Here is a 57,671-nt window from a genome sequence, read left to right as displayed (position 1 = left end):
TCTGGATCCAATGCTGATGTTGGTTCATCAAACAACATTACATGCGGCTGCATCGCAAGCGCTCTTGCGATGGCGATGCGTTGTTTTTGTCCACCAGAAAGCTGATTCGGATATATATCTTTCTTATCTGCTAAACCCACCGTCTTCAGCAGATCATCAGCGATCTTATTTGCTTCTTCAGCAGATACATTTTTCACGATGGTAGGCGCAAGTGTAATGTTTTGACCTACCGTTTTATGTGGAAAAAGATTAAAGTGTTGGAACACCATACCCATTTTTTCACGAGTTGAATTGATATCGTGTTTCGGGTTCGTTATGGACGCACCTTCGAATAAAATTTCGCCATCTGTCGGTACTTCCAGCAGATTGATACAGCGTAAAAAGGTACTTTTCCCTGAACCTGATGGGCCAATGACAACAACCACTTCGCCCTTCGCAATCTCAATGTCGATGCCTTTAAGAATATCTAGTTTTCCGAATGATTTATGCAAATTTTTAACGCTTATCACTAGCACTCAACTTCCTTTCGAATAGACTTAGCAGCTTGGAAAGCATGAAGGTTAGAACGAAATAAATAGCTGCTGCGATGATGTAAGGACTTAGACCTGCATAAGTGATATTTCTAATCGAGTTAGCTTGGTACATAATGTCAGCCATACCGATAATCGAAATGATGGATGATTCTTTAATAATGGTAATAAACTCGTTACCGATCGCAGGCAGAACAGATTTTAAAGCTTGAGGAAGAATGATGTGACGAAGTGCAGCACTTCGTTTCATTCCAAGTGAACGTGCAGCTTCCATCTGCCCCTTATCCACTCCTTGAATTCCTGCTCTAAATATCTCGGCCAAATAAGCGGAACTGTTGATCGAAAGAGTGATAACCCCCGATTGCAGCGGTGAAAGATTAAGACCAAATACGAGTGCAAGTCCATAATGCATAATCATTAACTGCACCAACATTGGTGTACCGCGTAACACTTCTACGTATGCCGTTCCGATCCATCTAAGTACTCTGAATGCAGACATACGCATTAAAGTAATAATTAAGCCAATCAGAAAACCAAAGATAACGCCAAGTGCAGACAATAACAGGGTATAACCAATACCCTTCGCATAATAATGACGGAATTCATAAGCAATCGTAAATATATTGCGATCTTTTTGGTTACCTGATGCGAGCAAGCTCGCTTCTTCTACCATCTTCTCAATGCCATTATCCACTTTTAGTTCTGCGATTGTAGCATTGATGACTTCTAATAGTTCTGTATTCCCTTTAGCAACCCCGATTGCTGCTGCAGAGTCCGTTTCTTCAGGACTTGCACTAGCGATCACAATTTTATTGTTTAGATAACCTTTTGCAACCGTATCTTCTACAATTACTGCATTAACACGTTCTGTTTCGAGCTGAAGAACAAGATCACCCATTTTTTCAAGCGCTACGAGATTAGCATTCTTAATTCCTTGGCCAATTCCTTCTTGGATGGAGCCTTTTTGAACTCCGATGGTCTCCCCTTCCAGATCAGTCATTGTTTGATACTTATCCAAATCCTCACTTCGAACTAAGACAACCTGACTTGCTTTGTAGTAATAATCAGAGAAATCAATACTTTGTCTACGGTCTTCCGTAGGAGTCATTCCTGATATGACAAGATCAACTCGTCCGCTCTGAAGGGCAGGCAGCAAACTGTCAAATCCCATGTCTTCGATTACAAGTTCTGCGCCCATTTTTTCAGCAATGGCTTTTGCTATTTCAATGTCAAAACCAACAATCTGGTCTTGTCCATCAATCGTTTTATGAAATTCATAAGGCGGAAAATCAGCACTCGTCCCTAGAACCAGCGTTTCTTTGCTGTTTACATTGTCGGCTGCATAAACGGTAGCCATACCGGCTGGAAGCAACAAGACAATACACATTAATAACATAAGTATACGAACTGTTTTTTTCAACTTCTGTCTCTCCTTAGCTGACTCTAGATCATTTTTATAAGATTGAACTATTATAAGTGAAAATGTATGAATATGCAACGGGTTTTCTTTCTATTTTCATAGTTTTCCATTGATTCACCTGAATTACAAGACGTTTCTAAAAGCCAGTGCTATAATGTATATACGATTTTAATTATACACCCATGAATCGACAAATCATTATCAAAGGGAGAGTCTTATGAACAAACAAATAATAAATGACACTATTGATCAATATAGTTCCCGATTTAAAGAAATATCATTATATATTGGCGCAAATCCTGAGCTCGGAAATGAAGAATTTCTTGCCAGCAAGCGCTTGAAAGAAGAACTGATTTATCATGGTTTCGAAGTGGAAGCACCTGTGCTAGGTCTAGATACTGCATTTATTGGTACCTATGCATCCTCTAAACCTGGCCCAAAAGTTGCTTTATTATGTGAATATGATGCACTTCCAGAAATCGGACATGCTTGTGGGCATCACTTGATCTGCATGATGGGTTTAGGTGCAGCGGTTGGTCTAAAATCTGTTATTGATACGATTGGCGGCTCGATTAAAGTATTTGGTACCCCGGCAGAAGAAACAAAAGGGGCGAAAGTTCCTATGGCTGCAGCTGGACTATTTGATGATTGCGATATCGCAATGTTGACTCACCCTTATTATGCTTTTGAAAAGTCAGGAAAATCACTCGCGATCGACGCGGTTCAATTCGAATTTTTCGGTAAATCATCCCATGCTGCGGCTACTCCTCATGAGGGAATTAATGCACTAGATGCCGTGATCCAAACCTTTAATGGAATCAATGCCTTCCGTCAACAAGTGAAAAGCACTGTTCGGATCCACGGTGTTATCAACCATGGCGGAGAGGCAGCAAATATCATTCCAGATTACGCTTCCGCTCAATTTTATGTACGTGCAGCTACACGTAAAGAACTTGATGTACTGACGAAACGTGTCATACAAATTGCAGAAGGCTCTGCTCTGCAAACAGGCTGCACACTCAAAACTTCGAATTATGAAACTTCATATGATGAGATGTATACAAATGAAACTTTGTCTGACGTATTCTCATCAAACCTTGTAGAACTCGGTATCGATGAGAAGGAGATTGTCACAGGAGACGATCATGGCTCAATGGATATGGGAAATGTCTCACTACGTGTTCCTGCCATTCATCCATACATCAAAATCATTAATGAACAACACGCGCTGCACTCCATTGAATTCAGGGACCTTGCCATGAAAGAACAGGCTCTTGACGCTATGATTCTAGGTGCAAAAGCATTAGCGGGTACCGCTTATGACGTCATATCACAACCGGATCTTCTGGCTTCTATTCAAGATGAATTTCGACGCAATGCATAATATATAGTAGGAAATTCTATTGGAATGAAAATAGAAACAAGCAAAAGAAGGGGCTTTTTGCCATTATGGCAAAAGGCCCCTTCTTTTTATTTTCCATACTTTATTCCGTTATCTGTTCGTAAATATCTAGATATTCTCTTGCTGAAACTTCCCAGCTATAATCACCGCTCATGGCGTTATTCATAATTTTCTTCCAATGTTCAGCTTGTCTATAGAATGACTCTGCACGCCGGATTGTATAAAGCATGTCATGCGCATTAAAGTTGGTAAACGTAAAGCCGGTTCCCTCACCAGAGAATTCATTGTAAGCTTGGACCGTATCATTCAGTCCGCCCGTTTCCCTCACAATGGGAATACTTCCGTATTGCAAAGCTAATAATTGACTAATTCCGCAAGGTTCAAATTTAGAAGGCATCAGGAACATATCACTTCCTGCGTAGAATCTTCTCGATAAACCTTCATTAAAACGAATCTGAGCTGACATTTTTAGAGGATGGCGTTTCTCCGCTTCACGGAACCAGTGCTCAAATTCACCCTCTCCTGTTCCCAGAAGAATAAACTGTACATCATCATAATATAATAATTCATCAAGTACTCTAGTTACGAGGTCAAGACCTTTTGATTCCACAAGGCGAGTCACCATGGCGATCACTGGAACTTCTGGTTTGACAGGTAATCCGAGTTCTTTTTGAAGCGCAATTTTGTTTTCTACTTTTTTCTCGATCTGCTGCATATCATAGGTTGTTGCCAGTTGATCATCAGTCGCAGGATTATAACTTTCTGTGTCAATACCGTTAACAATCCCTGTTAAACGCCCTTCAATGGAACGCAGGAGACCATCCAAACCATATCCGTAATGAGATGTTTTGATCTCTTCCGCATAGGTAGGGCTGACGGTAGTGACATGATCAGAGTAAACTAATCCAGCTTTCATGAAATTCAGGTTTCCATAATACTCTACACCTTCGGAGGTGAAATAACGGCTGTCCAGTGCAAGCAAATCACTGTGTACTTCATAAGGGAATACACCTTGATATAGCAGATTATGAATGGTGAATACCGTTTTCATGGACTGATAAGCTGCAATATGGTCAAAATGTGCCTTTTTCAGCAAAGGGATCATCGCAGAATGCCAGTCATGACAGTGAATTACATCCGGATTAAAATCTAAGAAAGGAATGACTTCGAGAACAGCTCGGTTAAAGAAAGCAAATCGTTCCCCGTCATCGATATAACCGTAGATTCCGTCTCTTCCAAAATAGTACTCGTTATCAATAAAATAAAATGTAACACCTTGATGAATCAGTTGTTCAACGCCGCAATACTGCTTGCGCCAGCCTACATTTACTTCTGTCACTTCAACTGGCTCCATCTGTTCTTTAAACCGCTCAGGAATATTTTTGTACTTGGGTAAAACGACCCGTACATCTACTCCCTCTTTAATGAGTGCCTGGGGCAGAGCACCAATCACATCGGCAAGTCCTCCTGTTTTTATGAATGGATGACCCTCTGCTGCGACATATAATACTTTCATTACTTACTTCCTCCTTATTATGCCTTACTTAAGTACGATGCAACTTCCTTCTATAAGGATGGTTCACCATCTTTTATTTTTTTTGTTTGTCTTCTAGGTTTCTTTGTCTCTATGGATTCTGTTGTTTTCCTGCTTTTCTGTTTTGATTTTGAAGTGGTATTAAGGACTGGCTCATCCTTTACGGAAGCACGTTTGCTTCTGGGTGTCTTCTTGAAGATAACAATACTTAGAGGTGGCAAGGTAACCTCCATACTATTCGGCTGTCCATGATAGCTGATCTTTTCAGTGCGCACTTCTTCATTAAGAAGACCTTGTCCGCCAAAATCAACCCGATCACTATTAAACACCTCTGTATAGGAACCAGAACGATGTACACCCACTCTATAATGAGAACGGGATACAGGTTGTAGGTTAATAAGTACGATTAGGGAGTCACCTGGTTTTTTCCCTTTTCTTATAAAAGAAAGTACGCTTTGAGAGCGATCATCTGCCGAAATCCATTCAAATCCTTCGGTACTATGATCCAATTCCCATAATCCTTTTTCTTGTAAATAAAATTCATTTAATGTTTTGGAGAAGTGGAGAAGCTTTCGGTGGCTCTCATAGTCAAGCAAAAACCAATCTAAAGGTTCTTCATCCTTCCATTCAATGAACTGACCAAACTCCCCACCCATAAAGAGCAGTTTTTTTCCTGGGGAAGTTATAAAATAACCAAGCAAAGCACGCAGACCCGCAAATTTTTGTTCATAATCTCCCGGCATTTTATTAAGGAGAGATTTCTTACCATGCACAACTTCATCGTGTGACAACGGCAGCAAATGGTTCTCATTATAGGCATATACCGAAGGGAAAGTTAATAAATTATGTCTTGCCGGACGCTCCGAAAAATCCGTTTCAAAATATTCAAGCGTATCATTCATCCATCCCATGTTCCACTTGTAATTGAATCCGAGTCCACCCGCATATACAGGACTTGTTACTTGAGACCATGAACTGGATTCTTCCGCCATCATTAACGCTGCGGGGAAATAATGAAAAACCGTTTCATTTAATTGTTTAATAAAGTCAATGGCTTCCACATTTTCATTCGTACCTTTGTCGTTAAGACGATACTGGCCTTCTGCTTTTTCAAAGTCCAGCTTCAGCATACTTGTTACTGCATCAATACGGAGACCATCGATATGGTACATATCCATCCAGTAAAGCGCATTAGATATAAGGAACGAGCGAACCTCCGGTTTGGAATAATCAAAACTTAGGGTTCCCCAACCAGGTTTTTCTGCCTTAAGCGGATCTGCATACTCAAACAATGGTGTTCCATCAAACATCCGAAGTCCATGGGCATCTTTAGCGAAATGCGCAGGTACCCAGTCCAAAATAACACCGATACCCGCCTGATGCAGCTGATCAATCAGATACATAAAATCATGAGGTGTTCCGTACCTACTTGTCGGGGCGTAATATCCGGTATTTTGATAACCCCATGACAAATCGTATGGATGTTCCGTTATTGGCATAAACTCTACATGAGTGTAAGACATTTCTTTCAAATAAGGGATTAATAACTCAGGCATTTCAGCATATGTATAGAACTCCCCTGTCTCTTTTTGTTTCCATGTCCCAAAATGCATCTCATAAATATGAAGTGGTTTTTGATATATCTCTTTACGTTTACGTCTCCAGGAAGCATCCTTCCACTTATAACCCTCGATCTTGGAGGTAATGGAAGCTGTACTCGGTCTGACTTCTGCATGGAAAGCGTAAGGATCAGCTCTCAGCAGAGATTCATTATTAGAGGTGAGAATATGATATTTGTAAAATGTTCCTTCATCGATGTCAGGGAAAAAACGACTCCAAAGCCCAGAATCGGGTATCTTATATAATACATCCGCTTCTCCCAGACCGTGATAACCGTTGCGATCAAGAGCAAGGCCTACTTTTGAAGCATTTGGTGCCCAGACTGTGAAACGATAGCCTGATACTCCGTCTTCCTGAACCGGATGAGCTCCGAGAAAATGATAACTAAAATGTGAAGTTCCTTCGTGAAACAAATAAATATCTTCCGAAGAGATAAATGATTTCGGTACCTTGTTTTCGATCAAAGAGATCACCTTCTTTTTAAAATAGAATAAACACTACAAAAACATTATTACCCCATTTTCTCCATTATGAAAATGAAAAATAGCTAAACGAAAATATAAAATTAATTTTTAGCTATTTTCAGAAAATAGTGATTCATCTATGTTGGGCTCCGTTTAATAACATATCACGGAAACATACTATGGGAGGGAAATACAAATGGCTAAAAAAGAATGCATCGCCATGTTATTGGCAGGAGGAGAAGGGAAACGTCTGGCTCCACTGACATCAAAAATCGCAAAACCAGCTGTTCACTTCGGCGGTAATTATCGAATCATTGATTTTCCTCTCAGTAACTGCGTAAATTCAGGTATTGACACTGTGGGAGTCTTGACACAGTATGAGGCAGAATCTTTACATGGACATATTGGTAAAGGCGAACCTTGGAAATTAAATACAACTAAGGATAAGGGAGTTACTCTTCTTCCTTCTTGGAATACAGGTTCAGATGAGTACTGCGGAACGGCAGATGCCATCTATAAAAATATGGAATACATTGATGCACAAGATCCAGAAAACGTCTTAATCTTGTCTGGTGACCATATTTATCAAATGGATTATCGGAAAATTCTGAAGTATCATGAGGAAAAACAAGCATTAGCTACCATTGCAGTAATGGAAGTACCTTGGAATGAAGCTCATCGCTTTGGAGTATTGAATACCAATGAAGACATGCGTGTGACTGAGTTTGTTGAAAAACCGGCACAACCAGAAAGCAACTTGGCTTCTATGGGTATTTATGTGTTTAACTGGAAGCACCTTAAAAAACATTTGATTAAGGATGCCGCTTCTACGGAGTCTAGTCATGACTTTGGCAAGGATATCATTCCTTCTATGCTGAAGGGTGAAGATCCGCTTTATGTATATAACTTTGAAGGATATTGGAAAGATGTTGGTACTGTGCAATCCTTATGGGATGCCCATATGGATGTATTAAACGGAGTGAACTTGACGAAAGAAGAACTACAGGCATGGCCTATGTATTCACGTCAAGGACGTACAAAACTAACTGGTTATAGACAAAAAGCAACACTATCCAGAAATTCTATGGTCCATGAAAATTGTTACATGGAAGGAAATTCTGATCATTCTGTTATCTTCTACGGCGTAGAGATTGGTAAGAGTTCCACAATTAAAGAAAGTGTAATCATGCCTAATGTTCGCATTGGTCGTAATGTTACCATAGACCGTGCCATTATCGGTGAAGGAGCGATCATTAGAGACGGGGCAGTAATCAAAGGCAGTCTAGATGAAATAGTTGTCATTGGTCCTGGAGAAACGGTCGCAGGCAAGCCTTCTGTTCGAACAAACCGTCTTCTCAAAGACGTGTACGAGAAAGCAGGACAGCTACGAGCAACCTCGAGCTAAAAAAGATTATTTTCATCATACCATCTTTGAACAAAAAGAGCACCCCATGATTAGGATGCTCTTTTTGTGATGTACTCTACGTTTTAACGTTATCTTTGATATAGGTTTACTTTTCGATCTCCCATATCTGTCACACCCAGGTGAATAAACCCCTGCCCTTGATAAAAATCATTCAATTTCGGACTATGTGTTATACAATCGAGACGTAAGCCTTTTTTTCTTGCAGCAAGAACAATCTCTTCTGCTGCATCAATCATCCAGCTGCTTAGTCCCCGCTTGCGGTAAGCTCTGCCCACGGTCAATCGATGCAGATAACCATATGCCTCATCATTGAGCGCCCCCCAATAAGCAGGATCATCTCCTTGCAAGGTGAATAATCCGGCTGGAGACTCATTTAAATAAGCAATATAAATATCTCGATCATCAAAATATTTGTGAATAGAATCTAGTGTAAACAGATCCGGTGTCCAGTGGTTAAGATCATTACCCACCATCCACTCTGCCGCTTCCACAAGCAGTGCTCTAATATCTTCCGATTGATTAGGCGTCGCTTGCACCAGTCTAATGATCCCATCTGGCTCTCTTCTCGTTTTTATTACTTTCAGATCTTGAACCATTAGCCTCTACCTCTCCCCTTTAGACTACTTCAGGATCTATATCCGATTTGAAGTGTTCTTCCTGGGTTAAAGCAGGAAGTTTAACCGTCACCGTTGTTCCATTTCCAAGTTCGCTTTCCATCTGAAGCGTACCGCCATGAAGCTCTATCAGCTGCTGACTAATGGCTAGACCCAGTCCTGTTCCGCCGTGTTGGTGATCGACTTGATAGAATCGATCTTTTACACGCTCAAGATGTTCTTCGCTGATCCCAATTCCTGTATCTTGAACAATGACAACTACCTGATCTTGCTCACGTTTTATCGTAATATCGATCCATGTATTCATATGTGAAAATTTAATTGCATTGTCAATGACATTAAGAAACACTTGTTTTAATCGGTTGCCATCACCAATAATTAAATAATCTTCCTCTTCTGCACTGAGTCTAAGTTTGATCTGTTTTTGTTCTGCTTTAGCCCATACATTCAGCATGATTTCTTGCAAAACTTCACGAACGCTAACCGTGCCTTTGACCATCTTCATCTCATTTTGTTGCAATTTAGAGAAATCGAGCAATTCTTCAACAAGCCCAATGAGGCGGTTGGTTTCTTTTGAAATTATTTTAAGACCCATTTTTGTTTCTTCGGGATCATACCCGCCTGATTCGAGTGTTTCATTCCATCCTTTTATACTTGTCAGCGGAGTACGAAGTTCGTGAGAAATGGATGAAATGAAATCATCTTTCACCTGATTGCTGCGCACAATTTCCTCAGCCATATAATTTAAGGTAGAAGATAGTTCACCAATCTCATATTTATAATCCCCTTCAATTCGGACATCGAAGCGGCCTTTTGCCATCTCTGCCGAAGCGGCTGTAATAATATTGATCGGTCTTACAATGGAATTCGCCAGCCCAATACTAATTGTAAAGACAAGCACAAGCACCCCTACAACGATCAATCCTGACCATACTAAAATATCTACTAGAGCATCATTCACTCGCTCCATGCTTGTTACATACCGAGCAATATATACATTATCGTTACCGTAATCTATTTTGGTGGATACCGCCATAACAGACTCGCCTGTGATCACGTCTTTACCTATCCAACGACCCGTACTGCCTTTAAGAGCCTGCGGGACATCACTTGTCTGGACTACCCGATCCGATTCAAAACCAGAGGAAAGAGCAAGAACTCGGCCCTCCGTATCCAGAATTTCAAGCGATGTATTTTCGAGTTTAAGGTAATACATCAGATTGGATATGAACGAACTCTCGTTACTGCTGTCTATAAATGATGAATTGTAATATCTGATTACATTTTTAGAGTTAGACTCGATGTAGTTATATATACTGTCGTAGTAATACTTCTGCATCGCAACCAGAAAGATGGATTCAATCAAAAGCAGCGCAAGCAGAACAAGAATAAAATACTGCAGCACAATTTGCCTGCGAATGCCTTTCATCATTAAGCTCTACCTTTCCACTTGTAGCCATGCCCCCAAACCGTTTGGAGAAATTCCGGCTCAGAAGGGTTGCCTTCAATTTTTTGACGTAGTCGTCTTATGTTTACATCTACAATTTTAGGATCACCCATGTACTCTTTACCCCAGACATGATCCAGAAGTACATCCCGGCTCAGAGGCGTGTTTTCTTTTTCAAGGAAGAATTGTACAAGAGAAAACTCAGTCGGTGTGAGTTCAATGGCTTGCCCATTTCTTTTAAACTGCTTGGAGATTAGGTCAAGAGAGAATGGACCTGATTTAAAGGTAACTTTGGCCGCTGTTTCCCGGTGCACATTCACTCGGCGCAATAAAGACTGTATACGTGCAATGAGCTCGGTCGGACTAAAAGGTTTACTTACATGATCGTCAGCCCCAACAGATAAGGCATATACCTTATCCTGCTCCTGAACTTTTGCTGTTAAAAAGATAATCCCGATTCGTTCATTGGTTTCACGAATACGGCGGCACACTTCGAACCCATCAATCCCAGGTACCATGACGTCAAGAAGCGCAATATCAATATCACTTACGGCATTTATGATCTTCATTGCCTCAAGACCATCCGCCGCTTCCAAGACGTCAAATCCATTTCTTTTTAAATTTAGTACGATAAAACTGCGGATAGACTCCTCATCTTCCATAATCAGTACTTTACTCATTCTATAATCATTCCTTCCTGTTGCGGATCTGTAAGTAAGTTATTACTTGGTGTGTTTTGACCTGCTTGTTTTGGCAATCTGTATCCTATTACCTGATTACTAGAACGAACGATTTGTTTCCATTCATCTTTTACTCGTTCCCAGCTGTCCAGTGAGAAAAACTGAATCTCAGCAACCGTTTCATCGGTATCTGCCAATTTAAAGCGTAAATATTTATCCTTGACTGACTTCGTGTCAAGTGTGACATTCCCATATTGTTCGGGTTTCAAGTTGAAATAAAAACGATCTTGATCATCCCGATATTGCTGCATTATAAAGGTTAGGCCATCTTCACCATTCCATTGATAAAAGGAATAGAAGTATAGTTTTTCACTATCAACAAAATGTTCCCAACCCGGCGGTTCTTCAAGCAAACCGAATTCCACAATACCGTCATTGTTGATATCTTCACTTAATATCTTTCTAGGTTTAAACGTAATATCTGTTCCTTTAAAAGCCTCAACCAATTGATTATCTTCCATATAGATTAAATCAGAATAGGAATTCGAAGCATCCAGCGCGATATCCAAAATAATCCCTGTCTTGTTTTTCGAGATCTTTCCTGCTGATACATTATAGAAATCCCGCATCTTCGTATCAATCGTCATTTTGTCGAGCACTTCAAAACTTCCATCGTTATATTGATATACCGTTATCGTCCCTTGTCCTGTCGTCGGGAGGATATTCATGATTGTGAGGTCATGAATACCATCACCATTTAAATCCATGGGATTACGAAATTCATCCATAATTACGTATTTTGAATAAGGCATCTCCAAAATTTTCTGCAGAGTCCCACCTTTATAAGTGTAGGAGACGAGCCAGTTTTGCGCATTCTGTTCTACCCCGCTTGAGAATCCAGCCAAAATTTCGAGTCCTTCATCCCCTGTGATCTCTTGTACACGAAAGGAATTAAGAACTGAACCTATCCCATCAAAAGTCAATTTCTTGACCCATGTATCTCCCTGCTTCTCAAGCAGCATTCCTCGAATCTTCACTTCAGGATCATCAGGCAGATCATAAAAAACAACTGCCTCCATTACGCCATCGTTATTTAAATCTTTTTGAATAATCTTATTTGACATCTCTCTGGGCTGGGTAATCGTAGAACCTTCAGGAAGTTCTCCTTGAATAACACTGAGTAGATTTTCTCTTTCTGTTGTCATTTGCGGAGTCTTCATAAGTGATTTTGGATCATTGAAGGAATCCAGTCCATTGCCGCAGCCACTAATCAAAAATATAGAAAGCAGCATCGCACCCAGAAAGAAAAGTTTATGTGAATTTCTTATGATTTGCACCAGATCACTCTTCTCATTCATTAAATCTTGTTTTTCTCATATAATGTAAGTCGTCTGCCACGAATATCAAACGCGAGCCTTCCTTCAGAAAGCCCCCAGATCCGAGTAGCATAACGTTCTGCAAGTTCGATGGGCAGCACTGCAATCACCGTCATATTCTCTTCCTCGCATAGCTTCTTGAAATTTTCAAGTACACTATCTGCTGATTTCGGATCAAGACCGATAACAGGTTCATCCGCTAGAATTACTTTCGCTCCATGGGTTAGAGCCCTGGCAACAGCAACACGTTGACGTTCACCGCCGCTAAGTTGTCCAGCTTTCATATGGGCTTTGTCCAGAAGCCCGACACTCTCTATCACATCCATAGCACCCATGTAATCATCAGACCGAACCATACCTGTCAGCATACGCCACCAAGGTGTTTGTCCCGATCTTCCGATGAGTACATTTTTGAGAACTGTTTTATTCGTAAATAATTCTGGATTCTGCTCTAAATAAGCCCACTCACGTTTAATCTGTTTTTTACCAGCATACCCAGCTTTGAAAATATCTGTACCATGCACGTTGAATTTTCCACGGTCCCAACTTTCTTTAAGAGCCAACAATCGTAACAAAGTGCTTTTACCGCTTCCGCTTCCACCGACAATGCCAATAAACTCGCCTTGCTGCAGATCAAAGCTAATTTCTTTCAAAACGGGAATCTTATCTGAACCAACGGCCTTTGCCAATTGCTCTACTCTGATCATTTACGTTTATATCTCCTCTTATCCGTAGAATGTATATCTTTAGTTTATTGGAAATAGAGCAGATTTTCCATGCGAACAAATGTTCTTTCTTTATGATTTGTTCTGCTTAAAGAAAAACCCGGCCATTCCAAACAAGAGATAACATGCGCCCAGCAGCCAGAACATGCCGCCCGGAGCACCCAGTCCAAGCATAATCCCTCCGAGATTAGGTCCAATAATACTCCCTATATTAAACTGAAAAGAAGCCACAACGTTTGCAGCCGGCAACACATTTTTAGGTAAAATATCAGCTGCATAAGCAAGGCCCAGAGAAAAGAACGAACCAACAAGTCCTCCAGCTATCGTTAGTAGTAATAAGGTTGGCCAAAATTGTGTCCCTGCTGAGGGGATAAGCATAAATAAAAGTCCGCCTACAATACCTGAGATCATAAGAATTCGTTTTCTTCCAAACCGGTCACTTAAAGCTCCAAGCGGTAATTGAAGAAGCAGTCCCCCGATCCCTACAAAAGGAAGTAATGTAGAGATATCACTCTCGCTAAATCCGATACGAAGTCCATAGATAGGGAAATTACTGTTCATGCCCGATTCCATATACCCATATAAGAATGCTGGAATGAGTGCATACCAGGCTAAAATAAAGCTGCGGCGGTATCTCCCGGTTCCGCTTCCTTCATTCATTATTTTCTCAGGCCGGGTATCCGGTAATTTCAAAGCAAATAACAAAACGATTAACATTAAGAAAAAAAGAATAGCAAACGGTACAACCTGTCCATATCCTAGGAGCTTAATTCCCAGGGGACCTATACTAAATCCAATTCCATAAGACATTCCGTATATCGATATGTTTCTACCCCGAGAAGCTGCCGGAGTGACCAGCAGTACCCATAACTGAGTTGAATAATGGAGGGCGCTGTCTCCGATCCCAACCAAAAACCGTAATAAGAACCAAAGTCTTAGATCAGGAATGAGTGGAAACAACATGAGCGGAATCATAACGATAATCAGACCAGAAACGATTAGTTTCTTAAAACCTACCGCCCCTAAAATCCGCTCAGCTACCAGTGTCATTGCAAAAGAGCCTATGTACATGACTGCGGCATTTAAACCGTTTATACTGGAGGAGACACCCATCTGCTCTATAAAAATAGAGAGAACAGGCAAAAGCAAACCTTGACTTAGACCAGCTACAATAATAACTACAATAAGAATACTAAAATGCGCCTTAGAACCTTCCTGTCGTATTGCCCCAGTTGCCTTACTCAAAACATTTTTTCCCTCCTATGCTCCCATGACAAAATAAAAAATCGTCATTTCTGACGACCTGTAACTATCTTCTATTATATGCTTATTCATTCAGAAACGGGTTACAAAGTATTCAACATTATAGTGGACAATACAGCTAAACACAAGCGATAATAGTATGAATACTTTGTTTTTGTATAGTAAGCTTATACCTGTGATAGGAGGTCTGTTCATACAGATGGGTTATCAGGTGAAAATAGACGTTACTCCCATATACGAGTTGCTGAATAGCTTTATGGTCTATGTAACTAGAAGATGGGTTCAGAGCCTAGATATCGGGCCTGAATGGATTCACACCGTAGATAGCACACTAAAGGAAGAAGTTCGTGAATTATTGAAAGAAGCTTCTAACTGGCCCTTTAGCGATTATGATGTTTTGTATGCCTGGACAGCACTACGAGAGACAACGAGTGAAGTTGAGCCATTTCTTAATGAACTCGGCACAAAACCTGCCGAAAAGCTGTGGAAACAGGTTCATCATATCCTTCCAGATATGACTCTTGCGGAAACATTACGCATTCGTGATGACTACATACCTTTACTTAAAATGTGGGATGAGCATTATTTTCAACATCTGAATCCAGAACTTCGGAAATTAATTGAGGAAGACAGTTCAGAGAAAGAGCTCCTCCTGACAAAAATGAGTCCCGACCAATTGATTGATTATGCTACTTCAGGGTTAATGGTCGAGGAGATGCCTGATCTTCAAAAAATCATACTTTTCCCTACCGTTCATAATCGGCCTATTAATATGTATTGTTTTTATAAAGGTATGTTATTAATTCAATATCCTGTAGATGTGCCTGAACATCGGGAGGACGAGCCGCCTATCAGTTTACTTCGTCTGACCGAAGCGATTTCAAGTCCCGAACGGCTCCAGCTCTTACGATATATCTCTAATAAGCCCAAATCCTTACAACAAATTTCAGAGGAACTTGGACAAACAGAAGACAAACTCAGACCTCATCTGATGTCACTACGAGTGTCCGGTCTTCTGCAAACACATCTGGGTCAAGAGCAAAGTGAGAAGTACTGTGTGCGTCCTGATGGATTATCGGAACTGAACATGTATTTGGAATCTTATATCAGGTTATGACATCGACATCACTAGAGAAATAAGGAGTGAGATTCTATGAAATCCAATATAAAACAGCAAATCATATTTGATCTTGATGACACGCTCATTCATTGCAATAAGTATTTTAACCTTACACTCGGAGCATTCCTCGAACTGATGCAAGAATGGTTCTGTGATTACCAAATTACCGTAGAGGAAATTCGAAATAAGCAAATGGAGATTGATGTATCCGGGGTTGCCATTTTTGGTTTTGCAAGTCAGCATTTCCCTCAGTCATTAATTGACACCTACGTCTATTTTTCTAAAAAGGTAAATCGTCCCATTGATACGAATGAACAAGCACAACTTCAGAAGCTTGGAATGAGTGTATATGATCAGGAGATTGAAGCCTATCCAGGTATGGTTGAAACTTTAGAGTATCTCGTTGATCAAGGCCATACGCTTCACCTATATACTGGCGGCGAGCAAATGATTCAACAACGTAAGATTGATCAAATGAAGCTCGGGGAATATTTTGAAGATCGAATTTATATTACTCGCCATAAAAACATTGAAGCTTTCGAAAAAATTGTAAGCGAAGGGCAAATGGATCGTAAAAATACGTGGATGATTGGCAACTCTCTTCGCACAGATATTGAACCTGCTCTCACGGCAGGAGTCCATGCTATATACATCGAGCAAGATATGGAGTGGAAGTACAATCTGATCGAATTAAATAAGCCAGAGAACTATTCCCTTTATACGATTAAAGACCTTACTCATGTACCGAAGATTATTTCGGAGTATATTAAGCAACAATCTCATTTAAAATAATAAAAGAAGGACTGACATGGAATACCACCAAGGTCAGTCCTTCTTTTATCATTCATGTTTGATTACATGTACTACTCTTGCCGTTCAAGTGATAACTTTCCAGTCACCGGATCATTTAGTATAATCTTCGCCTTTGTTACGGTCCCCCTGCTGTCTTTAAAAGATAACACCTGCGTTTTTCCCTTGCTCAGTAAAGATTCCAGCATTTTTTGAGAGATTTGTTTTCCAGCGTATTCTTTCCATATGACAAAACCGCATCCTTGTTTGAAATGGCTGCAACCATATCCTTTACGCCCTTCAATAATCTGCCCTCCGCATCCTGTACGAGGACAAGAACCTAGTGCAGTACGCACGGTTGCAGCAGTTCCTGTACGGTTTGTACTGGTTGTTGCTACGGATCTATCCGCAGAAGAAATACCCCGGCTTGTACTATTTTGGGAGCGAGGCTGCCCAGCTGGTGAACTTGTTCGATTCTTTGTCCGAGTTCCCGCTGCCTTCTTCCCTTTACTAGCTGTATCCTCATCACCAAAAGCATCTTTTGGAGCTGGTTTCTGAACCCGAACTTTTTCAATAATGGATATCGTAAATCGCTTCACGTTCTCCATAAATTTATCTTGCGCAGCTTCTCCTTTAGAGATCTGACTCAGTCTGCGTTCCCATTGTCCAGTCATTTCCGGGGAAGCTAGCAGATCGACGCCTGCACTTCGAATGAGTTCGATGGCCATTTTCCCTTTTTGAGTAACCAGCATCTTCTTGCCTTGCATCGTAATATAACCGACTTGTTTAAGCCGTTCAATCGTAGCCGCCCGCGTTGCTGGTGTCCCGAGTCCCGCATCTTTCATGGCATCTCGAAGCTCCTCATTCTCTATCTGCTTACCCGCACTTTCCATTGCTTTTAGCAAGGTACCTTCTGTATAACTTTTCGGCGGATTCGTTTGTTTCTCTTTCATCTCACTCTTTGTACACTGCACAGGCAGATCGGGATTTACCTGAAAAGGAACCGAAATAAGTTCTTCGGGTTCTTCCTCTTCCCCACCCTTTTTTGTCTTGCGTTTTTTCGCCTGGTTATCTTCCGAAGGCTGCACCACTTTCCAACCTAACGAAAGCAGTTCTTTAACGTTCGTCTTAAATGTATGACCTTCCACTTCGGTATATACGGTATGCAGTTTATATTCTGCTGGCGGATAAAAGTGTGATAAGAACCGGCGTACAATTAAATCATAGATCTGTCCTTCATCTTTGCTAAGTGTTCCTGGCTTCTTCAGCGTTGGCAAAATCGCATGGTGATCTTCCACTCTCTGCGGATTGCATACACTTTTATTTCCCTTGTGTACAAGGGACGGATTTGCTTTTTCCGCTAATTCAGCATATGGTGTATGTTTTAACAACTGCAGTGTTTTTTGCATACCGTCTATATTCTGTTCCGTAACATAGTTCGAATTGGTTCTTGGATAAGAAATCACTTTATGTTTTTCATATAAGGCTTGTGCTATATCAAGTGTTTTCTTCGCTGGATATCCAAATTTCGCATTCGCTTCTCTTTGTAATAGAGTCAGATCATACAGTTTATAAGGATACTCTTTCGAATTTTTCACCTCATATTTTGCGATCTTCCCTGTTTTACCCTTCACTTTATCCGCAATCTCTTGCGCTTTCTCAGCAGAAGTTAATCGTTCACCTTGCCATATGCCCTGATAATCCGTAGATTCCTGCTCAAATAAAGCAGAAACCTCGAAATAGGTGAGAGAATCGAAAGCTTCTATCTCTTTTTCCCGGTCATAGATTAGCGCAAGTACAGGGGTTTGTACTCTTCCTACGGAAAGCAGTGTATTATGTCTTGTTGTAAATGCTCTGGATGCATTCATGCCAATCAGCCAGTCCGCTTCACTGCGAGCTCTTGCAGCTTCCGTTAAATGTTCAAATTCCGAAGCATCATGTAGCTGTTCGAACCCTTTTTTTATACTCTCCGGAGTCAGATCCGAAATCCATAATCGTTTGACAGGTTGACTCAGCTTCAATTGTTGCTGGATCAGATCAAAAATATACTGTCCTTCTCTCCCCGCATCACAAGCATTAATAATCAAATTCGCTTTGCGCGAGAGCTCTCCAATCACTTTTAGTTGGTCTTTTGTTCTTGGGTTAGGTGTAATCTTGAATCGATCTGGAATAATCGGCAGATCATCAATACTCCACCGTTTATATTTATTATCATAAGCTTCTGGCTGTGCAAGCCCCAGTAGATGACCGATGGCCCAAGTTATGATATATTGTTCACCTTCAAGATACGTACGATTGTTTTTGGCACGCGGTTCAACGACCGCCGCTATAGTGCGTCCCATATCTGGTTTTTCCGCGATAATCAGCGTTTTCATGCGTCCGTTCCTCCCTGTAGCCCTAGCGAAGCGAAAAGGAGCTCCCCTCAAGTAATGACGGAAGCTCCTTGCTTCTAAGTAGACCTCATTATAACAGAAAAATTGAGGTTTCGTAATAAAAAAGAGTCTCTTAGAAATGTAAACTTCTCTAAGAGACTCTCTTCATTTATTTTTAACTATATAAATTAAACTCCACTTTTTTTCCTTATGCAAGTACAGTAGAACCCATCAAATATTTATCCACTTCACGGGCCGCTTCGCGTCCTTCATTAATTGCCCATACCACAAGGCTTTGACCACGTCTCATATCGCCGGCTGCAAATACTTTATCTACGTTCGTGTTGTATTTGCCATAACGTGCTTTCACATTCGAACGACGATCTGTTTCAAGTCCCAGCTGCTGAGGAATCATTTGCTCTGGCCCATCAAAACCAATCGCGATAAGGGCCATATCCGCTTCAAATACTTTTTCAGTTCCTTCGATCGGTCTATAGATTTTGCGACCGGTCTCATCGACAATACGCTGAATTTCAATCGTATGAAGTTCCTTTAGATTTCCATCCTCGTCACCCACGAATTTCGTGGTCATGATCGAGAATTCACGAGGGTCATTACCAAAAAGTGCTTTTGCTTCTTCCTGAGCATAATCGAGTGTATATACATTCGGGAATTGCGGCCATGGGTTCATAAGGGGATCGCGTTCCAATGGTGCCTTTTCGTGTGTACCAAATTGGGTTACACTTTTTGCCCCATGCCGCAGCGAAGTCGCAACACAGTCAGAACCGGTATCGCCTCCGCCAATGACGATCACTTTTTTGCCTTCTGCCGAAATGTAGTTTCCATCTTCAAGTCCTGTATCGAGCAAACTTTTGATCGTTCCATTCAGAAAATCCATAGCGTAGTGAACTCCGTTCAGCTGACTGCCTTCAATGTTAAATTCACGAGGTTTGGTTGCTCCGCCGCAAAGGACAACCGCATCATACTGATTCACCAGTTCTTCCGATGAAATATCTTTGCCGATCTCTGTATTCGTTATAAAAGTAATTCCTTCTGCCGCAAGCAGATCTACTCGGCGCTGCACTACCCCTTTGTCCAGTTTCATGCTGGGAATACCGTACGTTAACAGACCGCCGATACGGTCAGCACGCTCATAGACAGTAACGTTATGACCTGCTTTGTTAAGTTGTGCAGCAGCAGCGAGTCCAGCGGGCCCGGAGCCTACGATAGCAATTCGTTTATCCGTACGTTTCTCAGGAGGATTTGGAACTACCCATCCTTCTTCAAAACCTTTTTCAATAATTGCTTCCTCAATCGTCTTGATCGTAACCGGCTGACTGATAAGGCCAACTGTACATGAACCTTCACAAGGAGCTGGGCAAACGCGGCCTGTAAATTCAGGGAAATTGTTCGTTTTGTGTAACCTGTCAAGTGCTTCTCTCCATAGTCCACGATACACCAGATTGTTCCACTCGGGAATTAAGTTATGAACCGGACAACCGGATGTTCCTCCGATCATATCAACCCCGGCATGACAATAGGGAGTTCCACAATCCATACAGCGGGCACCTTGTGTTCTTAGTTCTTCCTCTGACATATGTTTATGGAACTCTTCCCAATCTTTAATACGATCCTCAGGCGGTCGATCCGCCGGAAGTTGTCTTTTGTACTCCATAAATCCAGTTGGTGTAGACATGTTACGTTCCCCCATCCATTTTCATCTGCCCAACATTATCGAGCTATTCATGCTAAATCCGAACAATTGCACTATAGTTGACAGTCCATGTATCATTTTTTTGATTATTGTATCACAAAAAGAAAATTTGTACTTTAGGTTATACAACAGTCGGGGCGCATTCACACTAGAGATCCATTATAAATGGCTTAAGTATTCCTGCAAGTGCTGACATTTCAACTATATTAGCATTCAGAATCACAAATATTAAATGGATTTTGAGAATAATAATTTGCATTATTCTGCATATTGATTACATAACATGATAGATAGTTTTTATGAAGGTAAACACAAAATAAAATGGGGAATTTACGTCTCTACAAGCTAGGAACTTTTAAAAGACCAAGATTAAGAACGTCTCTCATAAAATTGAAAGGTATAATCATATGGATTTTTCTCATCTCTTTCTCCGGCGATCTCTTTAGCCAACTCCCACTGCTCCAAGTCCACATCTTCCATAAACGTATCGCCGTCGAAAGTCTCATTAATTCTGGTAACGATCAATCGATCAGCATATGGCATAAAAGCCGTATATACGGTTGCTCCTCCGATGACAAATAGCGGCTGTTCTTTTGCCATCTCTACCCCTTCCTCAACGGAATGGATCACATCAGCCCCATCAAAGGTTTGTTCTTTACGAGAGAGGATTACATTCTTGCGGTTAGGAAGCGGTTTGCCATTAAAGGATTCCCATGTTTTTCGTCCCATGATGACGGTGTGTCCTGTTGTTTGTTCCTTAAAAAAAGCCATATCCTTAGGAAGTCGCCAAGGCATGCCGTTATCTTTTCCGATTACTCCGTTTTTGCCCATGGCCCAGATCATGCTTATGCTCATTAGCTCACCTCCATAAATAATAGAATTTATACAGAAACCGGTGCTTTAATCGTCGGATGATACTTATAATCTACAAATTCAAAATCTTCATATTTATAATCAAAAATAGACTCCGGCTTCCGGTGGATTACGAGTTTAGGAAGATCATATGGTTCGCGGGATAAAAGTGTCTCTACCTGCTCCAAGTGGTTCATGTAAATGTGCACATCTCCACCGGACCAAACAAAGTCACCCGGCTCTAAACCACACTGCTGAGCTACCATATGTGTTAATAACGCGTAGCTTGCAATATTAAAAGGCAACCCAAGGAATGTATCCACGGAACGCATCGTCAGCATACATGACAGCTTGCCTCCAGCTACATAAAACTGAAATACAAAATGACATGGAGGCAATTTCATGTTATCGATCTCTGCTACATTCCATGCGCTTACAATATGACGCCGTGAATCCGGATTATTTTTAATGGAATCAATAACATTCGAGATTTGATCAATAAATGTACCCTCAGGTGTTTTCCACTTTCTCCACTGCGAACCGTAGACGGGTCCCAAATCACCGTTCTCATCTGCCCATTCATCCCAAATGCGTACACCATTTTCTTTTAAGTATCTAATATTCGTCTCACCGCTTAAGAACCATAACAGTTCATGAACGACGGATTTTAAATGAATACGTTTCGTTGTAACGAGCGGAAATCCTTTTGATAGGTCAAATCTCATTTGACGGCCAAATACTGAGATCGTCCCTGTACCTGTACGATCTTCTTTTTTTACACCGTTTTCCATAATATCTTGAAGCAGCTCTTGATAGACTTTCACTTTAAGACTAACCCCTTTCCTTTATAACCTTGTTCCTTTAAAACATAATGATTACTTCTTCATATTATCACAATTTTCACACGTGAATACGTGAACCACTTTCGTTTCAGCAAAAAAAAAGAGGCAAAGAAGACGAATGACCGCCTCTTGCCTCCAAAGCAAACTATGCTGTTTAAATGAATTACTTAAACTCGTAAGAGATTAGCGAACCATTGTGTGGATTGGATGACCCAGAACCACTTCGGATGCTTCCATCACGATTTCACCAAGTGTTGGATGCGCATGAATAGTCAATGCGATATCTTCAAGGGTAGCACCCATTTCGATAGCAAGACCGATTTCAGCGATCAAGTTAGAAGCTTCCAGACCAACGATTTGTCCGCCTAGTACGATTCCTGTGTCTTCTTCAGCAACAAGCTTCACGAAACCTTCAGGATGTCCAAGGGAAACGGCACGACCGTTACCTGCGTAAGAGAATTTACCGGATTTAACTTTATATCCTTTTTCTTTCGCTTCTTTTTCAGTGTAACCAACGCTGGAGCATTCAGGATCTGTAAATACTACCGCTGGCATTACTTTGTAATCCACTACGGAAGGCATTCCAGCAATCGCTTCAGCTGCTACTTTACCTTCGTAAGAAGCTTTATGTGCAAGTGCAAGACCTGCTACGATATCACCAATTGCGAAGATATGTTTGTGGTTTGTGCGGCCTTGGTTATCAACTTTAACAAAACCACGCTCGTCAGTTTCAACACCGATCAGGTCAAGACCAAGCTCACCATCCGTGTTAGGACGACGACCAACCGTTACAAGCAGGTATTCTGCAGTAACTTCTTTGCTTTCGCCGTTAACGCTATATTTAACAGTTACATCTTTATCCGTTTGCTCAGCAGATTCTGCTTTTGCGTTTGTTACGATTTCGATGCCTGTTTTCTTCATGTTTTTCGCAACAAGGTTCGTCATGTCTTTATCAAATCCAGGAAGTACAGTATCCATACCTTCGATGATAGTTACTTTCGTTCCGAATTTGGAGTACATTTGACCAAGCTCAGCACCAATGTAGCCGCCGCCGATAACGATCATGCTAGCTGGTACTTCTTGCAGGTTCAAAGCTTCTGTAGAAGACAGAATGCGTCCGCCAAATGGGAATGGTTTCAGTTCGATTGGACGGGAACCTGTTGCAATAATTGCGTTTTTGAAACGGTAACGCGGAGATTCATGATCATTGAATACACGCGCTTCGTTTTCGTTAATGAACATGCACTCACCGTTGAAAACTTCAACTTTGTTGCCTTTAAGAAGAGCGCTAACGCCGCCAGTCATCTTTTTAACAACACCGTTTTTGAATTCTTGAGTTTTTGCAAAGTCCACTTTTACGTTTTCTGCAGTTACGCCGAATTGATCAGCGTGTTTTGCATTCTCAAAAGCATGAGCTGCTGAGATCAATGCTTTTGAAGGGATACAACCACGGTTCAAACATACGCCGCCGAGTTCTGATTTATCAACGATCAAAACTTGTTGACCAAGCTGAGCCGCACGAATTGCTGCTACATAACCACCAGGGCCTGCACCAATGACTAGAGTATCAATATCGAGAGAAGCGTCGCCTACTACCATATTATTATACCTCCATTACCAGCAACTCGGGATTAGCGAGCAGGGATTTAATGTAGTTCATAAAGTTTTGTGCTGTAGCACCATCGATAATACGGTGGTCAAAGCTTAAGGACAGAGCCATTACTGGAGCTGCAACTACTTGACCATCTTTAATGATTGCTTTTTCACTAATACGTCCAGTTCCGAGAATTGCAACTTCTGGGAAGTTGATGATCGGAGTGAAGAACATACCGCCAGCAGAACCGATGTTAGAGATAGAAATTGTGCTGCCTTTCATTTCGTTAGCAGACAATTTACCGTCACGACCACGTGCAGCTAGATCACGGATGCTGTCAGCAATCATCCAGATGCTCTTACGATCTGCATCATGAATTACAGGAACAATAAGTCCGTTGTCTGTATCTGTAGCGATACCGATGTTGTAGTATTTTTTGTATACAATTTCATTTGTTTGCTCATCGATCATCGCGTTCATTACAGGGAACTCACGAGTTGCTGCAACGAGTGCTTTCACGATAAATGGCAAGTAAGTTACTTTTGTACCTTTTTTCTCAGCGATTGGTTTCATGCGAGTACGGAATGCAACAAGTTCAGTTACATCTACTTCGTCCATGATTGTAACGTGAGGTGCTGTGTACGCAGATTTAACCATTGCATTAGAAATTGCTTTACGGATTCCTTTGAATGGTACACGCTCTTCTTCCGCACGAGTGCTAACGCCAGCGCTTGCTGCAGGAGCACTTGCTGGTGCTTCTTCTTTAGCAGGAGTAGCTGCTGCTGCTTTACCGCCGCCATTTTTGAATGCTTCTACATCTTCTTTTGTTACTTTACCGTTGTTGCCAGTTCCCGTAACTTCAGAGATGTCCACACCTTGTTCACGAGCAAATTTACGAACGCTAGGTGTTGCCAAAACTTCTTTGCTAGAAGCTGTGGAAACGCCTTGCTCTCCGCCTTCTTTTGCTTCGCTTGGGCTGTCACTTGCAGGGGAATCTGTAGTGTCTGCTCCGCCTTGTGCAGCATTTGCTTCTTGTGAAGCTTCTTCTTCGTCTTGCTCAGGAATTTCGCCTTCAGCATCAATTACTGCTACAATTGCGCCAACATTAAAGATGTCGCCATCTTTTGCGAATACTTCTTGAACTGTACCGTTAACAGGGCAAGGTACTTCTACGACTGCCTTGTCGTTTTGAACTTCCATGATGATATCGTCGTCAGTAACTTTATCACCTGGTTTGATGTGCATTTTGATGATTTCGCCTTCGTGAAGACCTTCCCCAAGTTCAGGGAATTTATAATTAAATTTTGCCACTTGTATTACCTCCCTAGTTTAAATCCCTAATTAAAATTCGAGTACTTTGTTCACTGCTGCAATGATGCGATTAGGTGTAGGAAGCCAAGCGTCTTCGATTTGCGCAAATGGATATACGGTATCTGGACCCGCAACACGAAGAACAGGAGCTTCCAAGTGTAGAATTGCTTTTTCATTGATTTGTGCAATGACTTCAGCAGCTACTCCAGAACTCTTTTGAGCTTCTTGAACCACGATTGCGCGGTTTGTTTTCTTAACAGATGCCAAGATTGTATCGATATCGATTGGGCTAATTGTACGCAAATCGATAACTTCTACTTTAATACCTTTTGTTTTTTCCAGTTCTTCTGCAGCTTTCACAGAAGTATGAACCATCATACCGTAGGTAATGATGGTTACATCAGAACCTTCGCGAACAACATTCGCTTTACCAAGTTCAACCACATAATCTTCTTCAGGTACTTCAGCACGGAACGCATGGTAGAGGTTCAAATGCTCCATAAAGAATACAGGATCGTTATCACGAATAGATGCGATCAAAAGACCTTTTGCATCATAAGGGTTAGATGGGACTACTACTTTAATACCCGGAGTTTGCGTAAGCAAACCTTCCAGAGAATCTGTATGAAGTTCAGCTGCTTTTACGCCGCCGCCAAAAGGTGTACGGAACACGATTGGGGAGTTGTAACGACCGCCTGAACGGAAACGCATACGTGCAGCTTGAACCGCAATTTGGTCAAGTGCCTCAAAGATAAATCCTACAAATTGAATTTCAGCAACAGGACGGAAACCTGTAACACCAAGACCTACTGCAAGACCGCCGATCGCAGACTCAGCAAGCGGTGTATCGAATACACGTTCTTCGCCAAATTCTTTTTGAAGACCTTCAGTCGCACGGAATACACCGCCGACATTACCCACGTCTTCACCGAAAACCAGGACATTCGGGTCGCGTTTGAGCTCTACGCGCATTGCATCGCGAATCGCTTCTTTCATGTTCATTTGTGCCATTGCTTCATTTCCTCCTTAAACATTTAACAGTTCCTATGACCACCCAGCGACCTTTGTCAGCTTGATATGTACAAGCAGTTACAAGGATCAGGGTCCAGCCACAAATTCTGTGGCAAACACTTCTATAAAAAGCCTTTACCGAATTTCGAAATTATTCGAAATCTGCTTTTTGTTCTTCCATATGTTTTGGTGTGTGTTCGAACATACTGTCGATCAGACCAGAGATTGTCATTTTTTCTGTTTTCTCAGCGCGTTTGATTTCTTCGTTCACTTTCGCTTTCGCTTCATCTTTCACGCGAGCTGTATCTTCTTCAGTCCAAAGACCTTTTTTCTCAAGGTATTTAGCAAGACGATTGATTGGATCTTTTTCATTCCATTCGCCTTCTTCGTCTTTCGTACGATATTTAGAAGCATCGTCAGACAAGGAGTGCGGACGGTAACGATATGTCAAAGCTTCGATCAAAGTTGCGCCTTCTCCGTTGCGAGCACGTTCTGCAGCTTCTCTAACAGCGGCGATTACTGCGAAAACGTCCATTCCATCAACTTGAATGCCTTTGATACCTGCTGCAACTGCTTTATGTGCGATAGACAGAGCAGCTGTTTGTTTCGCGAAAGGTGTTGTAATGGCATAACCATTGTTTTGTACAAAGAAAATAACTGGCAGTTTGAAACGACCTGCGTAGTTAAGACCTTCGTAGAAGTCACCTTCAGAAGAACCGCCATCACCTGTATAAGTGATTGCAACATTCTTTTGGTTTTTCAATTTGAAGCCCATTGCAATACCCATTGCATGCAGAATTTGTGCACCAATGATGATTTGCGGCATCATTACGTTTACGCCTTCTGGAATTTGACCACCGTGTTGGTGACCGCGGGAATACAAGAATGCTTGATAAAGTGGAAGTCCGTGCCATACGAGTTGCGGAATATCACGGTAACCCGGTACTACATAGTCTTCTTTCTCAAGTGCAAACTCACTACCGATCATGGAAGCTTCTTGACCAGATACTGGTGCGTAGAATCCAAGACGTCCTTGGCGGCCCAGGTTAACTGCGCGATCATCCCAAGTACGTGTAAATACCATACGGTACATAATTTCTTTCAATTGATCATCGGAAAGCTCTGGCATCATCTCTTTATTAACGATTTCACCGTCTGGAGACAATACAGAAAGAGCTTCTACTTCCTCTGTATATACTTCGTAAGGAACCTTGCTCATTTTTTTCTTCACCTCAACAAAAAATTTGAATATCAAGTTCCGCTGTTATAGAATTATTATACACCTGTTTTGGTACATACGTCAAAGATAAACGTTGATTTTTTTAACTTTTGTCTTTTTTTGTTTATATAACAGGTATGATAAATTGGTATAACAGCTTCATGCTAGAATCATTGCTTGTACAACGTAAGCACTTACGTTTAATCTTATCTTATTGTTAAGATGATTGCAAAAATAAACGAAAAAGGTGACAAATCATGACGGATTCTCGATATTTAAAACGAACCATCTTAAAAGAAGAAATGTTCAGTCAATTTTTGAATGAAACACGTAATCTTCGCATTTATCTCCCGCCTGGTTACAATGAATTATTAAGTTATCCTGTTGTTTACTGTCAGGATGGCGAAGAATTTTTTAACTTTGGCCGGATCGCTACAACGGCAAACCGCCTTATTCTTGATGAAGGCATTGAACCTTTTATTATCGTCGGTGTCGAAGTTAATGTGAAAGTTCGAACGCAGGAATATGCTCCTTTTGGCAGCCTGTTTGATAAGTACACTACTGCTTTTGCAGAAGAGATTATTCCTTTCATCGAAGCAAAATATCCGGTTCGCCGCTCTAAAGACGAACGTATTCTGGCTGGCGATTCGCTTGGCGGAAGTGTATCGCTGCACTTGGCCTTGATGTATCCAGACCTGTTTAGCAAAGTCATCAGTATGTCTGGTGCTTTTTATGAAGAGTCGCAGGAAATCTACGCGCAAGCAAACGATTTATCATGGCTTAAAATTTGGATGATTGTCGGACTGCAAGAAAGAGATTTCGAAGCCGATACGGGCGTTTATGATTTTGTAGATCTAAACCGAAAAACTCGCAAACTTTTAGAAGATCGAGGTGCTGCGGTAACTTATGCTGAAAAAGACGGTAAGCATCAATGGGGTTTCTGGCAAAATGAATTGCCGGATGCACTAGTTCACTTCCTAAATAAAGGATGATTTCTGGTAAACCAACTCATACAGACCTAATGATATCGCTTTCATTAAAATCATGATATTAGCCGGCTCACAGAGCCGGCTTTTTCATGTTAATTTTCTTCTATAATTTGCTTCAACAATACTTCCGTCCCAAGATCAATAAGCCGGTACACTTCATCAAAATTGCCTGTGTAATAAGGATCCGGTACTTCTCTAACCTGCTCATCAGGAAGCAGATCCATAAACTTTATAATCTTGGCATTTTCCGCGCCCCGTAGTTTGCGAAGATTGAGTTCATTTGAATCATCCATGCAAATAATATAATCAAATGTAACAAAGTCTTCTTCTTTCACTTGTCTCGCGGTCATACCTTCATATGTGATTCCTTTAGAAGTTAGTAATGAGCTTGTTCCTTCGTGAGGAGGTTTACCGATATGCCAATCCCCCGTGCCTGCAGAATCCACTGCTATTTTACCATCCAGATGACGAGCTGCAATTTTATGCCGCAGTACCGCCTCCGCCATCGGCGACCTGCATATGTTACCTAAACAGACAAACAAAACGTGTATCATATCTCTCTCCTATCTCCTACCCTTATAAACTTTTCGTTTGATGGTTGTTAGCACCAGCCTCTAATATCACTTCTTCACTTGGTCTTAGAGATCTTCTAGGCAACTTCCATTTATAGTGCACAGATAGCATTCTCAGCATAACAACTACTGTAAAAAGAATGAGCAGGCTCGTTGTACTGTTCGTCATACCCAGTCCAATAAGAAGTCCCGCCATGATTGCCCACACCGCATAAATTTCATCTCTTAAGACCATCGGTTTCCGTCCTGCGAGCAAATCTCTAATAATACCACCGCCAATACCGGTCAGAACCCCTGCTACTATAACCGCGCTGATCGGGTGATTCATTTTTGTAGCATAAAGCGCACCCTGAATAGCAAAAGCAGATAACCCAATCGCATCAAAAAACATCTCTGTTTTTTTCCAATGACCAATCCATGGAATAGGCAGTACAAAGGCAATCGCAATAGAAATAAGTGCAAGCATAATTAAGGTGCCCTGACTCCAGAGCGTTGTAACAGGAACTCCGATAAGAACGTTCCGGATTACGCCCCCGCCAAAGGCCGTCACCAATCCGAGTACCACAATGCCTAAGATATCGTAATCTTCCTCCATGGCAACAAAAGCTCCCGACATCGCAAAAGCAATCGTTCCTATAATACTGAACACTTCAAAAACACTCATATCCACTGCGGCTTCTAACCTCACCTTATAAGTCATTTTATTAACACACTTTTTACATTGTAGAAGACTTTTGGCAGATTGTGCAACAAGAAAATGTCCTATATACTCAAGGATAGTAATGAACTCACATTCAAGAAGGTGCCAGAATGACTATAGGAAGAGTAATTATTTTTACGGGAGGCTCACTCGAAGAAAGTGATATCAAAGAAATACAGCCGGGAGACACCGTCATTGGTGCTGATTATGGGGCATGGTTCCTGGTTCAGCATGGAATTACACCTGATCTCTCCGCAGGAGACTTTGATTCGGTAACAGAGGAGCAGCTTCGTAAAATACAGCAGAGCAGCAAACAATTTGTTAGTTGTGACCCGATTAACAAAAATTTATCTGATACTGAATTGGCTTTAGAATATGCAATAAAAATGGAGCCTGGGGAAATTATCATTTTGGGCGCAATCGGAACAAGACTGGACCATACACTCGCTAATATTCAGATTCTGTCTAAAGTGTTGAAGCGCGGCATTACGTGTTCAATCCGGAATCGACATAATCGTATATCAGTAACAGATTCGGTACATGTCGTTTCGCGAAATGATTTTCCTTATGTATCACTCATCCCTCTGTCAAATGAGGTTACAGGAATAACACTCGAAGGATTTATGTACACACTTCATGATGCCGTACTCTCTATTGGTGAATCTCTTGGGATCAGTAATCGGCTGCTGCATGAAACAGGAACCATAACCATAAAAGAAGGATTACTCTTGGTTATTCAGAGTAAAGATGAGTAATTACAGATAATTCACATGTAAAAATAGAAACCATTCACAGCACTGTGAATGGTTTTTTTGATGAATGCTATTTAATAAGAATTATCCGAAATAACGATGATACAACGTTTTTGCAGCCGCTTTATCTTTTGTACCGTGTACGAGAACCCGCCCGTCTTTAAAAATAACCATCCGCTGCGCATCCAGCTGAAAAGAAATCAGGAAAGGATTGCTCTCTACCTTGCCTTGATTCAGTCTGCGAAGGCGCTCTGCAACCTGCTCCAGATCCCACTCTAATTTACGAGCAGGCCGTATTTGTACCGTATCCCGTCCGCACAACACCTCAGACCTATCGTTATTAGCAGCATTTAAATAGGGATATGTGCGTTCCGCTCCGCAAGAAAGACATGCAGGATTTTTAGCTCGATCTACACCAATCGATGTATATTCATTGCGCCACATATCAAAAGATAATAACTTTTTACGCATCGCATCATCATTTCCACTCAGCCATTTAAAGGCTTCCATTGTCTGATTAGCCGTTACCATCTGTACCGTCTGAGGTAAGATCCCCGCAGTATCACATGTATCCCCGCCAAGCGGAACTTCCCCCAGCAGACAATTTAGACACGGGGTCTTGCCGGGAATAAAGGTATAGGTAATTCCGTAACTGCCAACACAGCCCCCATAAATCCATGGAGTACCATATTTCACAGCCAGGTCGTTAATAATAAGCCTTGTATCAAAATTATCAGTCGCATCCATAACTAAGTCTGCAGCCTCGATCAATTCATCTAGTTCATCAATCCCTGCATCCATAACATGAATATCAATGGTAATTTCAGAGTTAATAGCCTGCAGCCGTTTCTGGGCTGCCACCGCTTTTGGAAGCCGCTGTTTCACATCATCTTCATTATACAGCTGCTGTCTTTGCAGATTAGACCACTCCACATAATCGCGGTCCACGATCGTAAGGTGACCTACGCCTCCTCTTGCCAGCGTCTCAGCGATCCCTGTGCCTAGTGCACCCGCACCGATAATAAGCACATGGCTGTCCATTAATTTCTTCTGACCTTCGGCTCCAAACGGAGTAAAAAGCTCCTGCCTTGAGTATCGTTCATGATGCTGAGCTTCTATCTTTTCTTCGTTTTTATGAGTAGAAAAAACTTCTTTGTTCAATTTTCAAACATCCCTTCCAGCGGACTGCTTGCTGCAGCATACCGTTTCACGGGAATCATCCCGGACTCGTATGCTTTCCTTCCTGCCCAGACTGCATATTTCATCGCTTCTGCCATCACGACCGGATTGCCTGCGCCAGATACAGCTGAATTTAGAAGCACCGCATCCGCACCTAGTTCCATGGCATACGCCGCATCGCGAGGTGAACGTATTCCTGCGTCAATGATAACAGGGACAGCCGCTTGTTCTATAATAAATTCAAGTGCTCTTGGGTTATTAATGCCTTGTCCAGAACCAATAGGTGACGCTCCAGGCATAAGTGCATGGACACCCATCATTCCAAGTCTTTTGGCAAGAATGACATCATCCGATATATACGGAAGGACGATAAAGCCTTCCGTAAGCAGGATTTCACATGCTTTTACCGTTTCTAATGGGTCAGGAAGCAGTGTTCGTTCATCCTGGGTGACTTCAACCTTTATCATATCACATAGACCTGAAGCTTTCGCGAGCCTTGCAATTCGTACAGCTTCCTCGGCGGTTTTTGCACCTGCTGTATTAGGCAATAATGTATATTTCGTGAGATCGAGCTGGTCTAGAAAATGAGCTTCGTTTTTCTTATCCAAATTAAGCCTGCGTACTGCAAACGTAAGAATCTCTGTTTCTGAAACTTCAACTGCCTTTCCTTGTACATCCAGATTCTCAAATTTACCTGTTCCGAGCAATAGCCGAGAATGAAAATTATATTTACCTATCGTTAACATCATTATCCCCCTCCTACGAAATGTACAATTTCAATATGATCTCCATCTTTTAGCAATGTATTTGGATGCATATCTTTCGTCAAAATTTGTTCGTTACATTCAATAACAACGGTCTTTACGCCAAGGTCTAGTGACTCCAGCAAATCTTTGACACTTAATTGATCCTCTTCTATTTGCATGTGCTGTCCATTTACTCTTAGTAGCAATAAATTCCCCTCCTCTCCTTTATAATCCGGCTTGCTGAAAAGGACCTAATACCGATCTCATCTTCCGTTTCTCCAGATAACAAGCGGCTCATCGTCTCTCCTGTAACTGCACTAAGTAAAATCCCATTTCGGTAATGACCTACAGCAAGATACAAGCCTTGAACTTCAGAATACGCTCCTATGTACGGTAATCCATCTATTGTTTGTGGCCTTAGGCCTGCCCATGTGCGCAGAAAAGCAGCTTCTTCTATGCCAGGAACCAAGCCTGTTGCTTTATGTAAAAGGGTATTCAGCCCAAAGGCACTTACCTTATGATCATTTCCGTAAGGAATACTCGTGGCACCGATCCAAATTTCCTCATTTGGTTTTGGAACAATGTAAACATCAGGAGTATAGATCGTATAACGTAAAGTTTCACTGTTCATTGATAGGGCTACCATTTCACCTTTTACAGGAAAGGTGTTCAGTTCAATACCAATGGACCCCAAGATTGCATCACTGCCAAGTCCTGCCGCAACCACTACTTTATCTGCTCTATAAATGCCTTGATTCGTCTCTACTCCAGTAACGCGGTCATTTTCGAGCAGCAGCCTTGAAACGTAGCAGTGATCGATAAAAGCAACTCCATTCTTTTGTGCACCTTTGATATAGGCTTTGGTTAACTCAGCTGGTAACAGTTGATGTTCTTTTGGATAAAATAAAGCACCTTCTGCATTCCCAGTGATACCTGGGATTTCATCTTGAAGTTTACTCTTGTCCCACCAGTGTTTCTGCTTTGCGGGGTCTATAGTTTCTGAGAATTCTTCTCCAGGTTTCCTATCTTTTATAAAGGGGACAACAAAGCCTGATCCATTCATGGCTACATTGATTTCACTGTGTAGCTTTAGATCATCAATTAATGGTCCCATAAGCTGCTGGCTGCGCTGAGCCCATCTCCTAAGTTCTTCTGATGAAAAATGCTCAAGCCCTGCTGCAAGCATACCCGCCGCATGACCAGAAGCGCCATTTGCCTGATGGGCACCTTCCAGCTGGGTTACATCCATTCCATCACATGACAAGTAGTAGGCTATAGCAGAACCGATGACACCGCCTCCGATAACAAGCACTTCCGAATTCCGTTTATTTGTCTGATCTAATCTATTCACAGTCACCTATTTACCTCCATTCCCTACTCCTTGATATCCCCATACTTATCTAGTTCTTTTCTATAAGTATAGACTGCTTCCAGCGGATCTTCTGAATGTAATACTCCGGAGATTACGGCAATCCCACTTGCACCTGAGAGCATCAGTTCTTCAACCCGCGAGGGTGTAATTCCACCGATAGCGATAACAGGCAGGTTAATCACATTACAAATCTCTCGAAGGGAAGAAAGTGTTTTTGGAGGCATGCCAGGTTTGCTACGAGAAGCGTACATATGCCCGTAAAAAATATAATCTGCTCCCTCTTTTTTAGCTATCTTCGCTTCTTCCAGTGAATGGACAGAGACACCAAGTCTTATAGCTCGTTTAGTTCTTGAATCTGTAAGTCCTTCTTTGTATAGTGAATTTTTCAAAGCGAGACTTACTTCTTGCACTCCCACATGAAGAGCTCCTGTTTGGTATGTAAGCGCAAGTTTGGTTTGACGGTTAAGGGTCAACTTATTCGCAGGTATCTTTAGCTCTAGCAACCGATGTATGAGTTTCTCCATTTCTTCGTAAGTACTTTCCTTCTTCCGTAGATGTAATGAAGTTACATACGGCCAGATCTCTGTAAAATGGCTTCGTTCTAAGTCATGATTCATCTGCGGAGAGGAAATTACATGAAATTCAATCCATTTTTTAGGCAAGCGAACCCTCCTTCCAATTTCACTGTGAGACCATACCCCAACGCTTTCATCTAGCAGTTTACATTTGGTATGAAACTGTTCTTGCTGATAACTAGTTGCAATGAACGCAAAAAAACCACTCCTCGTAAGGAGTGGTTTGGTTAGGCGGAATTGAAAATGAGCATTCACTAAAGTGATATATAAAGCAAGAAGGAAGGAAATTCTCTTCGCCTTAACATCTACTTAGCCATATACTTTGTTCAATACGTCAAAACTCATACTAGCACAAGTCTGCTAGCCCACTTCCCTACGCTGGTTCTAACCAGATCAGGTTCAAAGGGTCCGGAATATATCCATCTCAGCCGACAAGCGGCCCCCCTAGTGATTCGTCGATATAAAGTTATATTCAGGTGCTCATTTTAACACAGATGAGAAAATTTGTAAAAGAAAGACTCATTAGCTTAAAACTAAGCTTTTTGAGACCATTCCTCCACATCCCAAGTCTTTGTTACCCAATCTTCATAGAAATCAGGTTCGTGAGATACAAGAATTACCGTACCTTTGAATTCTTTTAACGCACGTTTCAGCTCTTCTTTTGCCACAACGTCTAAGTGATTCGTAGGCTCATCAAATAGAATCCAGTTCGTTTCACGCATCATTAATTTACACAGCCGAACTTTAGCCTGTTCTCCACCACTGAGCATATTGAGAGGTCTTGTGATGTGTTCATTTTTAAGACCGCAGCGAGCAAGATGAGCACGCACTTCATGCTGATTCAGATGAGAAAATTCATTCCACACATCATCGATTGGTGTGATTTTCTCAGGACGAACTTCCTGTTCAAAATAAGAAGGGAACAAAAAGTCACCAAGGTAGGTTTTTCCGCTATATGCCGGAATCTTACCGAGAATGGTCTTTAGCAGTGTTGATTTACCTACACCATTACAGCCGACGATTGCTATTTTATCTCCACGCTCAATCGTCATCGTCATCTTAGGAAGAAGCGGACGGTCATATCCGATTTCAAAATCGATCCCTTCGAATACCGTTTTTCCGCTGGCTCTAGCTTCTTTAAATCCAAAAATAGGTTTCGCTGCTTCTTCAGGACGGTCAATGCGTTCAAGACGATCCAGCTGTTTCTCGCGGCTCTTTGCACGGCCTGATGTAGAATATCTGGCTTTATTACGCTGAATAAAGTCTTCTTGTTTCTTAATAAACTCTTGTTGCTTCTCATAAGCTTCAATATGCTGGTTTTTGTTCATATCCGCCATATCAAGGAATTTTTCGTAATTCGCTGTATACCGCGTAAGCTTCGCAAATTCCAAATGGTAGATCACATTAACAACCTTGTTCATAAATTCCGTATCATGAGAAATAAGCATGAATGCATATGGATAATCGTTCAAATAACGAGTAAGCCATTCAATATGCTCTACATCCAAATAGTTAGTAGGCTCATCCAGGAGTAGCACATTCGGTTTCTCAAGCAGCAATTTTGCGAGGAGTACCTTCGTACGTTGTCCCCCGCTTAGTGCGGCTACATCCCGATCAAGTCCAATAGCAGACAAACCAAGTCCGTTCGCCATTTCTTCTACTTTTACATCAATGAGGTAGAAGTCTCCGATTTCCAGCTGCTCCTGTATTTCGCCCATTTCCTCAAGCAATTGCTCAAGTTCCTCTGGCGTAGCATCACTCATTCGTTCCGTGATTTCCATCATTTCTTTTTCAAGTTCAAGCAAAGGTAAAAATGCATCCTTCAAGACATCCCGAATTGTTTTTCCAGGAGTCAGTTTCGTATGTTGGTCGAGGTAACCGTAACGAACTTTTGGTGTCCACTCCACTTTTCCGCTGTCTTTCAGCAGTTTGCCCGTTAAAATATTCATGAGTGTCGATTTGCCGACCCCATTCGCTCCTACAATCCCAACACGTTCTCCTGCAAGCAGGCGGAAGGAAACATTCTTAAATAAAGTGCGATCTCCAAAATTGTGACTTACATTTTCAACAGTCAATAAACTCATATCGTGCGATTGGCTCCTATCTGTAAGGCAGTATGCCTATATGATCTTGTTCATATTTCACTCTAATATGATATATTAGCACAAGACAGAGCTCTACCGAAACAAGGAGTTTGAATAAGCCATAAACTTCTTGCTATTATATTTGAGAATAAAACTAGAAACTGCCTTGTCCTTCATAACAAGTTCGCTCATAGTAACCAGAGGCGGCCGCTTCTCTCGCATTGTTGAACCTTTCTACCGGCCTATAAGGAAACTCACAACCACTCTTATAGTAATATTTAGAACCTGTCGATTCATCGATCGCACCGATGATCACGTCTTTTTTTACTAATCTTCCACTTCCAAAAGCGTAATTATTGTAATACTGATCACCAACAGGGATTCCCTGGATAAAAGCCATGACTCCCACATCATCAATCGTGTTGTACCACTCTTCTTGTCGAATGGTAGGAAATGTGAACTGATATACATTCCCATTACGAAGTACATGATCATTATGATATGTAATGGCGCTCGCAAGATGATCTTGAATGCTGCTGACTATGACCTGTCTTCTTACATTTTCAAAACCTTCTGCATCTTGTAGTAAAGGTACAGAGGTTAGCCATTGCAGCTCATTCCGGTAACCCTCTATCCATTGATTCGTACCTTGTGCATATACGTGTACATAATCATCCAGCGTGAATCGAAATAGGTTGCCATCGTCATCTTCATATACATACAATTTCTTCTCCGTCCAGAGATGCTTTTCTGCCTCATTTCCGGAAATATCCGTGTAAGCTGTTGAACGATAAAGATAGAACCCGTCATAATCGATAACGACAAGAGCGGGCAGGTAGGTAAGAAAAGCCTGCTGCGCAGGAAGGTCATTTTCAAGTCCAAAATTGATTGAAATGGTCTGCATGAATCGATCCAGTAGAAGATCTTTATCCACCTTAAGCAGCTTGACGGAATCATAACTTGCTTCAAGTGATGGGTCCTCGTTCTGATGCATCATTTGACTTGCATCTTGTACTGCAGTCTGAATCGACTGGTTATATTTCTGCTCTAACCTCATTACCATCAGGTCATCCGTCCCATGTAGAGAATAAACCCAAAAGAAAGGAAACATGATAATTACAAAAAGAACGGAATAATCAGTAATCCTCATTTAGCACCATACCCCCATAATTGGCGGTTACCCTGTTCACAGATTCAGCTCCAAAATGAAGCCACTCCTGAAAAATAGCGCCTGGTGTGCGGTTTGTATTCTGTACTTCGACTCGAAAAGAATCACCGCTTGTCAAAAAGTACTTCCGGCTAGGATCATCAATTGAAACTAGATTGTCAGGATATAAAACAGGCATAATCTGCTCATTATAGTAGCCATTCATTACCGCATCAAATTCACCTGTAAAACCCAGCTGATTGGCGGGATCATCATACGCCGGGACATACTTTTTATGAAGATGTTCGATTTGGGTGTTATATGTATTTCCTGTTAAAGATAATTCCTGTTGAAATTGATTATACATCGTCGGAGTGATATATCCTTTCGTTCTTACTGCATCAACAAAGCTAGTGACCGTATTATATACAGTCAGCTGAGAAAGCTCATCCTGTCTGTTTGCGGCCTCTGCCGCAGGATATATATAAAGCAGAAGTACAGCAAGCAATGCGGCAAGCATTTTTGAAAGACTGTCTATCAAGGAGTAATTCCCTCCTTCCAAAAAGAGATTTGCTTAAGAACCCCTGCTGAATCTCTTTCGTACTCTATAAGGTAACTTGAATTTATCTCGATTGTTGCTTCTTCTAGATCTAGACCATTCACTTTTATTTTATAGGATTCATAGGATCTTCTATTCTCCGTGCTCTTGGTTTCATTGATAAGTGCATGTACATATCCCCCTTTAATTAATTCCGTCACGGGAGATTCACTCACACTCTGGATTCTTCCATCTTCGATTGCATGGTAATTACGTCTCTCTTCTGCAGCTTCTTCCATACTGGATAGTAAAGAAAGTGTGAAAATGCAGGCGGCAAGACAAAGGCTAATGACTGCACTTATTAACAGGATGTCTCGTGTATGTTCTCCCAGCTTGCTCGCCCCTTTTCATCTAATTATGATTGTGTAAATAGAAGTCCGCGTACCACGTTGGAACTATCTTTCACCACGGTAGCTTTAAATCTTCCGCTCGGATTTACGTACTCGCTTTTACGTTCATTTAATGTATTTTCAACGGCACCTAATGTTGCCCCCTCAGGCGCTACGACTTCGCCATATGCGGAAGACTCTGTTGTTACATTAAGAGGATATCCGTACCATTGTCCTGCTGCATTTTTACCTGTTTTAATGTAAATACCGAACTGGTCTTTTCCTTTGAATTTACGAAGTGCATTCGTTACTTGAGATCCGCTAATAGTCGTTCCGTCATAAACGGTAAACGATGTTTGTGATAATTCAGTCTGAATATCAGCAAAGTTATTTTGGGCTGTCTTGGTTGCCTCCTGAGCTGAAATAAAGAGAATGACCACAATCGTTATCAAGGCGATGGTAAGAAAAATACCTGCTGCTACTTTTAATGCGGAAGATGCGTTATTCATTTTTAATGCCTCCGAGTTCTCAATTTATATTTTTTGAATTTGTTCGTAATAAACATTCATTTGCGTAAAACTGACCACGATCAGCGGGAGCACCAGATAAAGAAAAATCAGAGCATACATCGGAGTAAAACCAATGATGCGGCCCCATTCTGCTTTCGTCTCGATCGTCTTCGCGTATTCTTGTCTTCTCTGTTCAAAATAAAAGGACATCTGATGATCCAAATCATCGAATGCTTCCTTTATCGTGATCGTACCAAGCGCTAGGATAAGCTTGTCTACAATCCTTTGGAACTCAGGCAAAGTTATTTCTTCCTTTAACTGTTCCAAAGCTTCTTCAGGGCCATGTTCATAGTGAAGAAGACATTTTTGCAGCGGAGTTTTGAAAATCACTGCGAAACGATTCAGCCATTCGAGTATTTCTTCAACCGACATTCGGTCCATATCCCGAAGAATCGAAATTACAGTCTGATACTGGTATACTTCATGCCTCATATCCATTCTGCGGAAACGCCTTTCGGTGTAAAGCAGCAATAAGGGAAGATGGTAACCTATGTAAGCTATGAACAGACAAGACAACAGTTCCCACCAATGAAAAACTTCATGATTCCACGCCTGGAGCTTCTCTGTAATTCGATGTACTGAAGTATTTATATCTTCATGAAGCAACTTTTTATCTGAGTGACGATGCAAAGAATTCTCAATCTGTTCGTAGGTGCTGCTCGCACTCATGTTCAAATCTTTCATTACTTTCTGGTCGAGAGTTGTCCACCAAAGTGAGGTTTCCTTCTCGGCTTGCGGTAATTCTCCAAATACAGTAGCGTTCACAACAGGCTGATTTGAGATATGATTTCTTTGAATATGATGCAAGATACCGACACTGCTTACAGCAAAAATAAAACATCCGATAAAGCAGGTAATTCTTCTAACTTCAAACCATTCCAATCTGAGATGGGTATTCGTATCACGAAGAAGCTTAGCAAGAGATGCATAGGACCGGGTGCCCGTTTTCGGACCAAAAGCCGATGCTAAATGCCGCATCCATTTCCACTCATACAATCGCTTTTCCCATATCTGCTTCCGGTCTCCTGCAAGGTAACCCGTCTCTTGCGTCCGCTGAATCTGCTGCAATAAAGCATAGGATCCGATGATAATGATGTAAATAGACAACAGAATAATAAAACCATGTTTGCTTTCATAATATTCATTCATCGTAGGAAAACTGTTTCTTGCCCATTCCTCTATGGGTTTTGTGAAAAAGACCGGAGCGAGGCTAATCACATTAAGACCTTTTAATAAATAATCCAGCTTTGAAAGTCGTAATATTTCCAGATGAATTTCCTGTGTTAGACTTCCAATTCCTTTAAGATAGATGGAATCTTGTCTTGCCTCCTGATCTCCAAACTCCATTACCATATAGGATATTCCAGCAAATGCTTTTAGAAATCGATTAGGGGCTGTCTCATAATAACGTTCCAAAGCTTCATCTGGATGAACAGATGTTAGCGCAGCGTAGATGTGCATCGCATGTCTCGCAGCTTCTCCTTGAGACACTTCGGCTGCTTCGTATAACGCTTCTTCGACCATGCCATGTTGATGGTATCTATGCCTGACTTCTGCAAATAACTCTACCATCTCAGATAAAAGTTTACGTTCTTGTCTAGCGACCGCCATATCTAGAAATAGACTGTTAACCACAACACCTACCAGCAAGACCAACATGAAGAAATGCAAGCCAGGCTGAATTGTCATGAGAACGATACCTGAAACAAGGAAGGTAGCCCATATCAGAAAAGTCTGTTTCATCGTCTCTATACGCAGCAAGTATTCACTCATTCCATATTGATAACTTAATTTCTTTCGGACAAGTTGAATATAACCAGCAACACCAGGAACTTTAACTGCATAAGCATAAGACTGAACTAGAAAGGCTTTCATTACAGCCCTGAGACTTTTGGAACTCTTAATTTTCTGGTTATCCATTCTTTGCGGCGAATAATGGTGTTTACGATTCGTGAGCTGTATGAAAACGTAAATGATGAGCAGACCTAGGATGGATATCGTCAGGATCAGAAGTAATACTTGTTTAAGAGACATGGCTGCTCCCCCAATAGGATGCTGCAAATTGTTCGAACCGTGAGGCATCCTCCCTGCTCATCTGCGAGATCATTTCCTTATGATTACGTGACGAAATCGGAGAGACCATATGATACATGCCAGCACGATACTCCACTATATTCCGATAGGTAAAAGCTTCTCCACCTGAGCGAGATGAAGCTAGATCTGGGACACATTCGGTAATCCGCTCGATATATCTTCCTCCATCCGCATCTTTTTTCAGATGAATATCAAAATTAAGCACACTCGCCACCTGTTCCTCCGCAATATGTTCATGTCTAAACATTCCTACTTTAAGAAGTGAATTTCTCAGAGAAAAAATCAAATCAGGAAAGGTCTTGGCATGATGTGTAAATACGGTAAATAGACTGGCCACCTGAGACATTTGGATCATCCAAGCCGCCACTTCGTCACTTGCAACCTCGCCGAGAATATTAACCGTCCCATCGGTCTTTTTTTGCAGATCGAGCCCCTGTTGACCTGAAATATGATCTGTCTCCCGGAAGCTCAAAATATTACGTTTGCTGTACAGCTTTCGTAAATGAAGTTCAAAAGCCATTTCCTGTACACGAAGGGTATGATATGGATAAATATGCTCGATCATCGCCATTAACAAGGTCGTTTTGCCGGAGCCTTGCGCACCAGTGACCGATGTAATTCTGCAGCCTTTCATAAGATAACGAATGAGTTCAATAACCATATCTGAATTAGCGCCCGTAATTAATTTCGACAATGTCGCACTCGGTAAATCGAATTTACGAACAAAAAATGCCCAGGATTCCGAAAAAGGAGGTCTAACGACAACTACCCTTGATCCGTCCTTCATTTCATTCACCTTATATCCTTTGGATTCTGATAACTGACCCGGATGATTGTACTTGTATATATTCTGGCATACTCTTTTCAGCTCACGTTCTGAACCAAAAGATAAAAATGATAAATGAATCGTTTTTCCTCTATAAAAAATCCAAACACTTTCTGTACTGCGGCTAACTTCAGATTCTATTTCATAATCATGATCTTCCTTAAGAATATGAAATGGCATATCTGGAATCGGATTCATCTCATGTCCTAATACTCCGCTCACCCCAGCACTTACCCCGTCAATCTGCTGATCCCGAATATCATCAACAACCGAGAATCCTTTATAATGCTGATAAACACGTTGTACGAGAATATTAACTTTGTCTAAAAAATGCAGTTCGCGATATTCACACTCAAAAATATACATAATGTCTTTCGAAGTAATTTCGTAGTATCCGCCTGAGTCTGATTCAGACTGCCTTCTTAGTTCTGCCAAATCATATGTATCAATGAGCTTCGATAATGCTTCTACTCCAAATTGCTGCTGGTAAATATAAAATATAATCTCGAATTGGTCCTGTATACTTAACTCGCCAGGAAGGTCAAATGGGATGGCTTCATTAATATTACGTTCTGTCAGTCCATAACTATGAATAAGTACATCGGTAATTAATTTCTTTACATAATGTTTATCACTCAAGCTACCCGATATACAGTCTTTCAGTGCTCTTCTCATCTCAGCTCTTTGATTTATTTTCCGCTTATATTCCTCTTCGTGCAGTCCTGCATCTGCCAATTGGCTATGACTTAACTCATGTAACGCCTGTTTCACATACTCTGTCACATGCTCTAATGTTGCTTCTTCTTCCTTCCCTTTTTTAGGGATGGACTCTGTGATTTTTCGGTTATTCCTTAACTTCATGAATAAGAGTAGAATACAACTGGCAGACAATATGAGCAGAAGGAAAATATTCATTACGTCTTCCCTCCCCTCTGTTATGCTCCTCTTTCGAGCTGTTTTAAGATACTACGCAAACCAGCACTCTCCATAATAAATTTGGATAATTCACGAATACTCACAGCTAGTTCTCCCATCTCTCCGCTCTTCTTATCCATATTTATCGTCTGATGAATGTAAGTACCGATATCTCTTCGATTCCATGCATCTCTATACGGTGAGCAATATGGAATCGGTAAGATTGGATCTTTATAACCAAAACGACGTTTAATATTGGCTGGAGTACAATTAGAATCACGATCATATAAACCGAGCGAAATAATCATCTTCTTCTGTTCCCATTCCTGCTTCCACTTCGTGTTTGTGAAGAATCGTTCTACTTCTCGCATATTCTGATTCAGATTAACAACCACAACATCACTATCTTTCATGATCTCTCTCTCCTTACTTTCTCCGTTTCCTGCATCCAGTAATATCAGGTCATACGCCGCATTCGCAATTTTAAAAACAGGAGATATCTGCTTAGAGCTTAGGTCCATCTCTCCCGTAAAAGGAAGTCTATATTTCCCTGGAAGTAAATCCAGTTGGTCCCTCAGAAGAGGTACCGTACAATCTCTAAACTTTTCTTTTGTTAAACTTCCACTGGAATACAAACGAAACATAGCATCCCATCCGGTTGTAGATAACTGATCCATTACAAAGTCGGTATTCGTCTCACGAACCGGCATCCCTAACTCACAGCTTTCTCCTGCATAATCCATATGCATGACAAGGGAACGTACACGTTCAGATAGTCCAATCATATAAGCAACTGACATCATGTTTGATGTGGTACCACTACGCTGGTATGGACTCCAAAAAGTAACAATACTCATGCTCTCTTCCTTTCTATAAGGGATAAGGCTTTTTTCGACTCGGCAAATGTCCATCCGGTAAGGAGTTCAAGCAATAAAGCAAGTGATTTCTTATATTGTCTAGATAGTGGCTTTATACGAATTTTTTTGATATGTTCATTTTCAATTTGCAGCGCCAAATCCATCTCATTCCAATAGATCGAGACAGGTGTTCCATGAAAATGTATGGGAACGTCATTATAAAATCCCCATGCATACTGATCTATTGTCGTATCCATCATCTGCGTCCAAAGTCTATAAAAGCTCGGCAACTCTTCGGCTTGAAGTCTCTCTTGAAGTTTGTAAATCCATTCCTTGCCTCTCTCGAGATCCTCTCGACGATACGTACTAACCCACAGTCTTGCCGCCGCTGATATCCACTCTTCTTTGGTTAAAAAATCGATCTTTTCAACATCCACAAGAATAAAATCATACTGGGTTATATCCTCATCCACACTAGATAAGTAATCCACCATTCGCTTATAATTTGTAAACCCGCAAGCTACATCAAATCCTTCAAACTCAGTAATCCACTCCGGTAAAAAGATAGGATCAATGCTATACCTATAGCGTTCATATTCGGTTCCATCAACAAGCAGTACTTTAAAACCCATGTTCGCTAGGATCTTACTAAGATATAATGTTACGTCTGTTTTGCTTGCCAAACCTGCAAATATCCATGTTTTCATTGGTTAGCCCTTCACCCTTCACTTAAGGATTTGTCGTCCCTGGCTGTGATAAAATTTGATTTTGCTCAGCTAACGGTCCATAAATTTCTTTGGAATTCCCGGGCTCTTCAGACGCAGATTCTTTCCATACTTCTGCTTCGCTCGAACTTTCAGAGCTTGTCTGGTTCATATCTTGATCTGAGTGCCATAATTCACCCGAAGAGCTTATACCTCCACCTCGTGAAGTCAAAAGATCCTGTTCAATTGATTCTGAGACTACGTTTGTCTGGGAGGAAGCAAGTGCACTTTCTAGTGTCCCTCTCAAGTGTTTTGCTAGTGCCTGTTCCGCGTGTTCTACTATATTGGGATTTACCTCGATTAGCTGGAGTACTTTTTCGTTAGCTGGATATGTAGGAATAGCTCTTTCTTGAAACTCTGGTTCTACATAACTTAGTGAATAGAGAGATGCTTTATGTAAGTAGGCATCAACCATTGCGCTCGACAAGGTCAGTATTTCTTCCTCTGTCAATGTGATCCACATGGTAGGACCGTTTAGTTTTTCTACCTTTTTCTTTGATAAAACAATATAATCTTGACCTGTGGGAAACTGAATACGAACATCGACCATTTCCCCCGCTGATAATACAGATGGCAGTTTAATGACTGAAATCTCACGGTTTCTTAGGTCAGCTGGTGTCGGCTCGTCTTGGTACAACATGGCTTCGGTAATGACTGTTCCGGTTTGCAGTTCTATTTTTGCAACTGTGCCTCTTATATCCTCCAGATTATCCATTAGATTCGCTGGTGACTGGTCAGCAGATATTTGGATCGCTTTTACATCCGAATTCTGAATTAGCGTACCCGGCTTCACATCCCGAGCAGCAACATAACCTTTCCTGCTACCTTTTTGTTCACCCTTTAACTGCTGTGTAAGCTCACCTAGCTTTATTTCGTATTGTGCTTCTTGCTTATTCTGTTTCACATTGTCAGCATAAAAATCGTAGAACATATAACTTCCGAGTAAAAGACTAGCAGCTCCTGCACCTGCAAGGCCGGCATAGATCATTTTTTTGCTCTGTCGTCTAAGTTTTGACACAAGTGAACTCCTATCTACACCCTTACTTTGAGTGCTGTTTCCTAATTTCTTTTTTTGAAAAAGAAGCTTTTTTTCTTCATCGCGGGAACGATGTCCTTAAGTATGTCTGATATAGCTTCATCGACCTCATCTTCTTGATCAAATGGGTCTATTTGTAGTGGTAAACTGTATACATGTCTTGAATTCAAGTTTTTTCGCAATCTTACTACCGTGTTTTTTCCGGCGAGAGGTACAACGTAATTCCACTTTGCTTTAACAGTTGATTCATAACTTCGTGAGAACAAATAGAGATCTGACTGCTTCCACTCTGCTGCTCCTCCAACCACAATCGGCACATCGCTTCGCTGCAGCTCTTCCATGGAATAGGGATGACGTTCACATCCTAGATCCAAAACAATATATTGATAATTGCTATTTAAAAGCTGAAGAATCTCTTTCTTGCTTGTTCTGCGAAAATAGTGAACCCCTGTTATTTCAAACATACGCCGTTCTTCTGTTACGCCATCTTCTCCATGAGCTATCGAATCTATTCTCGAAAAAGCAGTTGCTCGCTGAGAAAATTCGATAATGGCTACCTTGCATTTCAATCTAGCCAGATAATGAGCAATGGCTATGGAAGTATGAGTAACGCCCACGCCAGGTCCTGTGCCTATAACAGAGACAACACAAGTTCCGTGTGGAAACACCGCTCCTTGTTCTTGTATACCAGGTAATGAGCGATGTGATAACTTGAACATCTCTTCTCTAAGTTCTTCTACTGACTGATATCTGCTTCCTGGATCAGATCGAAGCAGTTTCCTGATGATCGGAATATAAGGACGAAATGCCTCATGTCGAAGTAGTTGCTCTACGCCCGGTATCCATTCGCTGTGTGCTCCCCGGGTTATCAAATATAAGAATAATGCTCCAAGACTATACAAATCGGACCTTACATCCGTCTGACCGCTGCCATACTGTTCGGGTGAAGCAAATCCGATGGTTCCGAGTTTCACTGTATCCTGCTGATGATTCTCTTTATAATTTCGAGCAATTCCAAAATCGATAAGTCGAAGTTCTTCTGCTCCTGTGATCATAATGTTTCCCGGCTTCAAGTCACGATATATGATGGCCGGTGAACGGTGGTGCAAATAATCAAGAACCTCCATTACCTCTTGGATCATCCGGATGATCTTGTCAAAGGGAAGTGTAAAATCATGTTTGCTAAGATATTCAGTAAGTGTTATCCCCTGAATATAATCCATCACTAGATAGGTATATCCGTCTGCATCGGGTTCAAAAAAATCTACAATCTGCGGTAAACGAGGGTGCTGAAGTTCAATCAGCATCTCGGCTTCTGTAACTACATTCCCTTGATATCCTGGATGCGCCAGGCTTTCTTTGATTGCCCATTTCTTTCCTGGAAGCCTTAAATCTTCTGCCATATATACATGACTCATTCCACCAGAGCCGATACTCCTGACAACCTGGTATCTCCCTCCGAGGATAGAACCTCTTTCTAAACGCGAAGGAAACCGCATAATGACCTCCTTATGTACATAAAAAAAGAGAAAGCCCCCTATTGCTGAATTTGCAATCATACTTGCAAATTCATACAACAGGGATGCTTTCCCTCATTTATCGCACTGGTTAATTTTGGATTCATTATATGACAGGAATGAACCAAATGTAAAGCACTTTTTTAAATGTTCTTTTATATGGCGAAAGGCATATGTTTATATAGACATGCCCTTTTCCACCATTAATACTTAATCATATATAACGTAATCTCGTCCCGATTGTGAAAAAGCTGCTTAGCGCGCTGAATCTGCATTCGAGAATCTTCAAACATATGGGTTACTTCCTTAATCAACGCCATTGGTTTTTTATGCATTAGCTTTACAGTTACGACAGCTGTACCGCCAGGTCTTAAGCTGTAAAGTAAATCGGTAACTAATCTCGCCATGAGTTTTGGACTCCAGCTCATATCACATACGAGAAGATCAAATTCATTTTCCTTGAATTTTACATCTCCCGCATTTTTAGATACATATTTAAGTCTAGGATTCTTAAGAAGAACTGGATTCATTTTGGCAGGATCAACTGCTGTAACCTCAAGTCCTCTTTCTAGCAAGAAGGAAGTCCATCCCCCTGGTGCTGCACCGATATCCACTGCACGATGAAACGATGAAAAAGGAATCCCTAATGTCTTTTCGGCCTCAAGCAGTTTGAATTTAGCTCTTGAGATCTGTCCCTCTTCCTTCTGAAAGCGAACAGCTCCTCCATTCCAGTCCGACAGATTATCTGCCGCACGGGATACACCTGCATACAAACGTTCCTCTGTAAGATATACAGATACGATAAGGTCCGCATCCTGCACCACGTGCTGCGCAGGAAGAAGTTCAATGCCATTTAAGATATGCTGTTTAAATGCACCGGAAGTTCCTTCGTAATGGCTCCGTTCTGTTTTTCTTACCTGCAGACTAAATGTGCCTTCTTGCAGTGCACTATGATTCAGTAAAAACCGAAATAACTGATCATACGCATGGTCTTGATCGTCCATCCCCACTTCAAAGTGGATAGGGAATAAATGCCTTAGAAAAATGGGAGGCGTTTGATACAGAAGCTCTGTAACTTCTCCCTGAGGTGCTGACAAAGTAGCTAAAAACACTTCACCAGAGACAAGCATTGTACTTTTTACGGTTCCAAACATTCTCCGAAGTTCTTCTTGTGCATAAGGAGCAAATCCATGGTTTGCTGTACATATAAAACGGGTTGTGATTCCTTCTGCCGTCTGTTCTTGATTACTCAATTCTTATTAACCTCCACTGCATACTCGTATCCAAGGGCGTTCATGAAACCAATCCAGCTCCACAGAAATTCCGTACGTTTCCATTATTGTTTCTTTAGTTAATACTTCTTTTTTAGGACCCGCCGCAGCGACCTTCCCATCTTTGATAAGCGCAATATGAGTAAATAAGGGCATAATCTCTTCAATATGATGCGTTACATACACAATAGCAATATCTTGCTTTCTTAGATTATCTACAGCCAGTAACATATTCTCCCGTTCGTACAGATCTAGACCAGCGCATGGCTCGTCCATAATCAATAATTTGGGATGGGCCATAAGCGACCTCGCCAGGAGCACCTTTTTACGTTCCCCTTGTGATAGCGTCCCAAAAGGCTGCTGTGCTAAATGGGAAAATCCGATATCCGCAAGTTTGGCATGCGCTTCTTCTTTAATTTCATCCGGGATGTGCTGATAAAAACGCAAAAAAGCGTAAGCTCCGGTAGCGACTACTTCCCATACTGGATCTTTTAACGCCAGCTTTTCTATTAATGTTTGACTAATGTAGCCGATTTCTTTACGGACTTCACGGACGTCACATTCTCCATAGGTATAATCAAGTACATTCACTTTCCCTTTCGTTGGGAACAAGTACCCCATCATCATTTCAAGAATCGTCGTTTTTCCGCTTCCGTTTCTTCCTAAAATGACCCAATTTTCATCTTTACCCATTTGAATGTTTACATCATCCAGAATAAGCTTGTCACCGCGCTGAAGTGATACATTTTGCATCCCAATCATGAAGAAACCACCCTCCTGATTTGATTCAACAAATGCTGAGCCGATTCCATTTTATAAATGTGAGTCGGAAGTTGCTTCTCTCCGCTAAACAATAGTAAAGCGGGTACACTCGTAATCTGATATTGCTGAACCACGTTCTGGATATCTGCTATATTTGCTTCATACAGGATCCCTTCTGGCAAGAGATACTCTGCCACTTCAAGCATCCGTAAACCCGCCTGACAAGTGCCGCATAAAGGAGTATACACATACAGAGCAAAGGCTTTGCCTTCCCATGCCATTCGCAAAATTTCATTCTGTTCAATAGGTTTCATTGTTTGGCTCTCGATGTTTGCGCAATTTGTTCAAGTAGCTCCTGCGGCATAGGGCCATTATGAACTTCGGTACGGTCCGGCTTATTCATGTATAGTAATTCATACATTGCTCTTCGTCCAGCATCACTTGAAGTATGCAAATAAATTACATTCGGATACATCTGCTTATTCACGATAAATGAAGCAATATCAAGACCCGTTGGATTGCCATAACCTAGATCATAATCCAAGGATAAAATATTTACATCATATTCAATAAGAAGCAGCTTACACTCTTCTACATCCCTTGCAAGGGTAAATCCAGGTGGACATGTTCGATAATCATCCAGAAATAAGTTCATTCTCCCCTCACCTTCCTAAAACAGCTTTCAAGTTAACCAAGTTCGAATTAACTCTATGTCTTCTTGATGAGTTCCATCTTCACCTGTTTCCGTTTCCAGTACCCATATCGAGCCCTTCACGTCTTTTTGCTGTAACAGCCAGGCAAGTCCTTTCTCCCCTATATATCCTTTACCCACTCGTTCATGGCGGTCTTTATTAGAACGATATCCATACTTTGAATCATTCACATGAATGGCAACAAGCGCATCAAAATAGCCCAGACTTTGTCCTTTTTCAAGCAGTTCTGGATCTTCTGATCCGTTCCAAAGACCACTCGCATAGGCATGACAAGTATCTAAACAAAAACCAATCGAGTCAGCGTTTCGGGACAAGTTTCGTATTTGCACCATTTCTTCGATAGTCGTACCCATAGGACCATGATCCCCTGCTTGATTTTCGATTAAAATCTTAGATTTGCCTTCCCAGCCCGTTAGAACATCGTCTAAAAACTGAATAATGTGACGATACCCCACAAGCGGATCACTCATCTTCACATGACCAAAATGAACGACAACACCCGCTGAACCACAAGCTTCCGCTATGTGCAGATCATTTTGTAAAGAAGCTACCATTCCTTGATATTGACTATTCCCTTTGATAGGACCCAAAGCGGGATTCGTAGGATAAGGAGAGTGTGCGATAGACTGAAGCCCATATTTTATACAGAAAGCTTTGCAACGCATTGCTTCTGTCATATCAAAATTTTTCACACGAAGTCCTCGAGGATTTTTCGGAAAGTACTGAAAAGCACTCGCTCCCATATCAAATGCTCTTTGAGCTGCTTTCGAATAACCCCCGCGAGTACTTACGTGACTACCTATATATAAGTTAGGGGTCAATGCTGACATACGGGGCAGAAAAAAGCTTTCTTCCCGGTAATCTCCACTTTATTAATGATCCCCTCGTTACATCTCGTGCAGGTCTCACCCTCTCGGTCGTAGACACGGCACTGCTCATCATACTTTCCTGTCAATTCGTCACCTGCATACAGCGGCATTTCCATGTAACCCCCGCCTGCAGTCGCTTCGCGCAGAACAGATTGGATCGCATGATAGAGTCTTGATAAAGCATCCTCGTTAAGAAGAACATCTTGTATTTTCGTATCAGGTCTTAGACTGGCAGCATAGGCGATTTCATCGGAATAACAGTTCCCAATTCCCGCAATAACACGCTGATTCACAAGTGTTGTTTTTATCGTACCTCTTCTACCCTTTAATCGGTCTTTGAACTTTTCTAACGTAAAACGATAGTCAAGAGGTTCGGGTCCAAGATCAGACATGAGCTCATCCGTTTCTTTGGCACTCAATAAGTGAAGATAACCGAGTCTCAGGCCGATAAAATAAAGAACGACTTCACCAAATTCAATTTCCACTTGAGTTGACCGTTTCGGACGCTCTTGTTCTGTTCCGATATAAAGTATGCCTCCAAGCATGAGATGCAGTACAAGTCTTTTACCCGTACTCATATGAAAAATCAAATGTTTACCCCTGCGCTCGATATAAACAATCCGCTCATTTACAAGTTCTTTTTCAAAAACTTCTGGAGTTACATTTATTGAGTTTTCACGGCTAACGGTAACGTTCGTAATGGATTGATCCAGTATTCGTTCCGATAATAACTTTCGGTAGTTCTCCATCTCCGGTAATTCCGGCATATGAACCTCTTCCTTCCCTTGATGCTATATAAATAGTTTATTCTATGTTCTTGTTAGATGGTGGTTATCAAATCATGAAGATTTTTATGAATTTCATTTGGTTTAATCCCAGTCGCACGCATGTGAGTCTCTAGATTTGCTTCCGTCGTAACTCCGGTTAGTACAAGAATAGAACGGCATCCAGCCGCTTCTCCAGCAGCAATATCAGTTCGCATATTGTCTCCAATAACCGCAACCTCGCTAGCAGGAAGACCAAGACGATCAATGGCATGCTTCATAAGAATGCTGGAAGGTTTTCCGATCACCACGGGTTTCACACCCGATGCGGCTTCAATTGCCGCTCCCAGAGTTCCTGCGCCCGGTGTCAGACCATCGTCAGCAGGCAGCTGTAGATCAGGGTTAGTTAAAATGAATTTTGCCCCTCCCATAATCCAGCGAAGCGCTTTTGTCAGCTTTTCATATGTAAATTCACGGTCAATACCCTGAATTACGTACTCTGGTGATTCTTCTGTAATATGAAGTCCTGCGGAAATTAGTGCTTTCTCCAGTCCATCTTCACCGATAAATGCAACTTTGGCACCAGGTGATTCAGAAGCCACATATTCAGCCGCTGCCACCGCAGATGTACACACTTCTTCTCCGGCCGCTTCTATTCCAAGAGATCTCAGGTGTTCTGCTACTCCTTCTGGTGTTCTCGATGAATTATTCGTTACATATAGGTAAGGTATGTTGGAACTTTTTAAATGCTGAATTAGCAAATCTGCTCCATCAATACGATGTTTTCCATGATAGATTGTTCCGTCTAAGTCTAACAAGTAAGCTTTAGGTGAATTCATAGCTGTAGTACTCCTTTCAAAAGACAAGTTCATATTCTTATATAAATAAGCATTATGCCCATCGTACAATCTTTTTAAGAGGATTGCAAAGCAGAAATAACACACAATTTGCACGTCTTATTTTTCAAGTGTTACTCGTTTCCAAGTCTTATAAAATCAGATTTGGATTAACTCATGTTCCATAGCAAGACTTGTGTTTGGAAAAACAGACTGTGCCTCCAAAAGCAAAGGTTCGAGATGTTCTGCATCTTTGTATCTTGAGCTAAAATGAGTCAAAATCAGTCTGCCTGCACCCGCTTCTTTTGCCGCCTCAGCAGCTTGAAGGGCTGTACTATGATAATATTCGTGAGCAGTAGACGCAAGTTCATGCAAGAAAGTAGCTTCATGGACAATGACATCAGCACCTGCCGATAAAGGCACCACATTTTGGGTAGGTCTCGTATCGCCTAGAATTGTAATGACTTTACCCGGTTTCGGTGAGCCAAGTACGTCTGCTGGATGAACGATAACCCCATCTTCAAGTTCGATGCTTTCGCCGCGTTTGAGTCTTCCAAAAAGAGGACCTGGTTTGAGCCCATGCACGGCAAGTTTCGAAGGATCAATGCTTCCAGGACGATCCTTTTCCATGATTCGGTAGCCATAACTATCAATCCGATGCTCAAGTAGCGCCGACTCTACTACAAACATATCATCTTCAAAAATAATGCCGCCCTGATGTTCCACAATATTCAGTTCATAATTCACACGGGACTGACTTAACTCAAGTGAAGTCTCCACGTATTTACGAATTCCTGGGGGGCCATAGATCGTAAGCGGTGTTACACCGCCTTGGTAGGCTCTACTTGACAACAAGCCAGGCAAACCAAAGATATGATCACCGTGTAAATGAGTAATAAAGATTTTTTCAAGCTTACTCAGTTTAAGGGGTGATTTCAAAAATTGATGCTGTGTGCCTTCCCCGCAGTCAAACAGCCACATCGACCGGCGCTCTTCCATCAGACGCAGTGCGATCGAAGTTACGTTACGCTGCAGCGACGGTACTCCTGCATTTGTTCCTAAAAAATATAATTCCATAATGTTACACCTCATCTGACTCTATGAATGATAAAAATCCCCCGATTTAGGATCGGAGGATTCCTTACTTTGTTCTACATTTTCACGCTTTTTCCACGTTAAAATATTGCGCCTCCGGATGGCTGAACACCATCGCTGAAACCGAAGCTTCCGGTTCCATCATAAATCCTTCGGTCAGTTCTACCCCGATATCTTCCGGATGCATTAGTTCAAACAGAGGACCTTGATCTTCAAGATCAGGACAAGCTGGGTAGCCAAACGATACCCTGATTCCTTGATACCTGGCCCCTAGACGCTGTTTCATCGTCATTTCAGGAGGATCTGAGAATCCCCAAGTATCCCGCATCATATGATGAATGCGTTCTGCAAGTCCTTCTGCCACTTCTAAAGCAATCGACTGCAGAGCATGAAATCTCAAGTAATCGCCTTTTTCTTTCCAAACCTGAGCGAGCTCCGAGATTCCATGTCCTGCGGTTACCACGAGAAAACCGACATAATCCATTGTACCGGATTCTACGGGTTTCAGAAAGTCCGCGAGACACAAATGTGGTTCGACCTTTTGACGAGGAAACTCAAAGGTGTGTAATACTTGGCTATGATCTTCTGGATCGTATATGAAAATTTCGTTTCCTTTAGACTGAGCTGGGAAAAATCGATACATTGCATTCGCTTTAATAATTCCATCTCGTACAGCAAGGTCCATAATTTCATCAACCGTTTGCTTCAGCTGAACTGCCTTAGGGTCGCCAGCTGCAAGCAATTGTTCTACATTCCCTTTCAGCCCTAAATGATGACCCAGCAGCATCTGCATGTTCACATAAGGGAGAATATGCCCAATTGGGTAATTACGAAGCGTGTGTCTTATAAGATCGGGCGGCTGATATACGGGAGCATCTACTGAAATTTTGGAACGTTCAACCCGAGTAAGTTTAGGAAGAGAGATCACTTTATCAGCTGCATTTGCTTCCGCTTCTTGTTCCCGTTCCATCTCCATAACCATCACTTCTCTGCTCGCCGGATCCATTAATTTATTCGCAATATCAAGACCATCCATCGCATCTTTAGCATAGAGAACCATCCCATTATACTCGGGCCTGATCCGGGTTCTAGTAAATTTACGTGTAAGCGCAGCGCCCCCAACCATAATAGGTACGTCAATACCTGCATTTCGTAAATCCTGTGCAGTCATCACCATTTGTTGTGCAGATTTTACGAGTAATCCGGATAGACCAATGGCATCTACTTTCTCTTCACGGAAAGACTCGATAATTCGTTCCGGTGGTACTTTTATACCCAAATTCACAATCTGGTAACCGTTATTGGCTAGAATGATCTCCACTAGATTTTTGCCAATGTCATGTACATCACCTTTTACAGTGGCGAGCATAATTTTTCCTTTTACAGAAGTTTCGTTCTTCTGCATAAATTGTTCTAGGTACGATACAGAGGCTTTCATCACTTCTGCGCTCTGGAGCACTTCAGCAACAATCAGTTCGTTGTTATTAAACAGTCTTCCGACTTCTTCCATCCCTTTCATTAAAGGGCCATTAATAATCTGAAGCGGGCTGTATTTCGCTCTCGCGAGTTCCAAATCGGGAATAAGGCCTTCTTTACTGCCTTCAACTACATAGGTCGCAAGACGTTCTTCAAGGGAAAGATTCGAGATTTTTTCTTTTTTCTCTACTTTTTTATTACGAAAAGCTGCTACAAAAGCAGCTAATGTCTCGTCACTGGTCCGGTAGATCAAATCTTCTGCCAGTTTTCTATCTTCTGGCGTAATCGAAGCATAACGTTCTACCTTCTCCGTGTTTACAATCGCATAATCGAGACCCGCCTTTGTACACTCGTATAAGAATACAGAGTTCAGGACTTCTCTCCCTGCTTCCGGCAGACCGAAAGAAACGTTACTAACACCCAAAATCGTATGCGTTTCAGGCAGTGCTTCTTTGATCAAACGGATTCCTTCAATCGTCTCTCCAGCAGAACCGATATACTGTTCATCTCCTGTACCAACAGGAAAAACAAGGGTATCAAAAATAATATCTTCAGGACGCAGATGATATTTATTGACTAAAAGATCGTACGAACGCTTTGCTACTTCAAGCTTATCTTCACGGGTAATAGCCTGCCCCCGCTCATCTATTGTACCTACCACGACAGCTCCGCCATATTTACGAAGAATAGGTGTCACTTTCTCAAACTTTTCTTCACCATCTTCTAAATTAATGGAGTTGATAATAGCTTTACCCTGAGAGTACTGTAAAGAAAGATCAATCACATCGGCATCGGTTGTATCAATCATTAATGGAACTTTCACTTTTTTCACAACCAACTCTAAAAACTTTCGCATATCCTCTGTCTCATCACGGTCAGGGTCTTGTACACAGATATCAACGACTTGAGCTCCATTCTTAACTTGGGCGCGAGCGACTTCAGAAGCTTCTTCATACTTACCTTCGGCGATGAGTCGTTTAAATTTTCGTGACCCCAGCACATTCGTCCGTTCTCCTACCATATAAGGACGATTGTCTTGTTCGATATAAACAGGATCAATCCCGGAGATTGCCGGAGGGTGTGTACCCGTTAGCGGACGAGGTTCAATCAGATCCAGCTTGTCCTTTAATGCACGGATATGTTCCGGAGTTGTTCCGCAGCATCCTCCGGCAATATTAAGCCATCCCTGCTCCGCAAAGGCAGCGATTTTCACAGCTAAAGATTCAGGGGACTCATGGTAGTGACCATTCTCATCTGGCAGACCTGCATTCGGATAGCAACTTACTGCAGCGCTTGACATAGCAGAAAGTGTACGAATGTGATCTCTCATGAATTCTGGACCTGTCGCACAGTTGAGTCCAATCGATATCGGACTCAGATGTTCCAACGAGACATAAAAAGATTCTATATTTTGACCTGCCAGCGTCGTGCCCATAGGTTCAATGGTACCGGATATCATAATAGGCAGTGTTATATTACGAGCTTCAAAAGCATTACGAATTCCAATACTCCCTGCTTTAACATTCAATGTATCTTGACATGTTTCAAGGAGAAGAGCATCCACGCCTCCATCAATCAAAGCTAGAGTCTGTTCTTCATAACTCTCAATTAGTTCATCAAATGTAACTCCACCTGTTACAGACAATGTCTTAGTTGTAGGACCCATAGCTCCGATAACATAACGTGGAGACTCGGGAGTACTATATTTATCTACAGCCGCTCTTGCCAGCTTTGCAGCAACCAGATTAATTTCTCTCGCCTTATCTTGTATATCATATTCTGCCAAAACCACAGAAGTTGCACCAAAGGTGTTTGTTTCAATAAGATCCGCACCCGCTTCAAGGTAACGTTCGTGTATCGTCTGGATGATGTCAGGCCTTGTGAGCACTAACATTTCATTGCATCCATCCAGTTCCTCACCGCCAAAGTCTTCCGCAGTCAGGTCTTCCTGTTGAATCATGGTACCCATAGCACCATCTAAGATCAATATTCGCTTCTGTAATGCTTCTTGCAAACTGATTTTATTCACCCTTATACCTCCCGCCAAACGTTAGGTCTAATTTTAGCAGAAAAGGTATTTTTATGAAAGAACATTTACATCGCGAAGAACTGCGTCACAACAATGTTTTCAGGATAATAATTAGGATAACTGACAAAAAGTAAATCGACAAAAGAGATAAGATTCGCTATAATAGCAATTAAACCAAGTGGAAAAGAGGGAAAGTAAATGGCAGAAATCTTAATTCGAAATACGAACGAAAGAATCACAGGCGAAGATAATGTTCGTTCCTTCCTCAATCAATATGAAGTGCTTTTTGAAAAATGGGATACTTCTAAACTTCCAGCTGAACTTCAAAATAAATTTGTATTAGATGAAGAAGAAAAACAACAAATCTTGGATGTTTACGATAGCGAAATTAAAGATTTGGCTGCCCGCCGAGGTTATCAGATTTGGGATATCATCACTCTGTCAGAAGCCACTCCTGATCTCGAAGAGAAGCTTGCCAAGTTTGAAGAAATTCATACGCATTCAGAAGATGAGATCCGTGCAATCGTTTCTGGTAAAGGGATCTTTATCATTAAAGGTGACGAACAAACAGGCTACTTCAACGTAGAGCTTGAGCCAGGTGATGTCATTTCTGTCCCTGAAAATACACCTCACTTCTTTACACTTATGGATAACAAAAAAATCATCGCTGTTCGATTGTTTATTGAACAGAATGGCTGGGTTGCGGATCCGTATCCAGATCCTAGCTTTATCAAGACCTAACTCATATGATAAGTAAATATACCACCCTAAGAGATCATTCCTTGAAGTGACCCCTAAATGTTAGACACGGTTATTTCATTAGGCAGCTTGGGTAAAACGAGTTCGGTACTGTACCGGACTCGTTTTTAATTTTGCCTTCAATCGTTTTGTGTTGTAGTAGTTCATATAT

General features: G+C 41.5%; 53 protein-coding genes and 1 riboswitch (1 of these 54 running past the window's edge). Of the genes, 7 read left to right on the top strand and 46 right to left on the bottom strand.

Annotated elements, in window-relative coordinates; translation table 11 throughout:
• Window positions 1-509 carry the 5' portion of an amino acid ABC transporter ATP-binding protein gene (locus tag KJS58_RS05330; RefSeq protein ID WP_213531166.1) on the bottom strand. Its footprint begins 214 nt before the window's first position, so only the first 509 of its 723 coding nucleotides appear in the window; the start codon lies at window positions 507-509; the stop codon falls past the left edge of the window.
• Window positions 496-1,950, bottom strand: a complete 1,455-nt coding sequence (locus tag KJS58_RS05325; protein ID WP_374705784.1) for an ABC transporter substrate-binding protein/permease — start codon at window positions 1,948-1,950, stop codon at window positions 496-498. The genes KJS58_RS05330 and KJS58_RS05325 overlap by 14 nt, the downstream gene beginning before the upstream one ends.
• A 217-nt stretch (window positions 1,951-2,167) precedes the next feature.
• Between KJS58_RS05325 and KJS58_RS05320 the strand changes: the two genes are divergently transcribed.
• Entirely contained in the window at window positions 2,168-3,334 is a 1,167-nt protein-coding gene (locus KJS58_RS05320) for a M20 family metallopeptidase (protein WP_213531164.1), read from the top strand.
• 100 nt (window positions 3,335-3,434) lie between these two features.
• On the opposite strand, the gene glgA is transcribed toward KJS58_RS05320, so the two are convergent.
• Together glgA and glgB are read right to left on the bottom strand one after the other, a co-directional pair.
• Entirely contained in the window at window positions 3,435-4,868 is a 1,434-nt protein-coding gene (gene glgA, locus KJS58_RS05315) for a glycogen synthase GlgA (RefSeq protein WP_213531162.1), read from the bottom strand.
• Between the two features lie 50 nt (window positions 4,869-4,918).
• Window positions 4,919-6,970, bottom strand: a complete 2,052-nt coding sequence (gene glgB, locus KJS58_RS05310) for a 1,4-alpha-glucan branching protein GlgB (RefSeq protein ID WP_213531160.1) — start codon at window positions 6,968-6,970, stop codon at window positions 4,919-4,921.
• Between the two features lie 196 nt (window positions 6,971-7,166).
• Here glgB and KJS58_RS05305 point away from each other — a divergent pair, with 196 nt between their 5' ends.
• Entirely contained in the window at window positions 7,167-8,375 is a 1,209-nt protein-coding gene (locus tag KJS58_RS05305; protein WP_213531158.1) for a glucose-1-phosphate adenylyltransferase, read from the top strand.
• An 89-nt stretch (window positions 8,376-8,464) separates the two neighbouring features.
• Here the strand turns inward: KJS58_RS05305 and KJS58_RS05300 are convergent, their stop codons facing one another.
• From KJS58_RS05300 to KJS58_RS05275, 6 genes are all read right to left on the bottom strand, one after another.
• A complete protein-coding gene (locus KJS58_RS05300; RefSeq protein ID WP_213531156.1) occupies window positions 8,465-8,992 on the bottom strand; it encodes a GNAT family N-acetyltransferase in 528 nt (175 codons plus the stop codon).
• A gap of 19 nt (window positions 8,993-9,011) precedes the next feature.
• Window positions 9,012-10,442 (bottom strand): sensor histidine kinase, encoded by a 1,431-nt coding sequence (locus KJS58_RS05295; RefSeq protein ID WP_213531154.1) that lies wholly within the window; start codon window positions 10,440-10,442, stop codon window positions 9,012-9,014.
• The gene (locus tag KJS58_RS05290; RefSeq protein WP_213531152.1) at window positions 10,442-11,137 is read right to left on the bottom strand and encodes a response regulator transcription factor; all 696 of its coding nucleotides are present in this window, start codon (window positions 11,135-11,137) and stop codon (window positions 10,442-10,444) included. The genes KJS58_RS05295 and KJS58_RS05290 overlap by 1 nt, the downstream gene beginning before the upstream one ends.
• Window positions 11,134-12,495: a hypothetical protein gene (locus tag KJS58_RS05285; RefSeq protein WP_213531150.1), complete on the bottom strand. Its 1,362-nt coding sequence runs from the start codon at window positions 12,493-12,495 to the stop codon at window positions 11,134-11,136. Before KJS58_RS05285 ends, KJS58_RS05290 begins: the two co-directional genes overlap by 4 nt.
• Window positions 12,495-13,220, bottom strand: a complete 726-nt coding sequence (locus tag KJS58_RS05280) for a phosphonate ABC transporter ATP-binding protein (RefSeq protein ID WP_213531148.1) — start codon at window positions 13,218-13,220, stop codon at window positions 12,495-12,497. Before KJS58_RS05280 ends, KJS58_RS05285 begins: the two co-directional genes overlap by 1 nt.
• A gap of 90 nt (window positions 13,221-13,310) precedes the next feature.
• Window positions 13,311-14,483, bottom strand: a complete 1,173-nt coding sequence (locus KJS58_RS05275; RefSeq protein WP_249716932.1) for an MFS transporter — start codon at window positions 14,481-14,483, stop codon at window positions 13,311-13,313.
• 217 nt (window positions 14,484-14,700) lie between these two features.
• Here KJS58_RS05275 and KJS58_RS05270 point away from each other — a divergent pair, with 217 nt between their 5' ends.
• Both KJS58_RS05270 and KJS58_RS05265 read left to right on the top strand, forming a co-directional pair.
• Window positions 14,701-15,618, top strand: a complete 918-nt coding sequence (locus KJS58_RS05270) for a winged helix-turn-helix domain-containing protein (protein ID WP_213531146.1) — start codon at window positions 14,701-14,703, stop codon at window positions 15,616-15,618.
• A gap of 36 nt (window positions 15,619-15,654) precedes the next feature.
• Window positions 15,655-16,413: an HAD family hydrolase gene (locus KJS58_RS05265; RefSeq protein ID WP_213531144.1), complete on the top strand. Its 759-nt coding sequence runs from the start codon at window positions 15,655-15,657 to the stop codon at window positions 16,411-16,413.
• Between the two features lie 71 nt (window positions 16,414-16,484).
• Here KJS58_RS05265 and KJS58_RS05260 read toward each other — a convergent pair whose 3' ends face one another.
• The 8 genes from KJS58_RS05260 to pdhA form a co-directional block, all read right to left on the bottom strand.
• On the bottom strand, window positions 16,485-18,785 hold the full coding sequence (locus KJS58_RS05260) for a type IA DNA topoisomerase (protein ID WP_213531142.1): 2,301 nt from the start codon (window positions 18,783-18,785) through the stop codon (window positions 16,485-16,487).
• Window positions 18,786-18,990: 205 nt separating this feature from the next.
• Complete coding sequence (locus KJS58_RS05255) at window positions 18,991-20,478, bottom strand: glutamate synthase subunit beta (protein WP_213531140.1); 1,488 nt, start codon at window positions 20,476-20,478, stop codon at window positions 18,991-18,993.
• A gap of 387 nt (window positions 20,479-20,865) precedes the next feature.
• Window positions 20,866-21,351 (bottom strand): dihydrofolate reductase, encoded by a 486-nt coding sequence (locus tag KJS58_RS05250; protein ID WP_213531139.1) that lies wholly within the window; start codon window positions 21,349-21,351, stop codon window positions 20,866-20,868.
• Window positions 21,352-21,377: 26 nt separating this feature from the next.
• Entirely contained in the window at window positions 21,378-22,172 is a 795-nt protein-coding gene (locus KJS58_RS05245; protein WP_213531137.1) for a thymidylate synthase, read from the bottom strand.
• A gap of 201 nt (window positions 22,173-22,373) precedes the next feature.
• Complete coding sequence (gene lpdA, locus KJS58_RS05240; protein ID WP_160031905.1) at window positions 22,374-23,789, bottom strand: dihydrolipoyl dehydrogenase; 1,416 nt, start codon at window positions 23,787-23,789, stop codon at window positions 22,374-22,376.
• A 4-nt stretch (window positions 23,790-23,793) separates the two neighbouring features.
• Complete coding sequence (locus tag KJS58_RS05235; RefSeq protein WP_213531135.1) at window positions 23,794-25,095, bottom strand: dihydrolipoamide acetyltransferase family protein; 1,302 nt, start codon at window positions 25,093-25,095, stop codon at window positions 23,794-23,796.
• 30 nt (window positions 25,096-25,125) lie between these two features.
• The gene (locus KJS58_RS05230; RefSeq protein ID WP_160031907.1) at window positions 25,126-26,106 is read right to left on the bottom strand and encodes an alpha-ketoacid dehydrogenase subunit beta; all 981 of its coding nucleotides are present in this window, start codon (window positions 26,104-26,106) and stop codon (window positions 25,126-25,128) included.
• Window positions 26,107-26,257: 151 nt separating this feature from the next.
• Window positions 26,258-27,325 (bottom strand): pyruvate dehydrogenase (acetyl-transferring) E1 component subunit alpha, encoded by a 1,068-nt coding sequence (gene pdhA / locus KJS58_RS05225; protein WP_213531758.1) that lies wholly within the window; start codon window positions 27,323-27,325, stop codon window positions 26,258-26,260.
• Window positions 27,326-27,582: 257 nt separating this feature from the next.
• Here pdhA and KJS58_RS05220 point away from each other — a divergent pair, with 257 nt between their 5' ends.
• Window positions 27,583-28,317, top strand: a complete 735-nt coding sequence (locus tag KJS58_RS05220; RefSeq protein ID WP_213531133.1) for an alpha/beta hydrolase — start codon at window positions 27,583-27,585, stop codon at window positions 28,315-28,317.
• A gap of 89 nt (window positions 28,318-28,406) precedes the next feature.
• Here KJS58_RS05220 and KJS58_RS05215 read toward each other — a convergent pair whose 3' ends face one another.
• Together KJS58_RS05215 and KJS58_RS05210 are read right to left on the bottom strand one after the other, a co-directional pair.
• Complete coding sequence (locus KJS58_RS05215; protein WP_213531132.1) at window positions 28,407-28,868, bottom strand: low molecular weight protein-tyrosine-phosphatase; 462 nt, start codon at window positions 28,866-28,868, stop codon at window positions 28,407-28,409.
• 22 nt (window positions 28,869-28,890) lie between these two features.
• Window positions 28,891-29,550 carry a trimeric intracellular cation channel family protein gene (locus KJS58_RS05210; protein WP_191799474.1) on the bottom strand — a complete coding sequence of 220 codons (660 nt, stop codon included), beginning with the start codon at window positions 29,548-29,550 and terminating at the stop codon, window positions 28,891-28,893.
• Between the two features lie 146 nt (window positions 29,551-29,696).
• Between KJS58_RS05210 and KJS58_RS05205 the strand changes: the two genes are divergently transcribed.
• Window positions 29,697-30,341, top strand: a complete 645-nt coding sequence (locus KJS58_RS05205; RefSeq protein WP_213531130.1) for a thiamine diphosphokinase — start codon at window positions 29,697-29,699, stop codon at window positions 30,339-30,341.
• 81 nt (window positions 30,342-30,422) lie between these two features.
• Here the strand turns inward: KJS58_RS05205 and KJS58_RS05200 are convergent, their stop codons facing one another.
• The 25 genes from KJS58_RS05200 to metH all read right to left on the bottom strand — a co-directional run bounded on the left by KJS58_RS05200 (window position 30,423) and on the right by metH (window position 56,761).
• The gene (locus tag KJS58_RS05200; protein WP_283771246.1) at window positions 30,423-31,499 is read right to left on the bottom strand and encodes a thiazole biosynthesis adenylyltransferase ThiF; all 1,077 of its coding nucleotides are present in this window, start codon (window positions 31,497-31,499) and stop codon (window positions 30,423-30,425) included.
• Window positions 31,496-32,263: a thiazole synthase gene (locus KJS58_RS05195; RefSeq protein ID WP_213531753.1), complete on the bottom strand. Its 768-nt coding sequence runs from the start codon at window positions 32,261-32,263 to the stop codon at window positions 31,496-31,498. The genes KJS58_RS05200 and KJS58_RS05195 overlap by 4 nt, the downstream gene beginning before the upstream one ends.
• A 2-nt stretch (window positions 32,264-32,265) precedes the next feature.
• Window positions 32,266-32,442 carry a sulfur carrier protein ThiS gene (gene thiS / locus KJS58_RS05190; RefSeq protein WP_249716930.1) on the bottom strand — a complete coding sequence of 59 codons (177 nt, stop codon included), beginning with the start codon at window positions 32,440-32,442 and terminating at the stop codon, window positions 32,266-32,268.
• A 17-nt stretch (window positions 32,443-32,459) separates the two neighbouring features.
• Window positions 32,460-33,620 (bottom strand): glycine oxidase ThiO, encoded by a 1,161-nt coding sequence (thiO, locus tag KJS58_RS05185; protein WP_213531126.1) that lies wholly within the window; start codon window positions 33,618-33,620, stop codon window positions 32,460-32,462.
• A gap of 17 nt (window positions 33,621-33,637) precedes the next feature.
• Entirely contained in the window at window positions 33,638-34,297 is a 660-nt protein-coding gene (locus tag KJS58_RS05180; RefSeq protein WP_213531125.1) for a DUF561 domain-containing protein, read from the bottom strand.
• Between the two features lie 266 nt (window positions 34,298-34,563).
• Window positions 34,564-34,666, bottom strand: a riboswitch (TPP riboswitch).
• A 77-nt stretch (window positions 34,667-34,743) separates the two neighbouring features.
• Entirely contained in the window at window positions 34,744-36,294 is a 1,551-nt protein-coding gene (locus KJS58_RS05175) for an ABC-F family ATP-binding cassette domain-containing protein (protein WP_213531123.1), read from the bottom strand.
• A 154-nt stretch (window positions 36,295-36,448) separates the two neighbouring features.
• Window positions 36,449-37,444, bottom strand: coding sequence for a hypothetical protein (locus KJS58_RS05170; RefSeq protein ID WP_213531121.1), 996 nt, complete (start codon window positions 37,442-37,444; stop codon window positions 36,449-36,451).
• Complete coding sequence (locus tag KJS58_RS05165; protein WP_213531119.1) at window positions 37,431-37,982, bottom strand: hypothetical protein; 552 nt, start codon at window positions 37,980-37,982, stop codon at window positions 37,431-37,433. The genes KJS58_RS05170 and KJS58_RS05165 overlap by 14 nt, the downstream gene beginning before the upstream one ends.
• On the bottom strand, window positions 37,979-38,278 hold the full coding sequence (locus KJS58_RS05160) for a hypothetical protein (RefSeq protein WP_213531117.1): 300 nt from the start codon (window positions 38,276-38,278) through the stop codon (window positions 37,979-37,981). The genes KJS58_RS05165 and KJS58_RS05160 overlap by 4 nt, the downstream gene beginning before the upstream one ends.
• Before the next feature lie 116 nt (window positions 38,279-38,394).
• Window positions 38,395-38,877: an ABC transporter permease gene (locus KJS58_RS05155; RefSeq protein WP_160031920.1), complete on the bottom strand. Its 483-nt coding sequence runs from the start codon at window positions 38,875-38,877 to the stop codon at window positions 38,395-38,397.
• 24 nt (window positions 38,878-38,901) lie between these two features.
• Entirely contained in the window at window positions 38,902-40,971 is a 2,070-nt protein-coding gene (locus tag KJS58_RS05150) for a hypothetical protein (RefSeq protein WP_213531115.1), read from the bottom strand.
• Window positions 40,961-42,772, bottom strand: a complete 1,812-nt coding sequence (locus KJS58_RS05145; RefSeq protein WP_213531113.1) for an ATPase, T2SS/T4P/T4SS family — start codon at window positions 42,770-42,772, stop codon at window positions 40,961-40,963. The genes KJS58_RS05150 and KJS58_RS05145 overlap by 11 nt, the downstream gene beginning before the upstream one ends.
• A 20-nt stretch (window positions 42,773-42,792) precedes the next feature.
• Entirely contained in the window at window positions 42,793-43,629 is an 837-nt protein-coding gene (locus tag KJS58_RS05140) for a hypothetical protein (RefSeq protein ID WP_213531111.1), read from the bottom strand.
• Complete coding sequence (locus KJS58_RS05135) at window positions 43,626-44,336, bottom strand: ParA family protein (protein WP_213531109.1); 711 nt, start codon at window positions 44,334-44,336, stop codon at window positions 43,626-43,628. The genes KJS58_RS05140 and KJS58_RS05135 overlap by 4 nt, the downstream gene beginning before the upstream one ends.
• 22 nt (window positions 44,337-44,358) lie before the next feature.
• On the bottom strand, window positions 44,359-45,411 hold the full coding sequence (locus KJS58_RS05130; protein ID WP_213531107.1) for an SAF domain-containing protein: 1,053 nt from the start codon (window positions 45,409-45,411) through the stop codon (window positions 44,359-44,361).
• Between the two features lie 41 nt (window positions 45,412-45,452).
• Entirely contained in the window at window positions 45,453-46,928 is a 1,476-nt protein-coding gene (locus KJS58_RS05125) for a protein kinase domain-containing protein (protein WP_306433057.1), read from the bottom strand.
• A gap of 221 nt (window positions 46,929-47,149) precedes the next feature.
• Complete coding sequence (locus KJS58_RS05120; protein WP_213531105.1) at window positions 47,150-48,199, bottom strand: 23S rRNA (cytidine(2498)-2'-O)-methyltransferase RlmM; 1,050 nt, start codon at window positions 48,197-48,199, stop codon at window positions 47,150-47,152.
• A gap of 6 nt (window positions 48,200-48,205) precedes the next feature.
• Window positions 48,206-48,979 (bottom strand): ABC transporter ATP-binding protein, encoded by a 774-nt coding sequence (locus KJS58_RS05115; protein WP_213531103.1) that lies wholly within the window; start codon window positions 48,977-48,979, stop codon window positions 48,206-48,208.
• Window positions 48,976-49,293 (bottom strand): thioredoxin family protein, encoded by a 318-nt coding sequence (locus tag KJS58_RS05110; protein WP_213531101.1) that lies wholly within the window; start codon window positions 49,291-49,293, stop codon window positions 48,976-48,978. The genes KJS58_RS05115 and KJS58_RS05110 overlap by 4 nt, the downstream gene beginning before the upstream one ends.
• On the bottom strand, window positions 49,290-49,634 hold the full coding sequence (locus tag KJS58_RS05105) for a cyclic-phosphate processing receiver domain-containing protein (RefSeq protein WP_213531099.1): 345 nt from the start codon (window positions 49,632-49,634) through the stop codon (window positions 49,290-49,292). Before KJS58_RS05105 ends, KJS58_RS05110 begins: the two co-directional genes overlap by 4 nt.
• Before the next feature lie 27 nt (window positions 49,635-49,661).
• Complete coding sequence (locus KJS58_RS05100; RefSeq protein ID WP_213531098.1) at window positions 49,662-50,522, bottom strand: deoxyribonuclease IV; 861 nt, start codon at window positions 50,520-50,522, stop codon at window positions 49,662-49,664.
• Window positions 50,510-51,328, bottom strand: coding sequence for an Fpg/Nei family DNA glycosylase (locus tag KJS58_RS05095; protein WP_213531096.1), 819 nt, complete (start codon window positions 51,326-51,328; stop codon window positions 50,510-50,512). Before KJS58_RS05095 ends, KJS58_RS05100 begins: the two co-directional genes overlap by 13 nt.
• A gap of 53 nt (window positions 51,329-51,381) precedes the next feature.
• Window positions 51,382-52,164 carry a TIGR01457 family HAD-type hydrolase gene (locus KJS58_RS05090; RefSeq protein ID WP_213531094.1) on the bottom strand — a complete coding sequence of 261 codons (783 nt, stop codon included), beginning with the start codon at window positions 52,162-52,164 and terminating at the stop codon, window positions 51,382-51,384.
• Between the two features lie 156 nt (window positions 52,165-52,320).
• Window positions 52,321-53,238 (bottom strand): ribonuclease Z, encoded by a 918-nt coding sequence (gene rnz / locus KJS58_RS05085; RefSeq protein ID WP_213531092.1) that lies wholly within the window; start codon window positions 53,236-53,238, stop codon window positions 52,321-52,323.
• Between the two features lie 82 nt (window positions 53,239-53,320).
• On the bottom strand, window positions 53,321-56,761 hold the full coding sequence (metH, locus tag KJS58_RS05080) for a methionine synthase (protein ID WP_213531090.1): 3,441 nt from the start codon (window positions 56,759-56,761) through the stop codon (window positions 53,321-53,323).
• 198 nt (window positions 56,762-56,959) lie between these two features.
• Here metH and KJS58_RS05075 point away from each other — a divergent pair, with 198 nt between their 5' ends.
• Entirely contained in the window at window positions 56,960-57,502 is a 543-nt protein-coding gene (locus KJS58_RS05075) for a 1,2-dihydroxy-3-keto-5-methylthiopentene dioxygenase (protein ID WP_213531088.1), read from the top strand.
• A 78-nt stretch (window positions 57,503-57,580) separates the two neighbouring features.
• Here KJS58_RS05075 and KJS58_RS05070 read toward each other — a convergent pair.
• Window positions 57,581-57,671: IS3 family transposase (locus KJS58_RS05070; protein WP_213531749.1), on the bottom strand; the 91-nt coding region annotated here is incomplete at its 5' end.

It is taken from the genome of Paenibacillus sp. J45TS6 (genome assembly GCF_018403285.1).
In the GTDB taxonomy this organism is placed as follows: domain Bacteria; phylum Bacillota; class Bacilli; order Paenibacillales; family Paenibacillaceae; genus Paenibacillus.
Note: the sequence above shows the minus strand (reverse complement) of the source record. Positions and strands in the feature narration are given on the sequence as shown.

Coding starts and splice junctions, on each gene's coding strand:
- KJS58_RS05320 (WP_213531164.1), top strand. CDS start 2,168: ATGAACAAACAAATAATAAATGACACTATTGATCAATATAGTTCCCGA.
- glgA (WP_213531162.1), bottom strand. CDS start 4,868: ATGAAAGTATTATATGTCGCAGCAGAGGGTCATCCATTCATAAAAACA.
- KJS58_RS05305 (WP_213531158.1), top strand. CDS start 7,167: ATGGCTAAAAAAGAATGCATCGCCATGTTATTGGCAGGAGGAGAAGGG.
- KJS58_RS05300 (WP_213531156.1), bottom strand. CDS start 8,992: ATGGTTCAAGATCTGAAAGTAATAAAAACGAGAAGAGAGCCAGATGGG.
- KJS58_RS05295 (WP_213531154.1), bottom strand. CDS start 10,442: ATGATGAAAGGCATTCGCAGGCAAATTGTGCTGCAGTATTTTATTCTT.
- KJS58_RS05290 (WP_213531152.1), bottom strand. CDS start 11,137: ATGAGTAAAGTACTGATTATGGAAGATGAGGAGTCTATCCGCAGTTTT.
- KJS58_RS05285 (WP_213531150.1), bottom strand. CDS start 12,495: ATGAATGAGAAGAGTGATCTGGTGCAAATCATAAGAAATTCACATAAA.
- KJS58_RS05280 (WP_213531148.1), bottom strand. CDS start 13,220: ATGATCAGAGTAGAGCAATTGGCAAAGGCCGTTGGTTCAGATAAGATT.
- KJS58_RS05270 (WP_213531146.1), top strand. CDS start 14,701: ATGGGTTATCAGGTGAAAATAGACGTTACTCCCATATACGAGTTGCTG.
- KJS58_RS05265 (WP_213531144.1), top strand. CDS start 15,655: ATGAAATCCAATATAAAACAGCAAATCATATTTGATCTTGATGACACG.
- KJS58_RS05260 (WP_213531142.1), bottom strand. CDS start 18,785: ATGAAAACGCTGATTATCGCGGAAAAACCAGATATGGGACGCACTATA.
- KJS58_RS05255 (WP_213531140.1), bottom strand. CDS start 20,478: ATGTCTACACCAACTGGATTTATGGAGTACAAAAGACAACTTCCGGCG.
- KJS58_RS05250 (WP_213531139.1), bottom strand. CDS start 21,351: ATGAGCATAAGCATGATCTGGGCCATGGGCAAAAACGGAGTAATCGGA.
- lpdA (WP_160031905.1), bottom strand. CDS start 23,789: ATGGTAGTAGGCGACGCTTCTCTCGATATTGATACTCTAGTCATTGGT.
- KJS58_RS05230 (WP_160031907.1), bottom strand. CDS start 26,106: ATGGCACAAATGAACATGAAAGAAGCGATTCGCGATGCAATGCGCGTA.
- pdhA (WP_213531758.1), bottom strand. CDS start 27,325: ATGAGCAAGGTTCCTTACGAAGTATATACAGAGGAAGTAGAAGCTCTT.
- KJS58_RS05220 (WP_213531133.1), top strand. CDS start 27,583: ATGACGGATTCTCGATATTTAAAACGAACCATCTTAAAAGAAGAAATG.
- KJS58_RS05215 (WP_213531132.1), bottom strand. CDS start 28,868: ATGATACACGTTTTGTTTGTCTGTTTAGGTAACATATGCAGGTCGCCG.
- KJS58_RS05210 (WP_191799474.1), bottom strand. CDS start 29,550: ATGAGTGTTTTTGAAGTGTTCAGTATTATAGGAACGATTGCTTTTGCG.
- KJS58_RS05205 (WP_213531130.1), top strand. CDS start 29,697: ATGACTATAGGAAGAGTAATTATTTTTACGGGAGGCTCACTCGAAGAA.
- KJS58_RS05195 (WP_213531753.1), bottom strand. CDS start 32,263: ATGTTAACGATAGGTAAATATAATTTTCATTCTCGGCTATTGCTCGGA.
- thiS (WP_249716930.1), bottom strand. CDS start 32,442: ATGCAAATAGAAGAGGATCAATTAAGTGTCAAAGATTTGCTGGAGTCA.
- KJS58_RS05175 (WP_213531123.1), bottom strand. CDS start 36,294: ATGAGTTTATTGACTGTTGAAAATGTAAGTCACAATTTTGGAGATCGC.
- KJS58_RS05170 (WP_213531121.1), bottom strand. CDS start 37,444: ATGAGGATTACTGATTATTCCGTTCTTTTTGTAATTATCATGTTTCCT.
- KJS58_RS05160 (WP_213531117.1), bottom strand. CDS start 38,278: ATGGAAGAAGCTGCAGAAGAGAGACGTAATTACCATGCAATCGAAGAT.
- KJS58_RS05155 (WP_160031920.1), bottom strand. CDS start 38,877: ATGAATAACGCATCTTCCGCATTAAAAGTAGCAGCAGGTATTTTTCTT.
- KJS58_RS05150 (WP_213531115.1), bottom strand. CDS start 40,971: ATGTCTCTTAAACAAGTATTACTTCTGATCCTGACGATATCCATCCTA.
- KJS58_RS05145 (WP_213531113.1), bottom strand. CDS start 42,772: ATGAATATTTTCCTTCTGCTCATATTGTCTGCCAGTTGTATTCTACTC.
- KJS58_RS05140 (WP_213531111.1), bottom strand. CDS start 43,629: ATGAGTATTGTTACTTTTTGGAGTCCATACCAGCGTAGTGGTACCACA.
- KJS58_RS05135 (WP_213531109.1), bottom strand. CDS start 44,336: ATGAAAACATGGATATTTGCAGGTTTGGCAAGCAAAACAGACGTAACA.
- KJS58_RS05125 (WP_306433057.1), bottom strand. CDS start 46,928: ATGCGGTTTCCTTCGCGTTTAGAAAGAGGTTCTATCCTCGGAGGGAGA.
- KJS58_RS05115 (WP_213531103.1), bottom strand. CDS start 48,979: ATGATTGGGATGCAAAATGTATCACTTCAGCGCGGTGACAAGCTTATT.
- KJS58_RS05110 (WP_213531101.1), bottom strand. CDS start 49,293: ATGAAACCTATTGAACAGAATGAAATTTTGCGAATGGCATGGGAAGGC.
- KJS58_RS05105 (WP_213531099.1), bottom strand. CDS start 49,634: ATGAACTTATTTCTGGATGATTATCGAACATGTCCACCTGGATTTACC.
- KJS58_RS05100 (WP_213531098.1), bottom strand. CDS start 50,522: ATGTCAGCATTGACCCCTAACTTATATATAGGTAGTCACGTAAGTACT.
- KJS58_RS05095 (WP_213531096.1), bottom strand. CDS start 51,328: ATGCCGGAATTACCGGAGATGGAGAACTACCGAAAGTTATTATCGGAA.
- KJS58_RS05090 (WP_213531094.1), bottom strand. CDS start 52,164: ATGAATTCACCTAAAGCTTACTTGTTAGACTTAGACGGAACAATCTAT.
- rnz (WP_213531092.1), bottom strand. CDS start 53,238: ATGGAATTATATTTTTTAGGAACAAATGCAGGAGTACCGTCGCTGCAG.
- KJS58_RS05075 (WP_213531088.1), top strand. CDS start 56,960: ATGGCAGAAATCTTAATTCGAAATACGAACGAAAGAATCACAGGCGAA.